At 60.9% G+C, this 57,671-nt stretch carries 46 protein-coding genes (2 of these 46 only partly in view); 16 read left to right on the plus strand and 30 right to left on the minus strand.

Annotated features, from left to right (window positions below):
• On the plus strand, positions 1 to 706 hold the 3' portion of the coding sequence (locus VFG26_RS02590; RefSeq protein ID WP_325021895.1) for a hypothetical protein. 86 nt of this gene lie to the left of the window's left edge; only the last 706 of its 792 coding nucleotides appear in the window; the start codon falls outside the window, past its left edge; it ends in the stop codon at positions 704 to 706.
• A 160-nt stretch (positions 707 to 866) separates the two neighbouring features.
• Here the strand turns inward: VFG26_RS02590 and VFG26_RS02595 are convergent, their stop codons facing one another.
• Positions 867 to 3,863, minus strand: a complete 2,997-nt coding sequence (locus tag VFG26_RS02595; protein ID WP_325021896.1) for an N-6 DNA methylase — start codon at positions 3,861 to 3,863, stop codon at positions 867 to 869.
• A gap of 103 nt (positions 3,864 to 3,966) precedes the next feature.
• Here VFG26_RS02595 and VFG26_RS02600 point away from each other — a divergent pair, with 103 nt between their 5' ends.
• Together VFG26_RS02600 and VFG26_RS02605 are read left to right on the plus strand one after the other, a co-directional pair.
• Positions 3,967 to 4,296 (plus strand): hypothetical protein, encoded by a 330-nt coding sequence (locus VFG26_RS02600; protein WP_325021898.1) that lies wholly within the window; start codon positions 3,967 to 3,969, stop codon positions 4,294 to 4,296.
• A gap of 40 nt (positions 4,297 to 4,336) precedes the next feature.
• Positions 4,337 to 9,391, plus strand: a complete 5,055-nt coding sequence (locus VFG26_RS02605) for an NACHT domain-containing protein (protein WP_325021900.1) — start codon at positions 4,337 to 4,339, stop codon at positions 9,389 to 9,391.
• A gap of 53 nt (positions 9,392 to 9,444) precedes the next feature.
• Here the strand turns inward: VFG26_RS02605 and VFG26_RS02610 are convergent, their stop codons facing one another.
• From VFG26_RS02610 to VFG26_RS02625, 4 genes are all read right to left on the minus strand, one after another.
• On the minus strand, positions 9,445 to 9,690 hold the full coding sequence (locus VFG26_RS02610; protein ID WP_325021903.1) for a hypothetical protein: 246 nt from the start codon (positions 9,688 to 9,690) through the stop codon (positions 9,445 to 9,447).
• A 176-nt stretch (positions 9,691 to 9,866) separates the two neighbouring features.
• On the minus strand, positions 9,867 to 10,961 hold the full coding sequence (locus VFG26_RS02615) for a hypothetical protein (protein WP_325021904.1): 1,095 nt from the start codon (positions 10,959 to 10,961) through the stop codon (positions 9,867 to 9,869).
• The gene (locus VFG26_RS02620) at positions 10,958 to 11,251 is read right to left on the minus strand and encodes a hypothetical protein (protein ID WP_325021906.1); all 294 of its coding nucleotides are present in this window, start codon (positions 11,249 to 11,251) and stop codon (positions 10,958 to 10,960) included. Before VFG26_RS02620 ends, VFG26_RS02615 begins: the two co-directional genes overlap by 4 nt.
• Entirely contained in the window at positions 11,244 to 11,894 is a 651-nt protein-coding gene (locus VFG26_RS02625; RefSeq protein WP_325021908.1) for a ParA family protein, read from the minus strand. The genes VFG26_RS02620 and VFG26_RS02625 overlap by 8 nt, the downstream gene beginning before the upstream one ends.
• 229 nt (positions 11,895 to 12,123) lie before the next feature.
• Between VFG26_RS02625 and VFG26_RS02630 the strand changes: the two genes are divergently transcribed.
• A complete protein-coding gene (locus VFG26_RS02630; protein ID WP_325021910.1) occupies positions 12,124 to 12,378 on the plus strand; it encodes a hypothetical protein in 255 nt (84 codons plus the stop codon).
• A 158-nt stretch (positions 12,379 to 12,536) separates the two neighbouring features.
• Positions 12,537 to 13,328, plus strand: a complete 792-nt coding sequence (locus VFG26_RS02635) for a trypsin-like peptidase domain-containing protein (RefSeq protein ID WP_325021912.1) — start codon at positions 12,537 to 12,539, stop codon at positions 13,326 to 13,328.
• 322 nt (positions 13,329 to 13,650) lie between these two features.
• Here VFG26_RS02635 and VFG26_RS02640 read toward each other — a convergent pair whose 3' ends face one another.
• Positions 13,651 to 14,595, minus strand: a complete 945-nt coding sequence (locus VFG26_RS02640; protein WP_414653245.1) for a Tim44 domain-containing protein — start codon at positions 14,593 to 14,595, stop codon at positions 13,651 to 13,653.
• Between the two features lie 170 nt (positions 14,596 to 14,765).
• Positions 14,766 to 16,688 (minus strand): acyltransferase family protein, encoded by a 1,923-nt coding sequence (locus VFG26_RS02645; RefSeq protein WP_325021916.1) that lies wholly within the window; start codon positions 16,686 to 16,688, stop codon positions 14,766 to 14,768.
• A 225-nt stretch (positions 16,689 to 16,913) separates the two neighbouring features.
• Between VFG26_RS02645 and VFG26_RS02650 the strand changes: the two genes are divergently transcribed.
• Together VFG26_RS02650 and VFG26_RS02655 are read left to right on the plus strand one after the other, a co-directional pair.
• The gene (locus VFG26_RS02650) at positions 16,914 to 17,240 is read left to right on the plus strand and encodes a septal ring lytic transglycosylase RlpA family protein (protein ID WP_325021918.1); all 327 of its coding nucleotides are present in this window, start codon (positions 16,914 to 16,916) and stop codon (positions 17,238 to 17,240) included.
• A gap of 130 nt (positions 17,241 to 17,370) precedes the next feature.
• Positions 17,371 to 18,297, plus strand: a complete 927-nt coding sequence (locus tag VFG26_RS02655) for a manganese catalase family protein (protein ID WP_325021920.1) — start codon at positions 17,371 to 17,373, stop codon at positions 18,295 to 18,297.
• A gap of 60 nt (positions 18,298 to 18,357) precedes the next feature.
• Here the strand turns inward: VFG26_RS02655 and VFG26_RS02660 are convergent, their stop codons facing one another.
• From VFG26_RS02660 to VFG26_RS02690, 7 genes are all read right to left on the minus strand, one after another.
• Positions 18,358 to 20,571: a xanthine dehydrogenase family protein molybdopterin-binding subunit gene (locus VFG26_RS02660; protein ID WP_325021922.1), complete on the minus strand. Its 2,214-nt coding sequence runs from the start codon at positions 20,569 to 20,571 to the stop codon at positions 18,358 to 18,360.
• 18 nt (positions 20,572 to 20,589) lie between these two features.
• Positions 20,590 to 21,198, minus strand: a complete 609-nt coding sequence (locus VFG26_RS02665; protein WP_325021924.1) for a hypothetical protein — start codon at positions 21,196 to 21,198, stop codon at positions 20,590 to 20,592.
• 52 nt (positions 21,199 to 21,250) lie between these two features.
• Positions 21,251 to 21,706, minus strand: coding sequence for a (2Fe-2S)-binding protein (locus VFG26_RS02670; RefSeq protein ID WP_325021926.1), 456 nt, complete (start codon positions 21,704 to 21,706; stop codon positions 21,251 to 21,253).
• Between the two features lie 209 nt (positions 21,707 to 21,915).
• Positions 21,916 to 23,058, minus strand: a complete 1,143-nt coding sequence (locus VFG26_RS02675; protein WP_325021928.1) for an alpha-hydroxy acid oxidase — start codon at positions 23,056 to 23,058, stop codon at positions 21,916 to 21,918.
• A gap of 84 nt (positions 23,059 to 23,142) precedes the next feature.
• On the minus strand, positions 23,143 to 23,523 hold the full coding sequence (locus VFG26_RS02680; protein WP_325021930.1) for a cyclophilin-like fold protein: 381 nt from the start codon (positions 23,521 to 23,523) through the stop codon (positions 23,143 to 23,145).
• A gap of 241 nt (positions 23,524 to 23,764) precedes the next feature.
• Complete coding sequence (locus VFG26_RS02685) at positions 23,765 to 25,006, minus strand: beta-ketoacyl-[acyl-carrier-protein] synthase family protein (RefSeq protein WP_325021932.1); 1,242 nt, start codon at positions 25,004 to 25,006, stop codon at positions 23,765 to 23,767.
• Positions 25,007 to 25,097: 91 nt separating this feature from the next.
• Positions 25,098 to 25,367: an acyl carrier protein gene (locus VFG26_RS02690; protein WP_045836129.1), complete on the minus strand. Its 270-nt coding sequence runs from the start codon at positions 25,365 to 25,367 to the stop codon at positions 25,098 to 25,100.
• A gap of 318 nt (positions 25,368 to 25,685) precedes the next feature.
• Between VFG26_RS02690 and VFG26_RS02695 the strand changes: the two genes are divergently transcribed.
• Together VFG26_RS02695 and VFG26_RS02700 are read left to right on the plus strand one after the other, a co-directional pair.
• Complete coding sequence (locus tag VFG26_RS02695; RefSeq protein ID WP_325021936.1) at positions 25,686 to 27,401, plus strand: long-chain fatty acid--CoA ligase; 1,716 nt, start codon at positions 25,686 to 25,688, stop codon at positions 27,399 to 27,401.
• A complete protein-coding gene (locus VFG26_RS02700) occupies positions 27,398 to 27,835 on the plus strand; it encodes a MerR family DNA-binding transcriptional regulator (protein WP_325021938.1) in 438 nt (145 codons plus the stop codon). Before VFG26_RS02695 ends, VFG26_RS02700 begins: the two co-directional genes overlap by 4 nt.
• 20 nt (positions 27,836 to 27,855) lie before the next feature.
• Here VFG26_RS02700 and VFG26_RS02705 read toward each other — a convergent pair whose 3' ends face one another.
• The 5 genes from VFG26_RS02705 to VFG26_RS02725 all read right to left on the minus strand — a co-directional run bounded on the left by VFG26_RS02705 (position 27,856) and on the right by VFG26_RS02725 (position 36,663).
• Positions 27,856 to 29,169 carry a cyclopropane-fatty-acyl-phospholipid synthase family protein gene (locus VFG26_RS02705; protein ID WP_325021940.1) on the minus strand — a complete coding sequence of 438 codons (1,314 nt, stop codon included), beginning with the start codon at positions 29,167 to 29,169 and terminating at the stop codon, positions 27,856 to 27,858.
• Positions 29,170 to 29,240: 71 nt separating this feature from the next.
• The gene (locus tag VFG26_RS02710; protein ID WP_325021941.1) at positions 29,241 to 30,545 is read right to left on the minus strand and encodes an acetyl-CoA C-acetyltransferase; all 1,305 of its coding nucleotides are present in this window, start codon (positions 30,543 to 30,545) and stop codon (positions 29,241 to 29,243) included.
• Positions 30,546 to 30,559: 14 nt separating this feature from the next.
• Positions 30,560 to 32,578, minus strand: a complete 2,019-nt coding sequence (locus tag VFG26_RS02715) for a 3-hydroxyacyl-CoA dehydrogenase NAD-binding domain-containing protein (protein WP_325021943.1) — start codon at positions 32,576 to 32,578, stop codon at positions 30,560 to 30,562.
• A 34-nt stretch (positions 32,579 to 32,612) separates the two neighbouring features.
• Entirely contained in the window at positions 32,613 to 35,090 is a 2,478-nt protein-coding gene (locus VFG26_RS02720) for an acyl-CoA dehydrogenase (protein ID WP_325021945.1), read from the minus strand.
• Between the two features lie 256 nt (positions 35,091 to 35,346).
• The gene (locus VFG26_RS02725) at positions 35,347 to 36,663 is read right to left on the minus strand and encodes an NAD(P)/FAD-dependent oxidoreductase (protein ID WP_325021947.1); all 1,317 of its coding nucleotides are present in this window, start codon (positions 36,661 to 36,663) and stop codon (positions 35,347 to 35,349) included.
• 180 nt (positions 36,664 to 36,843) lie between these two features.
• On the opposite strand from VFG26_RS02725, the gene soxY reads away from it, so the two are divergent.
• The 3 genes from soxY to VFG26_RS02740 all read left to right on the plus strand — a co-directional run bounded on the left by soxY (position 36,844) and on the right by VFG26_RS02740 (position 38,983).
• Complete coding sequence (soxY, locus tag VFG26_RS02730) at positions 36,844 to 37,332, plus strand: thiosulfate oxidation carrier protein SoxY (RefSeq protein ID WP_325021949.1); 489 nt, start codon at positions 36,844 to 36,846, stop codon at positions 37,330 to 37,332.
• A gap of 12 nt (positions 37,333 to 37,344) precedes the next feature.
• Positions 37,345 to 37,668, plus strand: a complete 324-nt coding sequence (soxZ, locus tag VFG26_RS02735; protein ID WP_325021951.1) for a thiosulfate oxidation carrier complex protein SoxZ — start codon at positions 37,345 to 37,347, stop codon at positions 37,666 to 37,668.
• A 277-nt stretch (positions 37,669 to 37,945) separates the two neighbouring features.
• Positions 37,946 to 38,983 (plus strand): DUF4331 family protein, encoded by a 1,038-nt coding sequence (locus VFG26_RS02740; protein ID WP_325021953.1) that lies wholly within the window; start codon positions 37,946 to 37,948, stop codon positions 38,981 to 38,983.
• 110 nt (positions 38,984 to 39,093) lie between these two features.
• Here the strand turns inward: VFG26_RS02740 and VFG26_RS02745 are convergent, their stop codons facing one another.
• Both VFG26_RS02745 and VFG26_RS02750 read right to left on the minus strand, forming a co-directional pair.
• Positions 39,094 to 39,702, minus strand: a complete 609-nt coding sequence (locus VFG26_RS02745; protein ID WP_325021955.1) for a c-type cytochrome — start codon at positions 39,700 to 39,702, stop codon at positions 39,094 to 39,096.
• Positions 39,703 to 40,000: 298 nt separating this feature from the next.
• Positions 40,001 to 40,726 (minus strand): outer membrane protein, encoded by a 726-nt coding sequence (locus VFG26_RS02750; RefSeq protein WP_325021957.1) that lies wholly within the window; start codon positions 40,724 to 40,726, stop codon positions 40,001 to 40,003.
• A 909-nt stretch (positions 40,727 to 41,635) separates the two neighbouring features.
• Between VFG26_RS02750 and VFG26_RS02755 the strand changes: the two genes are divergently transcribed.
• On the plus strand, positions 41,636 to 42,751 hold the full coding sequence (locus tag VFG26_RS02755; RefSeq protein ID WP_325021959.1) for an exo-alpha-sialidase: 1,116 nt from the start codon (positions 41,636 to 41,638) through the stop codon (positions 42,749 to 42,751).
• Positions 42,748 to 43,044: a MoaD/ThiS family protein gene (locus VFG26_RS02760; RefSeq protein WP_325021961.1), complete on the plus strand. Its 297-nt coding sequence runs from the start codon at positions 42,748 to 42,750 to the stop codon at positions 43,042 to 43,044. Before VFG26_RS02755 ends, VFG26_RS02760 begins: the two co-directional genes overlap by 4 nt.
• A gap of 88 nt (positions 43,045 to 43,132) precedes the next feature.
• Here VFG26_RS02760 and VFG26_RS02765 read toward each other — a convergent pair whose 3' ends face one another.
• Complete coding sequence (locus VFG26_RS02765) at positions 43,133 to 44,020, minus strand: outer membrane protein (RefSeq protein ID WP_325021963.1); 888 nt, start codon at positions 44,018 to 44,020, stop codon at positions 43,133 to 43,135.
• Between the two features lie 82 nt (positions 44,021 to 44,102).
• On the opposite strand from VFG26_RS02765, the gene VFG26_RS02770 reads away from it, so the two are divergent.
• Positions 44,103 to 44,405: a hypothetical protein gene (locus VFG26_RS02770; RefSeq protein WP_325021965.1), complete on the plus strand. Its 303-nt coding sequence runs from the start codon at positions 44,103 to 44,105 to the stop codon at positions 44,403 to 44,405.
• Here VFG26_RS02770 and cimA read toward each other — a convergent pair.
• The 4 genes from cimA to cysS all read right to left on the minus strand — a co-directional run bounded on the left by cimA (position 44,369) and on the right by cysS (position 50,931).
• Positions 44,369 to 46,000 (minus strand): citramalate synthase, encoded by a 1,632-nt coding sequence (gene cimA / locus VFG26_RS02775; RefSeq protein WP_325021966.1) that lies wholly within the window; start codon positions 45,998 to 46,000, stop codon positions 44,369 to 44,371. The genes VFG26_RS02770 and cimA overlap by 37 nt on opposite strands.
• A complete protein-coding gene (locus VFG26_RS02780; protein ID WP_325021968.1) occupies positions 45,997 to 46,509 on the minus strand; it encodes a GNAT family N-acetyltransferase in 513 nt (170 codons plus the stop codon). Before VFG26_RS02780 ends, cimA begins: the two co-directional genes overlap by 4 nt.
• 518 nt (positions 46,510 to 47,027) lie before the next feature.
• Positions 47,028 to 49,004, minus strand: a complete 1,977-nt coding sequence (locus VFG26_RS02785) for an APC family permease (RefSeq protein WP_325021970.1) — start codon at positions 49,002 to 49,004, stop codon at positions 47,028 to 47,030.
• Positions 49,005 to 49,521: 517 nt separating this feature from the next.
• The gene (gene cysS / locus VFG26_RS02790) at positions 49,522 to 50,931 is read right to left on the minus strand and encodes a cysteine--tRNA ligase (protein ID WP_325021972.1); all 1,410 of its coding nucleotides are present in this window, start codon (positions 50,929 to 50,931) and stop codon (positions 49,522 to 49,524) included.
• Between the two features lie 324 nt (positions 50,932 to 51,255).
• On the opposite strand from cysS, the gene VFG26_RS02795 reads away from it, so the two are divergent.
• Positions 51,256 to 52,497: a DUF2865 domain-containing protein gene (locus VFG26_RS02795; protein WP_325021974.1), complete on the plus strand. Its 1,242-nt coding sequence runs from the start codon at positions 51,256 to 51,258 to the stop codon at positions 52,495 to 52,497.
• 955 nt (positions 52,498 to 53,452) lie between these two features.
• Here VFG26_RS02795 and gltX read toward each other — a convergent pair.
• The 4 genes from gltX to VFG26_RS02815 all read right to left on the minus strand — a co-directional run.
• A complete protein-coding gene (gltX, locus tag VFG26_RS02800; protein ID WP_325021975.1) occupies positions 53,453 to 54,823 on the minus strand; it encodes a glutamate--tRNA ligase in 1,371 nt (456 codons plus the stop codon).
• Positions 54,824 to 55,179: 356 nt separating this feature from the next.
• Entirely contained in the window at positions 55,180 to 56,895 is a 1,716-nt protein-coding gene (locus VFG26_RS02805; RefSeq protein ID WP_325021977.1) for an NAD+ synthase, read from the minus strand.
• 70 nt (positions 56,896 to 56,965) lie between these two features.
• Positions 56,966 to 57,130, minus strand: coding sequence for a hypothetical protein (locus VFG26_RS02810; protein ID WP_325021979.1), 165 nt, complete (start codon positions 57,128 to 57,130; stop codon positions 56,966 to 56,968).
• Positions 57,131 to 57,228: 98 nt separating this feature from the next.
• Positions 57,229 to 57,671, minus strand: partial view of a class II 3-deoxy-7-phosphoheptulonate synthase gene (locus VFG26_RS02815; protein WP_325021981.1) — the final stretch only. 958 nt of this gene lie beyond the right edge of the window; the window shows 443 of its 1,401 coding nt (coding positions 959-1,401); its start codon lies off the right edge, out of view; its stop codon occupies positions 57,229 to 57,231.

Genomic DNA, 57,671 nt, shown 5'->3' on the forward strand with positions numbered 1-57,671 from the left:
TTACCGCCAATGCCAGAACGGCAACACCGCGCCGTCGTTCAAGCCCGCTGCTGGAGGGGATGTCGAGATTGATCATCCCGACGACCAGGTGGGTGCAAGGCTTATAGCGGAAAGCATAGGAAGCCCCACTCCCTCGGTGTTCAATGGCCTTATTCGTCAGCTTCGTGTCAACTCGATGGACCATCAGGCTGACGTTGATGTAGGCAAACTGAATTTCGCGTTGGGCGTCGTCGCTGCCGTCAAACCGCGCGATATCTTCGAGACCCTCCTCGCCACTCAGATGGCTCAAGTACACGCAGCCATGATGGATGCGACCCGCCGTGCCAGTCAGGCAGGCCATCACAGTATTCGCGATGCTGAAGTGCGCGCCACTAATGCACTGGCGCGGACGTTCACAACGCAGCTTGATGCCCTGAAGCGCCACCGCTCAAGCGGTCACCAGCGGGTCACAGTGGTGCACCAATACGTCCATGAAGGCGGCCAGGCGATCGGCGTCACCAACTACGGTGGGGGATGCTATGGGGGTAGCAACCAAATCAAGGGACAATCCCATGAACCAGATCGAGGCACGCTTGAACCGCCTGCGGAGCGCCCCTCGTTGCCAAGCCCAATCAAAGCGGACGAAGCAACGCTGCCGAGCGCCGGCGGAGAGGGGCAAGAAGATTTGCCGGTTCCACGGCGCACGGGCCGGCGCACCGAAAGGTGAGGCTAATGGCCGGTGGCGGAATGGCCTGAATACCATCGAGCAGATTCAGCGGCGGCAGGCCCGCGCTAAACTCCTTCGCGACGTCCGCCGTCTGCTCGGCGAAATGCGCGTCGGCCCGCAACGATCCTGAGCTGACCCTGCATATCATGCCGACCCTCCTTTACTCTAACATCTCAAACACGAGATCGTTCAGCTCTTGGGCTTCGGCGGTTTCTTCAAGCTTTTCGCGAATGTGCCGCCGCGTAGCCGCAAAATGCAGTGTGTCGTTCACTGGGAAACCTGCCACGATCTGCTCCAGAACCTTCGCAATTGCGACAACCCGTTGATGGGTTGAGTTGGCTTCGTCGAACTTCGGTATCGGTAGTTGCCAAACATGCTTGTGAATGTCGCGCTCGTCTTTCCCATATGACATCAGCGGACGTACTGCGTCAGTGGTCGCGGGGGCGTTTAAAACAGCACATAAAAAATCGGCCTCCGCCTCACTTGCGACCGCTGCCCAGTACAGACCGTTGGATACCAATGCGCGGCGATGTTTAACCTTAGCTGCGACCAGATGCATTCCAGACTTATTGTAGACCACCCGCAACGCTGCAATGGGAAGCTGCTTGGTCAGCTTGGATTGGTAGTCAAGCTGCTCGAATAGGGACAGGCGTTCGCTCTGTCTGTGTTTCTCCCAAATTCTCTGAGCTTGGCCCCACCACTGTTCGAGGCCGGGGTACAGCTCAATCGCACCGCCGTCCTTCAAGAGCTGGCGGGTATCGCAGGGCACCACGGCGAAGTGGTCAGCGCTGATCCGATACGGCAACAAATTCTCACCAGAGAGCACTTGACGCACAAACTCGCTTTCGACCACGCCCGCGAGGCTCTCCAAGTCCTTCCACGGCTTCTTCTCATTGGGACTTCGCTCCGACACCACCGCCATTCGCCCTGCGGGTAGCCCCAGTGGAGATGACTTTTGCTTTTGCACGAAAAATGCAATCCGGGGCGCGAAAATGGCGCCCTGTGTAAACGCAGCATGGTAGTGCGAGAGACTTTCCCGATCGATCCGGTGAACGGTGCCCGTCGTCCGAATTAGTTCACCTTTGGCGACTTGCCACGGCGTACCCATGCCTCCCACTTTGCCTGACCAGTATTCAGTCATGTCAGGTAAAGCTTTTGCCTCCGCCCCACGCGTTCCGAACACCACACTTGCGCCGCGAGGAAAGAAGTGCGGCCGGATGCGCCGCAGATCCCACGACTCCTCAAAAGCCAAATTGAGGGCCGTCGTTTTATAGTGACCACGACGAAAACCTTCGTAGTGCACCCGGTCGACAGCGGCATTCGGGAGCACCATCGCAAACTTGCCGCCCTTTTTCAGGTATAGCTCCGACGCACGTACGACAAACAGCGCCGATAAATCTTGATGGGTGGCAACGTCAGCGCCGGCCCACAGGCCGCGTGTCTCGCTGAGACTCCGAAATACCTTCTGCATCTCAGCTGTCATGTGCCGGTAGGCTAACCAGGGCGGATTGCCGATCAGCACATCCACTCTGTTCTGGTCGCGCGACAGCCACATCGGCCGTGCCAAATTGCGCACATAGTAACCCCAGATATGGTCCCGCCCCTCATCATGCAGCCTGCACATTGTCTTGAAGGTTGCATCAACCGTCGCACGCGCCTCCTGCGGTATCGCCAACCGTTGATAGACAGACGTCAGCGATGGTGGTGGCGCCCCCTTCTTTTTGGACGACGCTCGGGCAGCTAGCTCATTGACCAATTGATCGAACAACGCTGCATTTTCCAGCAAGCTATCAGGGAACCGCAGCTCGGCAGTGAACAACTCCTTCTTGTCGTCTGCGTGAATGACGAGGTTACCTGCCGTCCACAGGTCGAGCTGCTGTTCTTGCCATTGGATCGAGTCGCCCAGGTAAACTGGCACCTGGATCGTACCGCGTGCCTCATCCATCAAACGCTCGCGCCCAATAGCCAGCAGGTATGTGACACGAGCCAACGTCACTGCGACTGGGTGCAAGTCCATGCCCAGCACATGCTGCGTCACGTTCTCTAGAACCTCCCCAAGTGACTGGCCCTCGGCTTCGGCCGCGGCAATGTAGCGACGGATCGCATGGAACAAGAATGTCCCCGACCCGCAGGCGGTATCGAGCACCCGCATCTCCAGCGGCTTGTCGATCACCTTCTCGACCATGGCCTCTGCAAGCCAGTCGGGTGTGTAGTATTCGCCAAGTCGCTTCCGCGTCTCAGCGCCAATCACGGATTCGTAGAGCACCTTCATCACGTCTTGCTCAACGTGACTCCAATTGAACCGGGCGAGCCGCCGCGCCAGCGCTCGGACAAATTCTTCGCCTCCATCAACTTCCAGCACCCAATCGAAGAAGTCGGCCTCGACGACTCCATAAACGCCACTTTCATCGAATTTGGTGCCCGTCAGAAGCGATGCTGGGTTCAGTCCCTCTACAGGCAGCCCAAGCACCGCATGTGCGATGATCTCGGCTGAGTTGACCAGCAAAGTGTGCTCAATGAAAAGGTCGTCACTGTCATCGAATTGTGTTCCAAGCGCAGAGGTCAGCAGCCGCGACCACAATGTTCGCTTCAGCCGGACCGTCGGATTCTTTTTGTTGGTCTCGAACAAGGTGGCAAGTGTGGCCCTGTCGAGGGCGTAAGCACTGCTTCGCGCTCCCAGTCGCGCTGCAATCTCCCTCGCCGTCGGGAGAATGTCCTTCGCCGTGGCGAGCACACCCTCGAGCCAGAACACCAGTCGCTCAAGATCGCCTTTCGCTCCAGTGACCGTGATCGCCGCGACTTCCTTTAGATCCTTTCCAACCAGGTGGTAGCAAATCCACTCCGCGCCGTCAGTCAAGACGCCGACATAGCGGCGGCCAGTATCAGTGATACGTTTCTCAACGTAGCCGCCCAGCTGTTCCAGCGCCTCGGTCTTCACTTTGCCCTTGCGCAGGTCGCGCTTGACCTCGACCACGGTCGAGCCAGCCTCGACGTCAATGCGCCGTCGGTCTCCAACCTGAGCTTCCAAGTTGACGATCAGATCCCCTTCATCGAGTTGGAAGGGTGCTGTCAAAAACAGCTGGCGCACGTCTGCCTGGACATCCGCCTCTGTGCGCGGCGCATCCCTGCTAATTAACCTTTGAAGTAAATCGAGCACCCCAGCCCCTCCGCGCCATCCCCTAGGAGCGGTGGCTTATCATTGCGGTGAAGCTCATGCCACTCTCGCCCGACCTCCCAACCGGCAGATTGCGCACCGCCGCTTGCCGAAGGCTCCTATTATTGTTACATATTCTGAGAAGGCCGCGCTCGTCGCGAAACTAAAGGGTGCGCGGGACCGCAAGCGTCGCGACACGGGCAAGGTGGAGGGACGGAAGCGTCGAGTCGATCGCCTTGATGCCGAGGGCGCGTCGAAGCTTGCCGCCGCCGTACGCGAAGCAAAGAGGCTGCGGCGCGCGAGCCCGAAGACCGGCAAGCGATTGAGCTACCGCGACATCGCTAAGAGGCTCGAAGCCGCGGGTTATGTGAACGAGCGAGGCGCGCGATACAATCCGGCGTCAATTAAGCGGATGCTTGCCGGCGACCTAATGTGATCGATATGATTAGCGACCACGCCATACGCGACAGCCAGCAATGTTGTGTTTACAGCGCCGTATCCTAACGGCGCTGTCGTCCAAGCTCGCCAATCTGAATTGGATCGCTCTGTTCTCTGGCGGACCGATAAGCCATCTTGAGCCCATGCCAAAGCACAAATCCTCCCGCCAGTCCAAACCAGTTCCAGACAAACACCCAGATTGGTTGCTACTCGACCCCACGAGCCAGCCAAAGCCGCCTGCAGCAACGCGCTCCGACCGACTGCCCTTTCTGGAACTCAGTTGGGCTGACTTTGAACGTCTTGCGCGCCGCCTTGCCGCTGCTCGTGGACAAGTTGAAGAAGCATGGGCATACGGGACAGCCGGCCAAGCTCAATATGGCATCGACATCCTCGTCCGCCTAGCCGATGGTGCTTTTGAAGTCTGGCAAACCAAACGCTATCAGAAGCTCACAGCGGCCGACATCACTAAAGCCGTTGATCTCTTCCTGCACCACCCGTGGGCTGACCGCGCGCGAAGTTTCGTGCTCGCAACCGCTTGCCCTATGGGGATTACGGCCGTCGTCGAGAAGATCGAAGAGTTCCGCACACGACTAGCAACCAAGAACATTGCTTTCAAAACACTCGATGACACGCGACTGACCGCTGAGCTGAAGAGATTTCCCGACATCGTCGACGATTTCTTTGACCGGCCGTGGGTAAAAAGAATCTGCTCGCCAGAAGCGGTTCAATCCCTCGAAAACCGCTTTTCCCGCTTTGATGCGGCCACGTTGCGGGTTCGGTTACGCGATTGCTATCGTTCTTGGTCAGCGACTATAGATCCCGGGCTGCTAATCGCCGGACAAGATCATCACGGGCAAATTCACCCAGCTATTTCCATTTCAGACAGGTTCGTGCAGCCGGATATTTTCATCGCCCCGCTTCATTCCCAACGCGCGCCTCCGCGAGAACCGCAAACCCCCACCGATGCTAGGTTGTCCGCTGATGTAACAACACACGGAGAGCAATCTTCGCTTCGTCTCAAATTCTCTAACTTTCAGTCCATCCGCACCTCATTGGATCAATTCCTTGCCGCCGAACCGCAGGCTGTGATCTCTGGTCATGCGGGCGCCGGCAAGAGCGCTCTGCTCCGCTTTCTGGCGCTCGACATTCTTTCGGACGCCCCTGTCCTGGAGGCCGTGCGCGCACGCTACCAACAACATATCCCCATCTGGATTCCGTTCGCCCTTTGGGCTCGCATGGCAAAAGAGCAAGCCACACCGCCGTCGTTGCCGGATGCAGTGAGAGGTTTCCTCAATGCCCAGGGTGAGGCCGCGCTTGTCCCTGACGTGTTGCGCGCTCTCGAAAGCGGCCGCGCCATCTATCTTGTAGATGGTCTCGACGAAGCGTCCGACGCCAGAACAGCTGAAACCCTCGCTGCGCTACTGACTTCCTATGTCAGCAGTCGGAACGCGCCAGCGATCATCACCTCGCGGCCGCAAGGCCTGGAAATTATTGGACGCCTTGCTGCCGCTTGGAAGCGCGTTCAGCTTGCCCCGCTTTCCGATCCTCAGCAGCGCGCCCTGGCGCGCATTTGGTATCGAATACTGCACGCCAGAGAAGCGTCCCACGGAGCCACGGCCACCAAGATTGAAGCTAGGGCAGAAAACAGCACTGACCAGTTTCTTCGTGCGCTGCATAAGGCGGCCGACATTCACCGCCTTTCGCAGACCCCATTATTTCTGCTCGCTTTCATGGAACTCGCGCGTCATGGCCATTTACTGCCTCGCAGCCGCTTCGCCGCAAGCCGGGAAATCATCGCTCAGCTAATCGAACACCAACCGCACAAACGCGAGACTGGAGCGCTTACGGTAGCCAGCACGCCACTGGACACCAAGCTGCGCGATCGGCTCCTCGCCGACCTTGCTTTTGCGCTCCACTCCGGCGAGATCGAGGGTGCCGTCACCGACTCCGCCACCGAAGACGATGCGCTGGCGCGCGCGATTGCCTTGATCCGCGAGCGCCAAAGTCTCCCCGATCCCGAAAAAGCCCAATCCGGTGCTCGTGCTATACTGCAGTTCTCCGAAGAGCGCGCTGGGTTGCTCGTAAAGAAAGCTCCGGGGAACATTGGTTTCTTCCACCTTTCCCTTCAGGAGCATCTTGCCGCTCGCCACCTTCAGCAACGCTCTCTCGAACGCCGGATCGAGTTCGTTCGTAACCATGCTGGCTCCACTCGATGGCGCGAGCCAATTCTCAACCTGCTGTTCCTTACGGACAGCGAGCACGACGCCGGTCAGCTTCTCAACGCGATCGCTCAAGCAGCCACACCCGAACCCGCGATGGCTCGCGCACGCGATGATCTTCTGGCGGAAGCGTCATTCTCCAATTTCGCGTACGACCCTCACGACGTCCGCCCTGTGGCCGAGCATCACTTTGCCGAAATTGAATCCGTCGCCTATGGCCGTCGGCTTCGAACCCTGCTCTCTCACGTAGTTGACGGTCTTTCTTCGGAATCCGTTGCCGCTCTCTGCCATGCCAAGCTCGCCGAGTGGACACCCGCACTCCACAACTATGCGCGCGCGGAAGTTATCAAGGCGATGCCTCGCTGGAACCCAGAACTCTGGCCAGCAGGGGTGGATGCGTTGTTCCGAAATCTCAAATGCGAAAACGACTACGTCGCACGCACGGCGGCGGAAGCCCTTCCGCTCCTCACGCAGACGCCCGCAGCGACCAAGGCGCGGCTGCTTTCTCTATTACACTCTGCCGATGATATGACATCGATTTCCGCATGCCTTTACGCTCTCGGCTGCGGCTGGCACGCAGATGAAGACGTGGGGGGCATCGCGCTTTCAGCGCGTGGCGCGTCTGCCCCGTCACTCGTGTACGACGCGATACGAATTCGAACCCGACGTGGCGAAGCAGACAAAGAGGACTTCGAGCATTTTTTCTCGCTCGCCTACAGGACGCATCGCTTCAAGGCGAAGGAGTTGATACCCGATCTCGTCCAACACTTCGCCGAGACTCATCGAGAGACCTTCATCGATTTATTGAGGCCTCTGGCGCGCGACACTAACAACCGGTTCCGCGATATAAAAGCCGTTGTGGGATCGCTTCTCTATTGCGATCCGAACGAACCCGCGCTGGCGGATGCCCTGATGGATATTCTTAGAGAAGATTTTTCTTGGCGAGAAATTTTTGGTCAGCATGAACTGCCAACCGACCGAATTGTCTGGACGCCGGATCTTCAGGCACTTGTCGAGCGCCATATCGCCCTGAGTGATGATAAATTCCGAGAGTACGAATTCTACTGGCTTTCCAAGTCTATCAAGCTCCCTAGTCTTAAAGCTTATTTTCTGCGGAACCTCACCGGAGACCGTCATACCAGCTTCTGGTGCGCAGATGCTCTTGTGGAAGGGTGGAACGCTGAAGATCCAGAAATACAAGCTGCATTCCAAGGCCTCCTAGATGCTGCGCCGGAACGCCTCGCAATGGCGGCGCGTGTCGTTCCAAAAGTGATCGCAGATAAGGCCGCCTGCCGGACGGCTCTGCTGCGCGCTTTGGCGGGTCCGAATGATCGAGCCGATCTCGTACTAGATGGACTTCGCGCACTAGGCATCGATCGCGATGATGAGGAAGCGTTCCGCGCAGCGTTAGATTGCCAGTCCTCGCTTCGCGCCCCTCTATACCGAAATTTATGGCGCGCGAGTATGATCCAGGCCTTTCCATGGCGGAATGAGGTCCGCAACCTAGCTCTCCAGCAGATCAATCGTCGCGATGGCGAGATCGCGGCCATCGCCAACGCTTATCCGGACGACCCTGAGATCTGTAGCAAGCTTCTTAAAGCTCTTCTGCCCTTATCGCCTCCTGCGCGCCTTTCGATTCTCAAGCCGTTGCAGGACGCGGCGTTCTCCAATGCCGCAGCGGAAAGCCACCTTGACGAGATACGCTTCGATAGTGAGCGCCTCCAAGGGGCGATCGCCACTATGGCCCATGCCGAGGTTTTGGTCGCCAGGGAAGCCGTCACTGCCGACGACATCGCTTTCTGGGAACGCGAACTCGATGCAGTCGGACCGAACTACGAGCAACGTAGGATCGCTGCCATCTTCGCCCTAACTACCGCCGGCGCAATCTCCAAGTTTGTGGGCGCAAAAGACCACCAGGGCAAGCCTAAGAAAATTGACCTTGCTGTGGTATCGTCCGAGGGACGGACGCTCTATCTCAACAAGCTTCTATCGCTGTGGGATAAGCTCAGCACTGCTTTCGGCTCTGAAGCCGAGTTACTCGATCGTCTCCAGTTATCTGGCGAGACTATTCTTCCGATTCTCGATCCCACTCTGTCCAATGCGGAACGCCTCTTTGCAGCTCTTTACCATCCGCCCATACAGCACCTTCAACAGCATGCCGAGATCCAGCTCCTAGCCCGCTTCCGGCCTCGCAGCAAAGAACTCCGGACGCTCATCACACGACTGCTACTGCCCACTGAAGAGGAACGGAGTTTCAAATCGGGCCGCGACTTAGAGTACTGGGGCACCCTTGTAGCCGCCGAGGTCTATGCCGAGCAGTATTCCGACGATATCGAACTTCGCGCACAACTGATCGACCGAGCAACGGCTGGCGACACGTGGACACCGATCTATGCTGCGCTGGCCGAACTGCTTCTGATCCACCCTGATGTTGAAACTGCCAAACTACTACGCGAGCGTTCACGCGGTCTGCGATTGGACATTGCGACATTTTTCAAAATCTGTAGCGCCGTCGGACATTCCGACGCTCTCATTGAAGCCTTGCTCGAGCATGCGCTCGACCCCTCTAAAGTCGAGGACGTTGCCCATCATGCACCGCGTTGGTTACCAGCGATTCTCCGACGGATTGGACAAGATCAAACTACCCGAGCAGTTTTCATCACTTCGCTCCGAGAAACAAATCAGCCCACGCGTCTCTGCTCACAGTTTAGCCTGCTGCGCAGCGCTGCGGGCGACGCAAATGAACTGCGCGATCTAGCCCGACAAAAGCTTCTTCATTTCTCTGGCGAGCCGGCTCCAGTCGTTGGCTTCGATGTTACCTCCGGCCTGCATATTCCTCTGTTGCCGCTGCTAAACGAGATTACGTCGTCCTGACATCGGCGAGGACAAAGCGGCAGCGAGCAAGCAGAAATCGTCAATTGCCGTTATCAAAAAATCGCGCGGAGACCTAAGACGACCGGAATCGGAACGCGACCGTTGCCCGGATTCGGGATCAACTTCACGGGCATCACGAGGGTCGGTCCATCGATCTCGAATGGAACCGCCGCGAGGACGTCATCAAGCGACTGCGGTACGGCCTCAGCGACGATGAACTGATCGGCAGGGATGCCATCGCACCTGACCTGGTCGTACATCGTGTGGGCAAGCGGGAGAATCGTAGTCGAAGTGAGCATTTGGTGATCGACGTGAGGGCGGGCATCGTGCCGCGCTGCGATGTCTATGTCCATGCCGAACTGGACGAAGAATTGACGCAATGGATGTCACTGGAACTAGCCGGCGCGATTTAACAGGACACGCGTCAGGGCTCGATTGATCGCTATGAGGCGGAGGCGGACCATCTTACCCGTTGCTAGGCGTTCCGAATCGTTACCCCGACGGCAAAACCGTTCTCGAACGAAATTCTGGCACTCCGAAATAACTTGCCCAGCGCCGGCGCAATGATCTCGACCGCAAGCGGCTCGTTGCCAGAGCGCTGGCACCACGCGACATAAGCCTCGCGAAGGTCGGCAGGAGATAAGCGACCGTTCTCAGCCGGTCGCACCATCGCCAATCCAAAACGCTCTGCTTCGGTGGCAGGATCACGATCTTTCGCCAATTTCGGAGACGGAAGCCTGGGCCTCGGCTCGCGGCCGGCTGACGACGTCACTTCCTCAAGGATGATAGCATTGGCGGCATGTTTCGCCGGTTCTGCCTTCTGCGGCGCCCGTCCCATCTTCACTCCCAGCGCGATTAGCGCCGTCGCTGGTAGATTGATCGACAACGACAGCGCCAACGCCTCCAGCACGTCGAAGAGCCATTCCGGCACGCCCGTGTAGTCCGCCAGCGGCGTTGCGCTTTGCGGTGGAGGTAACGCGGCAACACGGGCCTTCGCGAGCTCGATGCGCTTGGCGATTGCTGCGGACTGATCGGCCTCCTGCCGGGCAATGTCTTCGCGCGCGGCCTCCACTTCCCGCTGCGCGCCATCGACTGAGGCTTGCAACAGCAGGCGGCAATTCTGACGGCAACCAGCCTCCGCTGACTTCTCTCGGACGGCCTTCTCGGCTTCGGCTTTTGCTTTCTCAGCGGCGCTGAGCCTGGAACGGTCCACCGCCTGAGGTTTGGCCGTCTGGGCATTGGCCAACTCCGCAAGCGCATCCTGCCGCTTCAGCTCAAGGGCAACGATCGGCGCGCGGCTGGCTCCCCTCGCCGCTGTGACGCGCTGCGCCGTCTGAATCATTGCGCCTGCCTCGCCCGCCAGCATGCCTAGGCTGATGACGATCGCAATCCCATTATGGCGGCCGGCGATGGCTGTTCCTACCGAAGCGGCACCGACACCGAGAATGACGGCCATCGCGATCAGCGCCGGCGCACTCTCCGACTGGATGCCGCCTGACGCCATCACTGCCATGTAACAGGACGCTGAGAGTGCGAGCAGTCCCGCGGCGATGTAGACCCAGCGCATCACTGCTCCTCTCCTCTGAATTTCTTCGCCTTAGCCAACAGGTCGAGCGCTTCCTCCATCACATCGGCGATGCTCACGTGAAAGTGCCTGGCCAGCCCGGAGGCAAGTTGCTTATACGCCGGGGTGCATCGATAGTTGATCTGCGCCGTCCGTATCGCTCCGCGTTTCCTCTGCTTCGGCGTCAGCGACGATCGCCGTTCCGCGCGACGCCGGGCGGTAATGCGTTCGGGCTCAGCGGCAAATCCGGCCTGAAACATGCTCGCAAAGCTGTCGACGGCTTCGTCATCACGCATGGGCAGCCTCCTTTTGCTTCGCAGCTGCTATTGCTGCTTGCTTGATCTCAGCCCAAAGAGCATCGATCTCCGCCGCGGCGGCCTTATCCTTCTCCGGCCCGGTTTTGCCGCTCGTCATGGAGTTGATGTACGGCACCCGGTGCGCCACAACCGTTCGAGAGATCGGGATCCTGTAGGTGTGCAACGTGTTGCGGGCATTCTCGCCCAGAGATTTCGCTTCACGAGAAGCCACGTCGTTGAGCACGCAAAGATAGGCTGCACCATTCTCTTGGCAGAGCCGCACGCAATCCTGAGAGGCCATCAGGTCGAGGCCGCTCGCCCGCATGGGGATTACGACCAGATCGCAAACCTTGATGGCATCCTCCGTGACGATCAGCGAACCCGGCGGACCGTCGAGCAGCACGATCTCGTAGGGCGCAGACAACCTCAGCGCTTCGACGGCATCGCTTGCCCGATCTTCCCCCGTCAGCAGCGCGGGGTTGTCTGGCGAACCGCGGCGCATGTACCAGTCCGAATAGCTCCCCTGAGAATCAAGATCGACGACGCAAACCGCGTTGTCTTGCGCCGCCCGCACGGCAAACGAAGCGGTCAATGTGGACTTACCCACGCCGCCCTTCGAGTTGAGAACCCCGATCACCAACATGCCTAGCTCTCCTCAAATGCCTATGCGTCTGCCTACGCAAATCGCCGGTGCCTATACGTTTCAAAAATGCCTAGGCAATGCAAAATGTGTGAACAAAAACATATGCTTGTTTTCCGCATGGTCTAGGCACTTGCGGACCAGTATTGCAAATCACGAACCGAGACTAGAACGGTCGATGCTAATCCGCATGCTTGACATGCCATCTTGATAACATGATATCATCTGCCTATTGCCGGTCAAGACGGGCATGGTAGAAAAGGCCATAGCGATGCTCATCGAGAATCAGAACGTGGCCAAAGATCTGCCGCCATCACGACAAGACAAAGTGCAATTGACCGTTTGGGTAAGCGAGGAGCTTCGGGCGGCAATGAAGGTCGCGACCGCCGAAAATCACACCACCTTGCAGGAGGCTATCGAGACGTTCTGTAACGAATACGCCGCTGCGGCTCTGAAGCGGATGAAGCGCAAGTCGCCCAGCGATTGACCGGTTCAGGTCCGTGTCGAGCAATTCAAAGACGATCGTTGGATAATTTTCCCCGAGCGCGAAAAAACCCACGTCGAAGACAGCTTGGGCTTTCCAATTACCTCACCATAGCACTACGAGAAATTGACGTGACGCCTGGACGACGTGCGAGGTCGTAAATGACAATTGATGCTTATTCGGTGACTTCTCTAAAACTTGATATGCTGTGCGGTTCGGTTTCGATAGGTACGGCGACGGGATTCATCTATGAACGCAACGGCGAAAGTTTTTTGGTTTCCAATTGGCATGTTTTTTCAGGCAGACATCCCGGCACCGGGCAAGCGTTAAGAAGAGACGCAGCAATTCCGGACGAAGTTTGCGTTTCTGTGAATTACCCGATCGCACACGGCCTAGGGAAATCTAAGCTCGCTCTTCCGCTGATTTCCACGGAAGGAGTTCCACTTTGGAAACAGCACGCGCGGGGACAAGATTTTGATGTGTCGGTACTCCCCTTACAGCATTTGACGCCAGTATATCACTTACCGGAACCGGGCGAAGAGAACGGCCTATCCATGCAGGTTTCGATGGATTGCTATATCCTTGGATTTCCTGAGGGGATTGCGCATCAAGGTAATCTTCCAATTTGGAAAAGGGCTTCGATCGCGACAGAGCCGGAGCTGCCGCACAACGAACTTCCAGTATTCTTGGTCGATACGGCGACGCGCCATGGAATGTCGGGCTCGCCTGTTCTCCTCAGATCCTTTGGAACCGCACTCATGGAGGACGGAACCACGCATACAGGGGCTGGCGTTTTTACTCGTTTCATTGGCGTCTACTCAGGACGTTACGGTGCCGATGACGAACTAGCGGTCCAGCTCGGCCGCGTTTGGCATCGGCACCTCATCGATGAAATCATCGATGACCCAAAATCTGGCGCCTACGAACTCCGACCTTCTCAACGCAGCCCATAAAACTTCCTAAGTGCATTCGCTAGAAGGCCACCCGCTGTACCGACCGCCACCTGCCAACTTCTGTCGATAGCTCAAACACTCTGAGTAGCCGTCGAAGGCATAGCAGCATTTGTTGGCATATCGGTTGGTATCAGCCCCGATCTGAACTTCTAAGTGTCTAGAAACAAAGGGTTATTTGCCAGCAGTGTGCATACTGGCGGGCCCACCACATTACTCGACACACGATACGCTTGCGAAACGCGCTCGCCCCGCGAGCGGGCCGCAAAAAAGGCGCTGACCGAAATCAGCGCCTTGATATTTGCGTTCGCGCGTCCGTTACGCGTTATGCCGCCTGCTGGATGGCCGAAAGCTGCCAGCCATCGGCACGCGCGCGATCGTCACGGCGGAACGTCCACAGCTCGGTGGCTTCCGTCGGACGCGTGAGATCACCGGAGACAACACGGCCCGTCGCCCTATCTACAGTCGCGTCGATAAGCGAATAGCGGATCGCGACCGTTGCATAGTCCGAGCCGTTTTCGCGCCAAGCCTCCGCCAGATCGCCCTGCAGGAGTTTCACGCCGGAGATTTCATTGCGCAAACCACGCTTCGCGTTCTCGGAAATTTCCTCGCTGAAATAGGAGAGCATCTCGGGCGTTGTGATGGCGCCAAGCTTGTCGGCATCCTCTCGGCCATAGGCGGTTTGAACTTCGCCGAGCAGTCTCTCAAACGAATCGAAGTCGTCTCCGCCGACCGTCAGCGGCGGCTGCGATGCACCAGCGCCTGCAGCTCCGTCACGAGCGAAGCGGTTCTGCGCGAGGGTATCACGCGGGGGGGCGGTGCTGCCGGCTGCCTGAGGGGCTGCGCGTCCAAACGCCGGCTGGTTGCGATTACGCAGGAACATCAGCACGAGATAGACGATACCGCCGATCAGCGCGGCCTGAAGCAGAAAGCCCAGGACGCTCGCCATTGCGCCAAATCCGAAGATGCTTGCGAGAGCAGCTGCGAACAAACCGCCCATGAGCAGGCCGCGCATGCCACCGAAGCGCGAGGCCTGCGATGCCGCTGCGCCCGGCTGTGCACTTGCCGGCGCGGTTTTCGGGGCCATGGACCTTTCCATCGGTGCGACTTTTGGGGCGGTGTTGGTCGGAGGCGGCGCCGAAAACGTTTTGCCAGCCCTGCTACCGAAGCTTCTGCCGCCGCCCGCGCGGGCATCGGCAACGTCGGCTGCGACAATCGCGAACCCCGCTGCCAAGCTGAAAATGAGAGCGACGGAACGTGTGAACGACATAGGTATCCCCTGAAAGATAAAGCTTCAGGAGGGTATATGGGTACGCGGAGTCCGAATGTCGATGCGAACGGCGGCGGAAACAGCACATTTCTTTGATGCGGCAATGTAGATTGACGCATGCATTCACCAGGGGGCTCCTACGCGCGGCCTTGGCGCCTCGAAGGCTGTCGTCAGTTGCTTGCAGAGGTGGTCCTTAGCAGGGACGACAGCAGCCCACGCTGTCTAAGAGCCGTCAACACTTCGGTGGCGGCGTCGACCGTGTAGTGGTTGGCATCGAAAAGCATCGGGTTGCCAGATTTGTCGAGCGTCGCACACACCTTGTTTGGGCAAATGGCGTCGACAACGGAGACGTAGTCAGCGCTGGTGTTTCGTAGGCTGCCCTGCATTTCTTCCGACGTCGTCCAAACACTCCTTTCCGTAGCTTTATCGATAATCTGGTAGCCGTCCGCTGAGGATGCGGACATTGCCAGGAGAAGCGGGAGGCGGCGCTTATACTCGACGTTCGGGCCAAGCACCGTGATGTGCCGAATGCGAGGTGCCAGCCAATTTATTGTTCTCGTAACAGCTTCGGCGGGAACGCCTGTCCAGCGTGCAGAAATCAGAAGCTCATCGAACGGGTAATCAGAAAGAATGTGGTCGAATACTTCCTGCATCAGGTTCGTGCACCTTTCAGCTCCGCTGAGTGGAACAACGGGTAGACAGCCTGATGCAGATACCTGGGAGAAACTGATTTCTGGGAACACCTTTTTCAGTGCAACGGCGATATGGGTAGCGTGGCTGTCGCCGATCAACAGCACGTTGGGTCGATCACGCGATATCTCGATGCATTCTTTCAAGTTGAATGGGCGCCTGCTGTTGCTTGAAACGAAGCAATCCACCTTCTCCGGCGGCAACATCGGCGCGGGCTTGAATGTCAGAAAGGCTAGAGCTTTTTCCGAATACCGCGATGGTAAGCCCTGCGCGGAAACGATTCCGAAGCCGATAACGGCCGTCGTGGCCATGGAAGCGAGCGCAGCGGATACTGTCGTTGTGCGCCGCGGCCGCAGGCGCCGAAACGGCTGCTCTATGAGAAGGTATGACAACGCAGCTAGCGCTATGCTAACAGCGACAAGTGCCACGAGGCGGCCATGGGCGGGCATTTTGCCGTACGCGCAGTGCCGGTAGAAAACCAAAACCGGCCAATGCCAAAGATAAAGCGAGAACGATATCTTTCCGATGAGGACGAGCGGCTGAGCAGACAACAGTTTGTCGATCAGAGATTGTTGCACCTTCGGCGCAAGAAGTAGAGCGGCACCTAGAACCGGAAGCAGTGCATTCACTCCGGGAAATGCCGAACGAGACGTGAGGATCGTCGCGGCGGCCGCGATCAAAACGAGGCCCGTAGCCGACATTAACTCCGCGCTAAGTCGTCCCCCAACTACCGGCAGAAGTGCTACCAAGCCACCGGCTGCCAACTCCCATGCCCGGGTATGAAGCATGTAGAAGGCTTGAGGCTGATCATAGGGGACGATGAGCACCGAGGCGAAAAAGCTGATCGCCGTAATTGATATCAGAGTGCCCGCGAGAATAACCTTGGAGCCTCTGGCAAGCGACGTTGCGGCGAGGAGCACGGGCGGCCAAATGAGATAGAACTGTTCCTCGACAGCAAGCGACCATGTGTGCAGCAATGCCATCATATCGGCTGCCGCACTGAAATAATCCGAGTGCGCTAGAAAGTAGAAGTTTACCAGACCGAACGCGGCCCACGTCGCAGAATCTCCGAGATCGGAATAATCCGTCGGCAGCAGTATCCAATAGCCGGCTAATAAGCTCGTGCACACGACAACGAGCGTTGCAGGCAATATTCTGCGAAGACGGCGGTCATAAAACGTCAGGACAGAAAAGCTGCCATCCGCCAGCGCAGACAAAAGCTGCGACGTGATCAGATAACCCGAGATAGCAAAAAAGACGTCGACGCCGACGAAGCCGCCAGTCAGGCGCGAGCTGCCGAAATGAAACGCTACGACGGCCAGGACTGACAAAGCCCGAAGGCCGTCGATCTCCCTCCGGTAGGGAACTCCAGTTGATCCCATCCCAGTTTTGCTCCCCCGCATCCTTACGAAACATGCGGGGACACAGAGTGACTAGCAAATCCAATACGCTGTTTATTGACCAGATCCTGCGGACGGAACTCACTTTGACGCGTGGACTGACGAAAAAGGCACAAGTTTTAATTCAGGCGAAGGATAAACGGCGCTCAACAGGCCAGCGAAGATCAATCGCAACCCTTCATCCAGACCGCGGTTGAATAGCCAATATCGACGGACAGGATGGATCAAATGCGCGCGATTTTATTGGTGGGATTATTTGCGACTTTCGTTCCGCAGGGCGCTTTCGCCGGTCAGGTTGGAATTGCCTCTCGTTATTGTCATTATCAAAGCGCGAGCGGACTTCGGACGTCATGCGGGGGAAGGGTTGCTGCCCATCGCACCCTCCCCTTCGGTTCGCGCGTTCGCGTGAGGAACCTCGCCAATGGGCGTTCGGTGGTTGTCACGATCGTGGATCGCGGCCCGTTCGTGAGGGGCCGTGTCATCGATCTCTCGCACGGTGCTGCGAACGCGATAGGCGCTTCGGACCTGATGCGTGTTGAAGTAACTCGCGAATAGCCAAGTCCGGATCTAAAGGCACGTCAGCCGGAACTCTGAAGCAGACGGGTACGCAGCAAGATCGTTTGCATACGGAACTTAGTATTGCGCCTCATGTTGCACGCTAACGCAACCTTAGGAGGGCCGTCACATGTTCCTGCGAGTTGATAAATTACAAGTCGATCTACCTGCGCCGAAGCGGCAGGATCCGAATGCCGGAGCAGCGCTTCAGGAGCTACTTGGCGGCAAGTACGGGGAGATGTCGACTCTCAATAATTATATGTTTCAAAGCTTCAATTTTCGGAGCAAATCGAAGCTTCGTCCCTTCTATACGTTGGTTGCAAGCATCACGGCTGAAGAGCTCGGCCACGTCGAGCTGGTGAGCAACGGCGTCGCGATGCTCAACAACGGTCCGGACAATCCTGAAGGCGATACGGCCGATGGCGGCGATCTCTCCAACGCGCCATTCGAGGACATGAAGGACATAAGACTTGCGGCTGCCTTTTTCTCGCACGCCGGCGGCTCAACGCCCGTCAACAGCAATGGCGCTTCATGGAACAACGACTTCGTAACCACGACCGGAAACGTCGTGGTGGACCTTCTCCATAATTTCCATTTGGAATGCGGCGCGCGTCTTCATAAGCTGCGGGTTTACGAGACGCTGACTGAACCCACGGGGCGAGAAGTGTGCGGCTATCTTCTCGTGCGCGGCTCCGTTCACGCCCATGCGTATGGGCTCGCGCTCAAGAAACTGACGGGCGTCGACATCGAGAAGATGTTGCCCACTCCGAATATAAATTTATCCAGAATTCCGGAGTGCCAAAAGTATTTGGAGGAAGGCGCGCACCGGCGCCTCTACACGTTCAGCCCGAACGACTACAAAGAAATCTCAGGCGTTTGGGGCAATGGCGAGCAGGCGCTTGCCGGCGACCCGCCCGGCCAATTGGAAGTCGTGGACGGCATGCCAGAGGGCGGAAAAATCCATCAATTGACGGGCGTCCCATCCGCATTCACTCCGGACTATGCGCCGGAGGAAATGTTCGAGATCGCGACGAAGCTTTACAAAGCTTCCAGGTAGCCGGCCGAACGGCGGATTGTGGTCAACGCCCGAGCGGGCGCTGACCACCTCGTGTCGAAATCAGGCTTGGCCTTTGTACTTTTGTTGGTTGAGCGGCATCACGGTTGAACGGACGCCGGTTCCCCAGAGCAGCGCGTTTGCGACGGCCGGAAGCACGACGGGTGTTCCGGGCTCGCCAACTCCCGAAGGCTTTTCTGCCGATGGTACGATGTGGACATCGACATGCGGCATCTCCGAAATGCGCAGCACGTCGTAACCGTCGAAGTTCGTCTGCTCGACGGTTCCATCCTTCAGGGTGATGGCACCCTTCAAGGCAGCACCGAGGCCATATCCCAATCCGCCTTCCATCTGCGCCTTGACGACATCGGGATTGACGGCGACGCCGCAATCGAGCGCGCAGACGACACGCTCGACCTTGATCGTTCCGTCATCACGCAGGCGAACGTCCGCGATGTTGGCGACGAAGGAACCGAAGCTCTCATGCAGGGCAACGCCGCGCATGATGCCAGCGGGCGCGGGCTGACCCCAGCCAGCCTTTTCGGCTGCGAGCTTCAAAACGCCGGCGTGACGCGGGTGGTCCTTCAGCATCGCAAGGCGGAAGTCCACCGGGTCCTTGCCGGCCTCCTTCGCGAGCACGTCGATCATGTGCTCGGTTGCATGCGCGGTGTGCGTCGCGCCGACCGAGCGCCACCAGAGCACGGGCACGCCCACTTTCTCCGTGTGGAGATCCACCTCGAGGTTCGGAATGGCATAGGGAAGCGTGGACGCGCCTTCGACAGACGTTGCGTCGACCCCGTCCTTCACCATCATTTTCTCGAACGGGGTGCCTGCCAGGATGGACTGGCCGACGATGCGATGGCGCCAGGCGACGATGTTTCCGGCCTGATCGAGACCAGCCTTGATCCGGTGGACGTAGATGGGACGATACCAGCCGCCCTGCACGTCATCCTCGCGCGTCCAGATCACCTTGATTGGCACCGGCTTGCCGTAGGCTTTGGCGACCTCGCACGCTTCGCGCACGAAGTGGCAATCCGCAATCGCGCGGCGGCCGAACGAGCCGCCGGCCCAGACCGTGTGAAGCTGCACATTCTCCGGCTTCAAGTTCAGAATTCCGCAGGCGGTCGCATGATCGGCCGTCTGCAGCTGCGATGCGGTCCAGATCTCGGCCGACTTGCCGTCGAAGCGGATGACGCAGTTCATCGGCTCCATCGGCGCGTGCGCGAGATAGGGGAATTCGAAATCGACTTCGATGACCTTCGCGGCGCCTTTGAATCCGTCCTCGGCGTTGCCGACCGACTTGGCGATTGCCCCTTTCTGATCGAGCTTCGTCTTGTAGGCGGCAATGATCTCAGAGGAGCTTCGCTTTTCGGCTTGGCTGTCGTCCCACGTTGCCTTCACGACGCGCTGCGCTTTGAGCGCCGGCCATGTGGACGTTGCGAGAATGGCGACGCCCTGCGGGATCTGCAGCACCTTGACGACGCCCTTGATCTTCTCGGCTTCCGACGCGTCGTATGACTTGAGCTTGGCGCCGAAGAGCGGCGGCCGAACGATTGTGACGACCAACATGTCGTCGGACTGATGGTCGATGGTGTACTTGGCCTGCCCCTTGACCTTGATCGGGCTGTCGACGCGCGGGAACGGCTTGCCGATGAACTGGAAGGACTTGGGGTCCTTCAGCGGTGCGTCGGCTGGGACGGGCAACATCGCCGCTTTGTCGGCGAGTTCGCCGAACGTTGCGCTGAGTCCCGAAGGTGTGGAGACGACACCGCCTTTGACGGCGATCGTGCTCGCGTCAACGCCCCATTCCTTGGCCGCCGCTGCGACAAGCATCGCACGGGCAATCGCGCCGGCCTTGCGATACTGCTCATAGGAATTGGAAAGGCCCGTCGAGCCGCCAACGCCCTGCACGCCGAATATGAAGTTTTTGTATTTCTCCGCGTCTGCGGGAGCAAAGTCCGTGCGGATCTGGTCATGGGATGCGTCAAGCTCCTCGGCGACGAGCGTTGCGAGCCCGGTGGCGGCGCCCTGCCCCTTGTCGAGATGCTTGATGATGACCGTGACGGTGTTATCCGGCGCGATCCTGACGAACGGATTGGGCGCCAACGGGCCTTCCGCCGCTGCCGCATCACTGACGCGGAACGCTGCCGGTGCCGCAAGGCCGAGAATGAGCCCGGCGCCCGCGCCGCCCGAGATTTTCAAAAACGTCCGGCGCGATGCTTCGGGAGCCTTCGGCTCGCTCATCGCGAAAATCGCTCGCATATTCATTTCGGTCATCGGAGCCTCGCGCTGATTTCAAGGAGTTGCTGATTTCGGGCACGGCGCATTGGCGGCCTGCCACGCATGGAGTTGTTTGACGAAGACGTCGTGCGGCGTTGCCACGGGCTTGCGATTGCCGCCCGGGTTCCACCCCCACATCACAAGCTTGTCACTTGCCATGTGCTCGACGAGCGCGGCGATGTCGCGTCCGCCATTTTTCGATTTATCCGTGAGGACGGCGCAGAGTTGCGCGTCGTCCAAGCCTTCCCACCCCATCGCGAGCGGCGCGAGGTGCCAGTTCGGCGCGCCGGGCACTCCGGAGTAGGCATTGTTCTCGCTACGGTGGCAGGCCGTGCAGCGCAGATTGACGAAACCGAGATCGTCCTCACCGCGGCTCACGTTCTGCAAATGGAAGTGACGGTCGTCGCCCTGGCGCGGACGGTCGCCCACCGGGTGACAGTTCATGCAGCGCGGATCCCGCAGGACCGTGGCGATGGGCTTGAAGAGTTCGTCAGCAGGCGCAGCGATTGCAGTGCGAACGACGCCGTGACCAGAGGTCAACGGTTGCGCCAAGAAACCAGCCGCTCCTGCGAAGGCTGCGGCGGCAATCGGAAGAAGTGCTTTGGTGAATGGTCGGCCGCGCATATCTCGATGCTCCCCGGCTTGCCGAAACGAAGACTTCTAGACCTTCCAGGCCTCAGATCGATTTTGCAGCTTCGTGAATGGCGGCGCGAATGCGCTGGTAGGTGGCGCAGCGGCAGACGTTTCCGTCCATGGCCTTATCGATATCGTCGTCGGTCGGCTTCGGGATCTGGCTCAGCAAGCCAATCGCGGACATGACCTGGCCGGGCTGACAGTATCCGCACTGTACAACGTCGAGCTTGATCCAGGCGGCCTGAACGGCCTGAGCGATGTTGTCGTGGGCGCCCTCGATCGTTGTCACTTCGCGGCCTTCGATGTCGCCGGCCTGGATCTGGCACGATCTCACCGCCTCGCCATCGAGGTGGACGGTGCAAGCCCCGCAGAGCGCCGCTCCGCAGCCGAACTTCGTGCCGGTGAGCTTCAGCTCATCTCGCAGCGTCCAGAGCAGCGGCGTCTCGGGATCGATATCAAGGGTAACTTTCTTGCCGTTGACCGTCGTTGAAATGGGCATGGATGTTTCTCGCGACAGAGAGGCTAAATTGCAGGGCGAGCCAACATCCTACAAACGTTTATGCTCACGACATAACGTTTTCTCGATATGGCGGGCGTGCGAAATTGTGGGGGCGATTTCCAACCCCACTCTGAAATCAAAAATCAGTGGCAATTGGCGAAGCCAGCAAAACGGGCATAAAATCCCATTTCGGGCGCCCGAGAAATTGCTCAATTCTCCAATGTGCTTTTGGAAATTTGATCGATCGTGCGGACGCCGGCGAGTGCCATGGTGACGTCAAGCTCTTTGGCGATGATCTCAATCGCTTTGGCGACGCCCGCTTCGCCTGCCGCGCACAGCCCGTAGAGATAGCTTCGCCCGATCATGCAGGACTTCGCGCCGAGTGCGAGCGCGCGGAATACGTCCTGTCCTGTGCGAATGCCGCTATCGAACATGATCTCGACATCGGAGCCGACCGCATCGGCGATTCGCGGCAGCATCGAAATCGAGGACGCGGCGCCATCGAGCTGCCGCCCGCCATGATTCGAGACGACGATGGCGCTGGCGCCCGTGCGCGCTGCGATGCGAGCATCATCGACGTCGAGAATGCCTTTGATGATGAGCTTTCTCGGCCATCTTTCGCGTATCCAGGCGACATCGTCCCACGACAGGGCCTGATCGAACTGGCTGCCGATCCAGTCTCTGTAAGACGCAAGATTTTCAGTGCCGGGAATTCTTCCGTGGACGTTCCCGAAGGTCTTCCTCTTTCCGGTGAGGACGTTTGCGACCCAAGAGGGTTTCGACAGAATTCGTCCCACCGTCTTCAAATGGATGCGCGGCGGCACGGTGAGACCACTGTGAACGTCACGATGGCGCTGCCCGAGCACCTGAAGGTCGACGGTCAGCACGAGTGCGGAGCAATGTGCTGCTCGTGCCCGCGCGATGAGATCGGCGATGAAGCCGCGGTCCTTCATGAAGTAGAGCTGAAACCAGAATGGCTTTGTGACTGCGGCAGCAACATCTTCGATCGAGCAGATCGACAGCGTACTCAGCGTATATGGGATGCCTGCTTTTTCGGCCGCGCGCGCAGCGGCGATTTCCCCGTCGCGATAGGCGAGGCCACTCATGCCGACAGGCGCGAGCGCAAATGGGAGCGCAGCAGGCACTCCAATAATGTTTTGGGTCAGATCACGATTGACGGCACCGGCCAGAACGCGCTGGCGAATATTGACGTTCGCAAGATCGCGCTCGTTGGCGCGCAGCGTCGTCTCCGAATATGAGCCAGACTCGTAATAGCCCATGACGTCGGCCGGCACGCGGCGGTGCGCCAATCGCCGGAGATCGTCGATACAGGCAACGGTGTCGAGTTTCACTTAAGATCGCCCGAAGAAACTCAGTTTCCGAACCGCCCTCAGGCGCCACGCCGAGCGCACGCCCTCACATGCTGCACAGCAAGCTCAAGCATCGGCTTCGGAAACGGAAATGGCTACTCCCGGGTGGACGGACTTCAGCAGACGCACATCGTCCAGAGCTTGCGCCCAGACGTTGCACGGTCCGGCCAGACGAATTTCGCCGCGCGTCTTGGAAAGCGGTGTCGGCCCAAAACCGATCGAGATTGCATCGCCGTCGGGCCAAAAGACGATGTCGCCCGCTTTGACGACGACGCGGGCGTCAGGCTCCGCCTCGGAGGTTACCGGCGCATCGAAGTAGATTTCTTCGCCCCACGTGCGGGCTGCGGATTCGATCGGCAAGGCCGCCCAAATGCGCTCCGCCGTTGGCGTGTCGAGCAATCTCGCTCGAATGGCGACAGCCCCGGCGCGGATGACGATTTTTCGCATGCCGTTTGATCCCGATCAGCTTCGCGACCGGGAGCGTAATGCGGTCGCCAAGGCGAAGTCTCTCATTGGGGCTCTCCGCCTTCAAGGGCTTCGAGTGTCCCAGCCCGAACAAAATGCCGGAACGGGATCTAAAGTTGCCCGAAATTCTCAGTCGAGCGGCATGCAGCCGTTGCTGCAGATGCGAAAAGATCCCGGGGCATGACGCTTATCCGCGCGCTGCACCGGGATCTCAGAACTTTTATCAGGGCGCCCGGCCGAAGACGAGCGACGTGTTGAGGCCGCCGAACGCGAGCGAGTTCGACATCGCGTACTTGAGTTCCATCGCGCGACCGACATTCGGGATGTAATCGAGATCGCATCCCTCGCCCGGCTCGTCGAGACCGATGGTCGGCGGGGCCCAGCTTTCGCGCATCGCCATGATGGTCGCAACGGCTTCGATACCGCCGCCGGCGCCGAGCGGATGACCGTGCATCGACTTCGTCGAGGAGATCGCGAGCTTGTAGGCGTGATCCTTGAAGACGTTCTTGATCGCCTTCGTCTCGTTGATGTCGTTGTCGGCGGTCGCCGTGCCGTGAGCGTTGAGATAGTCGATCTGGTCGGGTGTGATGCCGGCTTCCTGGATTGCTGTCAGCATCGCAACCGAAGGGCCTTCGACGGTCGGCTTGACCATGTCCTGACTGTCGGACGCCATGCCGTATCCGCACAACTCGGCGAGGATGGTGGCTCCGCGCGCCTGAGCGTGCTCAAGGCTTTCCAGAACGAGGATGCCTGCGCCATCGGCCAGAACCGTGCCGTTGCGCTTCTTGGCGAACGGGAAGCAGCCTTCCGGCGACAGGACGTGGAGTGCCTGCCAAGCCTTCATCGTGCCGTAGTTGATGACCGACTCCGATGCGCCGGCAATCGCCACGTCCGTCATGCCGTCGCGGATGTAGTCGCGGGCAATGCCGATCGCGTGCGTAGCCGTGGAGCAGGCCGAGCAGGTTGCGAACGTCGGCCCTTTGACGCCGAATTCGATGCCCACGTGCGCGGCGGCAGACGAACCAATGATGCGCAGCAGCGTCAGCGGATGCGTTGCGCGCTTGTTGTGGATGAAGAGGTCGCGATAGGCCGTCTCGTACGTGGTGAGGCCGCCCGCGCCAGAGCCGATGATGCATGCCGAGCGATACGGATCAGCCAAGGGCATTTCGAGCCCGGCCATTTTAATCGCTTCTTCAGCGGCTGCAGCGGCGAACCAGGAGTAGCGATCGGCCAGCGTGATGATGCGATCGCGTTTGAAATGTTTCAGGCGCTGCTTGGGATCGAAATCCTTGATTTGCGCAGCGATCAGAATCTTAAGATCGTCTAACGGGAATCCGGAGAGCGGGCTGACGCCGGATTTTCCGGCCTTCAGACTGGCCCAAAAATCAGGAACATTCTGCCCAATCGGGGTTACAACTCCGAGGCCCGTGACGACGACGCGGCGCCCCGGTTTACCATTCGACATACTCTATCTTTCTTGTCTGATGAACGCACAGAAGCCCCGATGGGGGCCTCCGGCGTTCATACCCGTTTTCGTCAGAAGACGCCGCAAGCGGTTAAGCTTTAGCGGCAGAAGCCTGCTTGGCAGCAATCAGCGACTTCACGCGATCCACGACCGAGCCAACAGTCTTGAAAGCTTCGACTTCCTCGTTGGCGTTGTATGGGATCTCAATCCCAAAGCCATCTTCGATGTCGAATACGATCATCGCAAGATCAAGGGACTCGATCTTGAGATCTGTAAGCTGGGTGTCGAGCGAGATGTCGTCGCGCGGCTCCTTCATATGCTTCTTGAGGATTTCGATAACCTTCGTCGCGACTTCGTCCATCGGCCTCTCCCACCCTCGCAATATCTGCGATGGGCCAGTTTTGCTTGGCATCTACCTAAGCCAAGACCATTTCATCAGCAAGCGGGGGGGTCACTTATCCTTAAACAACCGGCAAGTCTAGGTGCGGACCGTCGCGCTCTTTCACGGTCCACCCACGCGCCCACAAAGTTGTACTATCCCAGACGGGACAGGACCGATCCAACGCTAGCTTTCGGAACCCGGATTTGACTAATATTGTACGGCAAATGCAAGCGTTCGAAAGCTTCTGCGAAGTAAAATATATCCGGACATAATAACACTCAAACCTTCCCGGACACCATGAAACCCGAAGTACCCGAAACGGCGACAAATTCGACACCGTGGATCAAACATTATCCGCAAGGTGTCGACTGGCACATGCCGATCCCAAAGCGGACGGTGCCGGAGCTTCTGGATCGTGCTGTTAAATTCTTTCCGGAAAGACCCGCCATCAGCTTCCTGGGGCGGAGCACGACCTATTCGGAGCTTGGTACCGAGGTTAACCGGGTGGCGGCAGGGCTGCAATCGCTCGGAGTAAAGCGGGGAACGAAAGTCGGCCTCCTACTTCCAAATACCCCGACATTCATTGTCTATTATTTCGCAATACTCAAAGCGGGCGGTACGGTCGTCAATTTCAATCCCCTTTATACTCTCGAGGAGCTCGCCTTCCAGGTCCGGGACAGCGAGACGGAGATCATGGTGACACATGATCTCACCGTGCTGTTTTCGAAGGCTGAGGCATTGATGCTCGCTGGCGTGATCGCGCGCTCGATCATCGTGCCGTTCGCCAGCGTGTTGCCGCCGCTCAAATCTGTGCTCTTTCGCCTCTTCAAAAGGAAAGATGTCGCGGACGTCAAAGGCTCGCGCGCGAAGGCCCAAATCGTCGATGGTCTCGCGCTGGCGGCGACATCGGCTCCGATGACGCCAGTCGCGATCGACGCGGACGGAGACGTCGCGGTCCTGCAATACACGGGCGGCACGACGGGTACGCCCAAGGGCGCCATGCTGACCCATGCGAACCTCACCGCCAACACGGCGCAGATTGCCGCCTGGGGCGTCGATCTGAAGCCCGGCGAGGAGAGCATTCTGGGCGCGCTGCCCCTCTTCCACGTGTTTGCGATGACGGTCGTGATGAACATGGGCGTCGAGCTTGCGGCCCGGATCATTCTGCTGCCGCGGTTCCAGCTCGTCGAAGCCTTGAAGCTTCTGCACAAGGAGAGGCCGACCGTTCTGCCTGCCGTGCCCACGATCTTCACGGCGATGCTGAACTACCCGGAATTCAAATCCTACGACGTCTCGTCGCTGCGCTTCTGCGTGTCGGGCGGGGCGCCGCTGCCGCTCGAGGTCAAGCTCAAGTTCGAGGCCGTTTCAGGCTCCAAAGTCGTCGAGGGCTACGGGCTGTCTGAGGCCTCTCCGGTCCTCACCTGCAATCCGGTCCAAGGCGAACCCGTCGCCGGCTCCATCGGACCGCCGCTGCCGGGCACGATCATTTCGCTGCGCGACATCGATGATCCGTCGAAGGAAGTCGCTCAAGGCGAGCGCGGAGAACTTTGTGCCAAGGGTCCACAGATCATGAAGGGCTACTGGAACAAGCCAGCCGAGACGGAGAAGCAATTTGTCGACGGTTTCCTGCGGACCGGGGACGTCGCCATCATGGACGAGCATGGGTATTTCTCGATCGTCGACCGGATCAAGGACCTCATCATCTGCTCAGGCTACAACGTCTATCCAAGGCGGATCGAGGAAGCGATCTACACGCATGCCGCCGTCGAAGAGGTCACCGTCATCGGCATTCCGGACGCCTATCGCGGGGAAGCGCCCAAAGCGTTCATCAAGTTGAAAAGCGGGATGCCGGCGACCTCGGCAGACATTCTCAAGCATTTGGAGCCGAAGATTTCCAAGATCGAGATGCCGGCCGCGATCGAGTTTCGCGACAGCTTGCCCAAGACGATGATTGGCAAGCTTTCCAAGAAGGAGTTGGCGGCCGAGGAAGCCAAGCGCGCGAAGTCCGCATGAGCGTCAAGAGCACGGGCTCACTCTCCAAGGTTGCCGGATCCGGCTCCGATTCGCCTGCGGAGCCGGCGTACACGATTTCGGCGCTGGCCAAGGAATTCGGCGTCACAACGCGCGCCATTCGATTCTACGAGAGCCGCGGATTGATTTCGCCCGAGCGGGTCGGGACGGCGCGGCGGTATTCGAAGCGCGACAGGGCGCGGCTCATCCTGATCCTGCGCGGGCGCAACCTCGGCTTTTCGGTCGAGGACGTGAGCGACTATCTTTCGCTTTATGATTCCGATCCCGCGCAGCTGGCGCAAACGCGGCACCTGCTCGACAAGGTGACGGCGGCAATCGGCGATCTCGAGACAAAGCGAGACGACATCGCGCGGTCGCTCGACGAACTGAACGAGATCCGTGCGCGCTGTGAGGCGCATCTAAAGAAGAACGCCTGAGCTTCCGAGCGTTATCGCGTTCAGCGGTAGAGGTCGGCGCGCGTCGGCGGCAGCACCGGATTGCGCTTGGCGGACTTCGAGGTGAGCGTCTGGAAGAGCCGCAGCGTGCCGCGCGAGAACGCGAGGCTGACCCCCGCAAGATACGCGACCCAGATCCGGTATTTCTCCTCGCCGACGTAGGCGATGGCCTGCTCGCGATTGGCGGTCAGCCGTTCGCACCAGAGCTGACACGTGCGCGCGTAGTGCAGACGCCAGGCTTCAACGTCGTGCACCTCGAAGCCCGCCTGCTCCATGGCCGAGATCGAGTGGCCGATGTCGTCCAGCTCGCCGCCCGGGAAGATGTATTTCGCGATCGCCTTCTTTTCGGGACGCATGCGCGATTTCATCCAGCCGGTCTTCGGCTTGTGCGCGCGGCGCGAGATGGCGTGATTGAGGAACAGCCCGTCGTCGGAGAGCAGCGAGCGGACCTTGCGCATGTAAGCGGGGATGTTCTTCAGCCCGATGTGCTCGTACATGCCGATGGAGGCGATCTTGTCGTAAGTGCCGGTCAGCTTGGAGTAATCGTTCAATTCGAACGTGACGCGATCTTCGAGGCCGAGGCGCTTGGCCTTGGCGCGGGCGAACGCCAGCTGCTCTTCCGACAGCGTGACGCCGTGCGCTGTGACGCCGTAGTTCTTCGCGGCATGACACAGCAGTCCGCCCCAGCCGGCGCCGATGTCGAGCATGCGGTCGCCGGGCTTCAGGCGAAGTTTGCGGCAGATCATTTCGAGTTTGTCGTGCTGGGCCTGTTCAACGCCGTTCGACCAATCCGTGTAGTACGCGCACGAGTAGACCATCTCGGGATCGAGGAAGAGCGCGTAGAAATCGTTCGACAGGTCGTAGTGGAACTGGATGTAGGCCTTGTTGTCTTCGGTCTTGCGGTTCTTGCCGGTGATCTCGCCTGCGAAGCCGTGCGCGTCGCGCGTGTCTGAGGATTTGGCGAACAGGAACGGCGACAGCTTCAGCGCGAGCTTTGCGAACTCTGCCGGTTTCATCTTCACGGACTTGCGGCCGTCCTGGAGCCCCAAGCCGAAGTCGACGAGCGTGCCGCCCGAGAAGTCGATGCCCTTCTCGACGTACTGGCGGATGATCGAATCGAGCGACGGGCGGCGGAGGATCGCGCCGATGACGCCGGGATCGCGGATGGAAATTTCGAAATCGGATTTCGGCGCGCTGCCGAGCGGCAAGCGCGTGCCGTCCCACAGACGGACCCAGCCATCAACGTTGAGGCGGCCTGCGAGGTTACGGACCAGCGCGCGCGCCGCCTCGAGTTGCTTGTCGTCCTTCGCCCCCATTGCGCTTCCCCTGCTCCGTTGGACGCAAGGTCAATAGCGCAACGGGGCGCTTGAGTCTTCTGTCCGGCGCATTACGCCGCGGCGCGGGCCTCGATGGTTGTGGGCGCTTCCATGATCGCCGTCACGCCCATGCCGCCTGCCGTGCAGACGGAGATGAGGCCGCGGCCACCCTTCGTCGACAGGAGTTTGGCGAGATTGGCGACGATGCGGGCGCCCGTTGCCGCGAACGGATGGCCGAACGCCAGCGAGGAGCCTTTGACATTGAGTTTGCTGCGATCGATGGAGCCGAGCGGCTGATCCTTGCCCAGATGCGTCTTGCAGTACTCCGGATCTTCCCAAGCTTTCAGCGTGCACAGCACTTGGGCTGCGAAGGCTTCGTGCAGTTCGTAGAAGTCGAAGTCCTGCAGCGTGAGACCGGCGCGGTCGAGCATCTTCGAGACGGCGATGGTCGGCGCCATCAGGAGCCCGTCGCCGCCGACGAAATTATTGCCGATGTGCTGCCCGTAGGTCAGATACGCGAGCACGGGCAGATTGCGCGCCTTCGCCCACTCCTCGGATGCAAGCAGCACGGCGGCGGCGCCATCGGTGAGCGGCGTCGAGTTGCCGGCCGTCAGCGTGCCGCGCTCGGATTTCTCAAACGCGGGCTTCAGGGTGCTGAGCTTCTCCAGCGTGATGTCGGGGCGCAAGTTGTTGTCGCGATAAACGCCGGCGCAGGGAACGACGAGATCGTCCATGTAGCCTTCGTCGTAGGCAGCGGCGCCTTTCTTGTGGCTCTCGTAGGCGAGCAGGTCCTGATCGGCGCGCGGGATCTGCCATTCCTGCGCCATCAGCTCGCAGTGCTGACCCATCGAGAGCCCCGTGCGCGGCTCGGCGACGTTGGGCGGCTGCGGGGCAAGCTCGACGGGCGAGAGGCCCTTGAAGACCTTGATCTTGTCGAGCGCGGTCTTGCTCTGCTGGACGCCGATGAGCCGCTTGGAAAACTTCTTCGAGAAGACGATGGGCGCGTCCGACGTCGTGTCGGAGCCGACGGAGATGGCGCTGTCGATTTCGCCCGTTGCGATTTTCGCAGCGGACATGAGCGCCGATTGCAGCGAGGTTCCGCAGGCCTGGATGAGCGTGACGCCCGGCGTAGAGGGCGCAAGTTTCGTCGAGAGGACGGCCTCGCGCGCGAGATTGAAATCCTTCGAGTGCGTGACGACGGCGCCGCCCACGACTTCGTCGATGTGCTGGCCCTTGAGGCCGAACCGATCAACGACGCCGTTCAAGGCGGCCGCCATCATGTCGAGGTTCGTCAGGTCCGCGTAGAACGTATTCGAACGGCAGAACGGGATGCGGGCGCCACCGACAATCGCCACGCGCCGGAGTTCTCGTGTCATGTCATTCTCCCAAACTATTCGGCAGCTGCGGCGTGCGGAGACTGAGCGCCACCCGCGGCGCTCAAGCTTTTCTTGTAATGCAGCGGACCACCGCGGAATGGTGCGAAGCCGGTGCCGAAAATCATGCCGGCATCGACGAGATCGGCGGTTTCGACAACGCCATCGTCGAGCGACTTCTGCGCTTCGGCGATCATCGGATCGACGAGTTCGCGGCCCAAGCGTTCGATCTCGGCCTTGTCGAACTTCTGATCCGACTTCACGGGCTTGCCGTCTTTCCAGACGTAAAAGCCCTCGCCCGTCTTCTTGCCGAGACGGCCGGATGCGACGAGGCGATCGAGCCGCGAGCCTTCGCTCGATTGACCGAGAATTTTCGCGACGTGGGCGCAGATATCGAGACCGACATTGTCGGCAAGCTCAATGGGGCCCATCGGCATGCCGAACGCGCGCGCGGCTTCGTCGATCTTCTCCTTGTCCTCGCCCTCTTCCAGCCGCTTCATCGCAGCGAACATGTAAGGCGTCAGCACCTTGTTCACGAGGAAGCCCGGGACGTCCTTCGTGATGAGCGGGAACTTGTCGATGGCGGTGACGAACGCCGCGCCCTTCTTCACTTCGTCGTCACGCGTGTTGGCGCCGCGCACGACTTCGACGAGCGGCATCTGCGCGACGGGCGAGAAGAAGTGCAGGCCGATCAGGCGGCCCGGATCCTTCAGCGGCTGAGCGATGTCTTCAAGCTTCAGCGACGACGTGTTCGTTGCGAGCACGGCGCCGGGTTTGATCTTCGTTTCGAGGTCGGCGAAGAGCTTCTGCTTGATGTCGAGCCGTTCGACGATCGCCTCGATGATGACGTCGGCACGCGCGATGCCCTTGCCTTCGGGATCAGCGATGAGACGCGCCTTCGCGGCGTCGCGCGTTGCCTTCGTCTTGAACTTGCGGGCGAAGAGCTTGCCTTGCGCCTTGATGCCCTTCTCCAGCTGTTCGGCGGAGATGTCCTGCAGCGTCACTTCCATGCCGGCCGCAACGCAGACGCCGGCAATGTCGGCCCCCATCGTGCCAGCGCCGATGATGTGGGCGCGGCTCGGCCTCCATTTGAAGCCTTTGGGCGCTTGGCCCTTCAGAAGTTCGGTCAGGCGGAAGACGCGGCGCAAGTTGCGCGAGGTATCCGACACCATCAACGGCGCGAACGCGGTCGTCTCTTCGCGCTTCATGGTGGCGAGGTCGCCGCCGTATTTTTCGAACAAGTCGATTAGGCGGAAGGGTGCGGGATAGTGATCGGCGCGGACTTTCTTGGCCGTCTCCTGGCGCATCTTCTTGGCGAGCAGTGTGCGTGCGGGCCACTTCGTTAGCACCATCTTGGCGAGGCCCGCGGATTTCGAGCGGCGCTTCTGCAGCACGGCCTTGCGCGCGGCCCAATGCAGCTCGCCGGGGCTACCGACGAGTTGATCAATGAAGCCGAGCGCTTTCGCGACCGTGGCGCGGATCATGCTGCCGGTCAGCATGGTCTGCATCGCGGCCATGGGGCCGACCTGCTTGATCGAACGCGCGGTGCCGTTGAAGCCCGGGAAGATGCCGAGCTTCACTTCGGGGAAGCCGACGCGCGTTGAGTCATCGCGCGTGGCGATGCGGTAATGGCAGGCGAGGATCAGCTCGAGGCCGCCGCCGACGCAGACGCCGTGGATGGCGGCGACGACCGGGATGGGCAGCTTCTCGATCCGGTCGAGGAGGTCGTTGACCGGCTTCAGCGCGGCGATGACATCCTGCTCGGTCTGAAAGTGTTCGAACTCGCGGATGTCGGCGCCGACGATGTAGCCGCGCTCCTTGCCCGACATGATGACGAGGCCGCGCACCGTTTTGGCGCGGGCTGCGGTTTCGACGCGCTCGATGATTGCGCCCAGCTCTTCGATCGGCCGGCGGCCGAGAGAGTTGGCGCTTTCGCCTTCGCGGTCGAAGGTCGCCCAGGCAATGCCCTCGCCGTCGATCTTGAAGCGCCAGTCTCGCAACTGCGGTTCACTCGTCTGCACCGCTGTATCCATCATCACTCACCTCAACACTTCGAGACTTCGGTCCCGCTCATTCCGCTGCCAGGCTCTCGGGCCCGCGTACGTTGTGGCCGGGCGTCATATAATGCGGCTTCACCTCTACCGGGTCGAAGTGATCGACCGCGACGACGCGGGCGACGAGCCGTTCGACCTCGCGGAGCTGTTCGGCCTCCGCCGCGGTGATTACGCCTTTTTCTTGCGCGTCAGCAAACCAGTCGATGCCATGATAACGCCGGACGACGCCGTCGCGGATGGCTTTTTCGAGCTTCTTTTCGATCGCTTCGGCGAAGATCACTTTCTCCAGCGTCACTTCGAGAAGGCCGGTTGGATCATTGACGTCCTTGGAGACGAAAATGTGCCGCGTCAGGCGATCGCGAACTTCGCCCGGCTGCAGCGCGTGGCGCGCGACGCGGTGGCCGAGGGCGTCGGATGCGGGCCGGAAACGGCGGCCGAGCGGGAAGACGACGATGCGCATGAAGGGACGCGCGGCGCGAACGGGGAAGTTGTCAATGACGCCGGAGACGGCTTCCTGGAAGCGGTAGAGCGCGTTCTCAGCCGCGAGTTCGACGATCTCTTCATCGCCTTCGGGGCGGCCGTCGTCATCGTAGCGCTTCAGCGTGGCGGCGAGCATGTAGAGCTCGGACAGCGCGTCTGCCATGCGGCCGGTGATTTTCTGCTTCGTCTTCAGGCCGCCGCCGAGCAGCGCAACCGACAAGTCGGCGAGGAAAGCGAAGGAGCGGCTGGCGCGTCCGAGCTGGCGATACCAGTGCGACATGCGCAAGGCGCTCGCCGGTGCCGTGACGAAAGCGCCGCCCGTCAGGTTGTGAACGAAGCCGCCGGTCGCGTTCGAGAGCGAGAAGGCGATGTGATTGTTGAACGCGTTCTCGAAGGTATCGAGGCCGCGTTTCTTGTCGGGGTCTTGGGCTGCCTGCACTTCCTTGTAGAGGTAGGGATGCGAGCGGAGCGCGCCTTGCGCAAACGTGATGAGCGTGCGCGTCAGGATGTTGGCGCCTTCGACCGTGATGCCGACGGGGACCATCTGATACGCGGATTGCAGGTAGTTCGACGGGCCATCGCAGATGCCGCGGCCGCCGTGGATGTCCATCGCGTCGTTGACGGCGCGGCGCATTTTCTCGGTCGTCTGATACTTCATCAGCGCGGAGATGACGGACGGCTTCTCGCCGCGCGAGACCATCGACGCGGTCATCGCGCGGGCGGCTTCGTTCACGTAAGCCGCCTCGATCATGCGGACGAGCGGTTCTTCCACGCCTTCCATGCGCGAGACGGGCAGTCCGAACTGCTTACGGATGCGGCCGTAAGCGGAGGTGACGCGCAGCATCGCCTTGGCGCCGGCCGTGGCTGACGAGGGCAGCGAGATCGCGCGGCCCGCGGAAAGGCATTCCATCAGCATGCGCCAGCCGTTGCCGGCCATTGCCTGGCCGCCGATGACCCAATCGATCGGGATGAAAACGTCGTTGCCCCAGTTGGGGCCGTTCGGGAATGCGGAGCCCGAGGGCAGATGGCGGCGCCCGATGTTGACGCCGGGATGATCGGCCGGGATCAACGCCAGCGTGATGCCGATGTCCTCGCCTTTGCCGAGCAGGTTGTCCTTATCGAAGAGGCGGAACGCGAGGCCAACGAGCGTCGCCTTGGGTCCGAGCGTGATGTAGCGCTTGTCCCACGAGAGGCTGATGCCAAGCGTTTCGCGGCCCTGATACGTGCCGCGCGTCACGTAGCCGATATCGCGCATCGTTGCGGCGTCGGAGCCTGATGTGGGCCCGGTGAGCGAGAAGCAAGGCACCTCTTCGCCCTTGGCGAGACGCGGCAGGTAGTGATGTTTCTGCTCGTCCGTGCCGTACTTTTCGATCAGTTCGCCGGGGCCCAGCGAATTCGGCACCATGACGATGGTGACGACGTCGGGCGAGCGTGAGGCGATCTTGCCGAGGATGAGCGACTGAGCCTGCGCAGAAAATCCAAGGCCGCCGTGCTCCTTCGAAATGAGCATGCCGAGAAAGCCGTGCTTCTTCACGAAGTCCCAGATTTCTTCCGGCACCTCGTGCTGATCGTGACGGATCTGCCAATCGTTGATCATGCGGCAGAGGTCTTCGGTAGGGCCGTCGAGGAAGGCCTGCTCTTCGACTGAGAGTTCGATCGGCGGGATGGACTGCAGCTTGTCCCAGTCGGGCGTGCCGGAGAACAGTTCGGCGTCGAAGCCGACAGTGCCGGCTTCCAGCGCCTGGGCTTCGGTGTCGGATACGCGCGGCAGGATCTTGCGGATTTGCGCGAAGACCGGCGCGATGATGAGGCTGCGGCGCACCGACGGGATCGACAGCACAGCAAGTGCTGCGAACGGCAGCCACGCGATCCAACTGATCGGGCCGATGCTTCCGCCCGTCGCCAGCAACGTGAAGACGCCCACCGCTGCGGCCCAGCCCCAGAGCGGCGCCCGGAGCATGCCGAGCGCGAGGAAACCGATCACGGCCACCAGCAAAAGAACGACGGTTACCATTACGCTGTCTCCAAGAGGCTGCCGTCAGAAGCCGGCGGGTCCAATAGTTACCGTTGACCTATAGGTCAACTTAAGAAGCTCTTGCGCTGAGGTCCAGGGCTCGCGACCCGCGTCCAGATATCAGTTTTTCAAACTTGCAGATACACGCGCCGCGCCCCCGGCGTTGCCGGGCAAGCAGCATGTGCGAGCGGTCATCGGAGCCTTCCCCCTCACCTCAACCCAAATGCTGCGCGAGAAACCTTAAGGATTGCGGAAACTAGCGCTCTGCCTTCATCGGCGGTTCGCCGAAGAGATCCGTGACCATGGTCTGATACCAGTCGGTGCTCTCCTGGTTGTTCTGGCGGCGGATCTCGGCGCTGTCACCGGGCTGAGAGACGAAGGGCTCCTTCACTTCGAGATATGGCTTTCCATCCTTTGTTGCCGGCACGTAATCGCCGCCGATTTTAGCACTGTTTTCGGGGGCGAGCATTGACCAGCAGGTGTTTCTGTATTTTCCCGAAACGCGCGGTTTGCCTTCGAGGCTCGCGATAATATCGGCAGCGACGACGGCGGCCTGGCTGACGGCCGAGAACGCGGATTTCGGCATGTCGTTGGCGATTGCGGCGTCGCCCAGCACGTAGACGTCGTTCGCCTTCGTGGATGTGAAGTTTTCTGGATTGACGGGGCACCAGTCGCCCTCCGTCAGCCCGGCGCGGGCGGCGATTGCGGCGGCCTTCTGCGCGGGGATGATGTTGGCGAGCGCGGCGCGTTCGGTCCGGCCGGCTTTCGTCGTCACCACGCCCGTCTTCGCGTCGACCTTGATGACGTCGAAGTCGTCGATCTCGTTGGTCGAATTGATCTCGATGATGCCCTTGTAATATTCGTCGTAGGCTTCCTCGAAGACGGCCTGCTTCGAGTAGGTTTTCTTGGCGTCGAAGAGGACGAGCTTGGCCTTGGGCTTCCGGGTTTTCAGGAAGTGGGCGATCATGCAGGCGCGTTCGTAGGGGCCCGGCGGACAGCGATACGGGTTCGGCGGGGCCGACATGACGACGAGGCCGCCATCGGGCAGCGCGAGCAGCTTTTCCTTCAGCAGCCACGTTTGCTCGCCGCCCTGCCAGGCATGCGGCATGAGCTTGGCGGCTTCCGGCGAGTAGCCTTCGATGGTCTCGTATTTGAAGTCGATGCCGGGGGCGACGACGAGGCGGTCATACGGCAACGGCTGCGATGCGCGGGCGAGCGTCACGGTCTTCGCTGCCGTATCGATCGCGGTCGCGGTGTCGGTGACGACGTTGATGCCGCGCCGCTTCACGCCCGCGTAGTCGTGCGTGATGGATTTGAACGACCGGAAGCCGCCGAGATAAAGGTTCGAGCGGATGCAGGTCGTGTATTTTTCCTTCGGCTCAATGAGTGTGATGTCGAGGCCGGGGCTTGCCGTCTTCAAGCGGTTGGCGACCGCGGCGCCGCCCGGTCCGCCGCCGATGATGACGATCTTGGCGGGACCTGCGGCCAACGCCGGACGCGGCAAGCCCGATGCTGCGGCCAAGCTTGCGCCGGCCGTCAGCAGGGCGAATTCGCGGCGCGTGATCTTCGTCATTCCCCCGCCTTTCATGCCGGCGCGCGGCCGCGCCTCAATCATCACATCAAGCTGACGGCGTGGAGGGCTCATTTGCCACCTGCCGCCACGGCCTGCCAGGGACATAACCTGCCGGACAAGGTGGCGGTGCCGCAGCGCGGTATCCTATATAACACTGGATATTACGCTTCGAGGCCCCGCGTGCCAGACCCTATCGACATTACCATCCTGAGCCGCCGGACATTCCTGGCCTCGGCAGCCGCTGCGGCGGCGCTTCACCCCTATTTTGCGCGCGCGGAGGATGCGGGGCCGCATGCGCTCGCGCCCAGCCAGAAGTTCAAGGACGATTACGAGCGGCTCGTGGGTTCGGCGACGCCGATCGAAGGCAAGGTTACGGTCGATTTGCCGGAGACGGCCGAGAACGGCAATTTCGTGCCGATGACGATTGCCGCCGACAGCCCGATGACGGATGCCGACTACATCAAGGCGATCCACATTCTCTCGACGGAAAATCCTCACGCGCATGTCGCCACCTTCTTTCTCACGCCGGTGAACGCGGTGGCGCGCGTGCAGACGCGCATTCGGCTGGCGAAGACGCAGAACGTCGTCGTACTGGCGGAGCAGTCCGACGGACGGATGCTGATTTCAACGACGCTCGTCAAAGTGACGATCGGCGGCTGCGGGATCTGAGGAGCAAGCGTCATGGCAGCCAATCCGCGCATCAAACTTCCCGACACTGCCAAGCCCGGCGAGGTGATCGAGATCAAGACGCTCGTCACGCACGTGATGGAAACGGGCAATCGGCGCGACAAGACCGGCAAGCCGATCCCGCGCAACATCATTCATACGTTCGTCGCGAAGTTCGAGGGCAAGGAGGTCTTCCGCGCCGAACTTGGCCCCGGCATTTCCGCCAACCCGTATATTGCGTTCTGCATGCGCGTTCCCGGGCCCGGCGCATTCGAGGTGGCCTGGACGGACGATCAGGGCGTGACGACCACGGCAACGGCGCCGCTGAAGCTGGTGTGATTTTTTGATTGTGCCTGGCGACACGCGTTCGGCGCGCCGGCCGCCGGGCACGTGCGATCTGGGTGATGAGATGCATTCGGCTCAAAGTCGATGAATTGAGCAGAGACCGCAGCAGCCAACATCAAGGTATGTTCTTTTCCCTCGCGCAGAAGCGGCGATAACAAACGCGCGCCTCGGCCATTCGGCGCTAGAACCAAGTGCCGATTAGCCCCTCGTCGCAATACGCCTACAATCCTCAGATTGGTCCAGCATTCAGCGAAGCGAAGGGAGAACGCACGTGTCTCATCACCTCGATTGCCCGTTGGCTCGGCAGGACATTCGCCTCGATATCACCGATCTCTACGTCTTCAGAGGCGAGGCCGGAACGGTCTTCGCCATCAACGTCTGTCACTCGATCTTCGGCCCCATTCCATCGCCCGGCTACCACCCCGAAGGCATGTACGAATTCAAGATCGATCTCGACGGCGACGCGGTGGAAGACATCACCTATCGCATCACGTTCGGCGAACGCGATGCCGAGGGCAAACAGGGCTTCGTGCTGCGCCGTATCGATGGCCCCGAGGCCACCGATCCTCATGCTGCAGGCGCGGTCGTTGCCGAAGGCAGGACGGGCGACGACGTTACGACTGAGACCGGGCTCCGCATCTGGTGTGGACAAGCGGGCGATCCATTCTGGATCGAGCCTGATGTTCTGCATGCTGTCGGACACGCTTTTCAGGATGGAACGACCGTCGACCTATCGAAGTGGGACGGGAGCCAAGCGAAGAATTTATTCGCCGGTCATACCGTCTATTCGATCGTGCTCGAGGTTCCGGACAAAGAGCTTCTCAAAGATACCGCAGGCAGCGGCCACCTGATCGGCGTTTGGGCCATTGCGTCGCTTGCCACCGATGCGGGTGGATGGCGTGCGATCAATCGTGTTGGTCTGCCGATGATCCATCCGCTCTTCACACAGTTCAACGAGGACTTGGGAAACGGGCTGAACGGGGGCCGGCCGGCGGATGATTTCGACACGCATGGCGAAGCCGTCATCACCTCGATCGCGGGCACCGTCGGCGCCTACGGAACAGCGGATGATCCGAGGGCCTATGCCGAGACGGTTGCGCATAGGTTCTGCCCCAATATTCTTCCCTACACGGTCGGCACGCCTGCTGTGTTTGGCTTTGCGGAATGGAACGGCCGGTCACTGACCGACAACGCACCGGACGTGATGTTCACGCTTGCGGCCAACACGCCGATCCGTCTGGGGATCGGCAGGGAGTCGGTCGTGTCGAAGCCATCGAAGAAATTCCCGTATGTTCCGGCGGCTCCTTGAGACTCATTTGTTTGTGCCCGGCGACTCCGCTTCGCGGAGCCGGCCGCCGGGCGTGGAGTTCTTTGCTTGTGCCCGGCGACTCCGCTTCGCGGAGCCGGCCGCCGGGCAGGCTATTTCGGGCGACCGTTATACCTGAGGCTGGCGAGGTAGTTGGCAACCGGCTTCAATTGCGCTTCGTCGAGCGACTTCATCAGGACCACCATGCCGATGTAATTGCGCCGCTCGCCGGTGTGGAAGTCAGTCATTGTCTTCAGGAGATACTCATCCTGCTGCCCAGCCAGCCGCGGCCTGACGGTATCGCCCTGATAGTTCGCCTGGTGGCACCCTCTGCAATTGAGCGAATTGACTACGGCGTCAGCGGCGGCGCGGTCCTCAGGTGATGGCGCCGGCTGCTGAAGATCCGGCCATTGCTGTTGCGAGTAATAGGTCGCGAGCGCTTCCATGTCCTGCTTGCTGAGAGACTCGGCGACGCCTGACATGATTTCGTTTTTCCGGCGTCCGATCTTGAAATCGTTGAGCTGGTTCAAAAGGTAAGCGCGGGGCTGTCCCCAGATGACGGGCGTGGTCTTTTCGGTCGGCACCCCCGCCTCGCCGTGACAGGCGGCACAGGTCTGCGTGAGATCGTTCAGGGTCTGTGCAGCTGCACGCTCACCGACCGCGAGCAGAGACGTCATTACAAATGCAGCCGCAATGGCCGCACGAACTGCATTTCCGGGCATCAGCAAACTCCGCACACTAACCAATTCGCGATCAGGTTATCTCTCAACTCATGGTCGTTCGTCCAGGCCCGTCGCGCACCGGGCATGGATGTGCGCCCAACTCTGCGAGGCAGAGCCGGTTGAAATAAAGCGAAGGGGCGGATCGGCGCGGCCGGGAGCCGGGCGCATCGAAGCCATCGAAGAAGTTCCCGTACGTTCCGGCGGTGATTTGAGTGCTTCTCGTTATTGCCCGCGTGCGTGGACAATGCTTGCGACGGCGAAGATGACGCCCTCTTGATCCGGCATGGATGTGCTCGCCTCATCGCCACGGAACAAAATACGTTAAGCCAAAGCGAACAGTTTCGACATCTCCACCAATCTCTGTAAACTGAGGTGCGTTCAGCTCTTTGGAAACTCCGCTGACGCTTTTTGCTTCGAACATTGTCGCTCGAAACTCTACTGACAGATGCCAGTTCGCGGTAAGGCGATGCTCGACACCGCCACCCACAGTTACACCGCTCAAGGTTTGCGACGAGGAATCCAGCGAGGAAGGCCACTCAAAACTTTGCCTGATCCTCGATGTTGTCCAACCGCCTAGGCCGTACAGCAATGTTGAGTCTGAAGCTAACCATCCAAGTTTCCCGACAATGCTTGCGGACCACGATACGTCGCGAGCACAACTACCGAGGCCTTCATCGGAGACGAAAACGTTACTGTCCCAACCAGCAGCCCAGCTCAAGCGGCATTCGATTTGCTGTGTCGTGCCGAATGGATCAAAATCGATAGCTACACCGAGGACCGTACTTTGCATCTGCCAGCTCGCTGAAATAGCGAAACCTCCATTCCACTCAGCGTCGTCTCCTGAAATGGATTGCGCGGAGCCAAAAGAGGACTCGTTGAAAGTCACGCTTCTCGCCGAGTTATGGGATAGTCCAATGCCTGTATACGCCCCAAATGAGAACCCCGACCAATCATCTGCTTGAGCCTGCGATATAGATGCCTGAAAAAAAAGAACGCCAATCATTGCGATGCCGAGTCTAACCATAATATCCCCCGAGAGCATTTTCGGAAACGTTGCATGACGAGGCTTCGAGGGAAAGCGCAAGACAACACAGTGTGCTGCTGATCTGTGGATGCAAGTTTGTATTCCAGATTAGAATGATGGACGCGTTCGAGCGGCCGGCTGCAGTGGCTGCAGCCGGATGCGCAAATAGGGCGAAGGGGCAGATCGGCGCGGCCTCGCGTTTTTCTATTTTTGTTTCGGGATGCAGCCTTCGCCGATCCGCGACGCGCAACGGAGGTGGGCCCCCATTTCGAACCGTTGACACCGCCATCCGCCCGCGCATTCCGATTTTTTCGAACGGGCGTTGAACTCCGGCGCCACCTCGTGGCCACCGCAGCCGGCAGACGACCCCGGATCCAGCTGATGGGTTCCGGCAGTCCGGCGCGCTCCCACCGCCCTCAGGCGCCCAGCTCGAGCCTTGAGCCCTTCGCACGCGGCGGGATGAGCGGAGTATGCGCGCGGTGCGGAGAGCGGGGATAAGTTTTTTTGCGAGAGCGGGATGAAGGTGGGTCCCGGGTCTCGCAAGGGGGCTCGCCCGGGATGACAACTGTGGGCCCCGCTCTATCAATCCCGTCATCCCGGCGGAGGCCGGGATCCAGCCAGGCCAGAGGCTTGGGCGGATGCCCGCCTCCCCCGGCATGACGTTGCTGGGCGATGGCCCATTTGCCATCCATGGCCACCACGTCGTCGAGCACGCCCCGCGACCACCATCATTCCAGCGAAGGCTGTAGGGGACCTAGCATCGCAAGAGTTGCAGAGGCTTATTGGCGGTCGGCTGTCAAAAATTTGCGGGCTGCCGAAATGGTGCCAACGGGGGGTGACAGGTTGGCCGGTAAGCGGCGATGATCGCCATAGCCGGCGGCAGACCGGGAAAACAAGCGCGAGGAAACGATGGCAGGGGTTCGGGTTTTGGTGGGCACGCGCAAGGGCGCGTTCGTTCTCACGGCGGATGGCACGCGGAAGGACTGGGAGGTCAGCGGTCCGTTTTTTCCAGGTTGGGAAATCTACCACGTCAAAGGCTCGCGCGCAGATCCCAACCGCATCTACGCGTCGCAATCGAGCAGCTGGTTCGGGCAGCAGATCCAGCGTTCCGATGATGGCGGCAAGACGTGGGAGCCAGTCGACAACAAATTCGTCTACGACGGCGTGCCCGGTACGCATCAATGGTACGACGGCACCCCTCACCCGTGGGAGTTCAAGCGCGTCTGGCACATCGAGCCGTCCGCCACCGACCCCGATACGGTTTTTGCCGGGGTCGAGGATGCGGCTCTGTTCCGTTCGACGGATGGCGGCAAGTCGTGGGCGGAACTTTCCGGATTGCGCGGGCATGGATCGGGAGCGGCCTGGATGCCAGGCGCCGGCGGCATGTGCCTGCACACCATTCTGCTCGATCCCGTCAATCCGCAGCGGATGTTCATCGCGATCTCTGCCGCCGGTGCATTTCGGACGGACGATGGCGGCGCGACGTGGCTGCCCATCAATAGGGGTTTGCGGTCGGAATACATCCCCGATCCGCATGCGGATGTCGGGCATTGCGTGCACCGCCTGGCAATGCATCCCTCGCGGCCGGAAGTGCTGTTCATGCAGAAGCATTGGGACGTGATGCGCAGCAACGACGGCGGAGATTCCTGGCACGAAGTGAGCGGGAACCTGCCGACGGATTTCGGCTTCGTCATCGACGTGCATGCGCACGAGCCGGACACGATCTACGTCGTCCCGATCAAGAGCGATGCGGAGCACTTTCCGATTGATGGCAAGCTGCAGGTCTGGCGCAGCCGCTCGGGCGGCCAGGAATGGGAGCCGCTGACGAAAGGCCTTCCGCAGTCCAACTGCTACGTGAACGTGCTGCGCGACGCGATGGCGGTCGATACGCTCGATTCCTGCGGCGTCTACTTCGGCACGACGGGCGGGCAGGTCTATGCTTCCGCGGATGCCGGCGATACGTGGAACGCAATCGTTCGCGATTTGCCGCCGGTGCTGTCGGTCGAGGTCCAGACGCTCGCATGATCCGCGTCGTGCTGCCGTCGCATCTCCGGATGCATGCGAACATCAACGGCGAAGTTGTGCTCGAGGTCGATGGAGAAGCGACGCAACGGTCGCTTCTCGATGCGCTCGAGACGCAATATCCGGTGTTGCGCGGGACCATTCGCGATCACGTGACGAAACGGCGGCGGCCGTTCTTGCGATTTTTCGCGTGTCAGCGCGATCTCTCGCACGAGCCGATGGATGCGCCGTTGCCCGACGAGGTCAAGTCAGGATCGCAGCCGTTTCTGATCGTCGGTGCGATTGCCGGCGGCTGAACGCGACAGAGCCGGATGTGGGAAGGGCGCCTCCGACGCTAGACTTCGGACGAGGCGCCCCAGGGGATGATCGTTTTAACGTGAGAAGCTATTTCAGTGGCTCGATCGGCGCGGGATCGGCTTGTAATTTCCAGACCAATACGGCGCGGACCGATTGCACGGTTGCCTCGTCGAGATCGAAGCCTGCCCCTTCCGACGCCCAATGCTTCACCTGGGTCTTGGTCCACCACTTCTTATAGGTCGTTTTATTGAAAGCGTCGTCGTAGCCGACGTCGCTATCGCCTTCAAACCGCGAGTAGCGATATTCAACTTTAAGCGAGAGGCGCTTGTCGATCCGGTCGAGCTTGGTTTCGATGCCACCGCCAGTGGTCCAGCCATCGAGGTCACCGGTTGTCAGTGTGACGCTCGTCGGCAGGGGCGCGTATTTCGGGCCGTCGAAGGCCGCCGTCACCGATCCATCCTGGTTCATGCGGGAGAAGCCGCCCAAACCGTAGACGAGGAACCGCGGCGTCACGAGATAGCCGAGGCGGCCACCGACCGTCCAAGTGCCCGCGCGGTCGAGATCACCCGAGAGCGAGTTGCCCTTGTAGCTGAAAGAGGCATGCTCATCGCCTTCGGGATGGAAATCGTAGTCGGCGAAGGCGCCGATGAGGACGCGGTCAAAAAGGAGCCGGTCGTAGCCGACTTGCACGGTGCCGAAAATCTTCCAGGCGTCGTCGTTCATCGAACCCTTTAGATATTCGGGCTTGGTACCGTAGTAGTCGGTGTCGCAATAATAGTACCAAAAGCAGGTCTTTTTCTTGAAGAGGTCCCAACGCTCCGCTGCTGCGGTGGCATTCTGATCGATGGTCTTGGCGCCGATACCGGCGCCGACGGAAAACCCGGTCCAGCCATCGGTCGATGTCAGAAAGTCCCCAGCGAATGCTCCGGTGGACTGCAACAAAACGCATGCGATAAACGCAACACACTTACGCATCACACTACTTGCTCCCCGTTACTCTCCCCATGTCCTTCCGCGCTGCCGTTTTCAACAGCTTGTCCACAACGAGTGCTATCGATTGCACATTGTTGCCGCAACTTATCCGCATGCTGAACATGATCCTTTTAATCGGGCGCTGCTTTTTGATCACTATGCTGACCGTCATAGCAGCGCAGCAATTCTCGCGGCGGATTCCAAAATTCCGCGCAGTCATAATTGCTTGGAAAATTGGCAGGTGTTCACGCGCGTTAAGATGCGCGAAGGCATGGATCTCGGGCTGGATCGCGCTGCCACCGGTGAACGGTATCCGCAGCCGTTCACATGTCCACAGCTGGGGATAAAACGTCAGCCGCCCTGCGCGTTGTCTTTGAGCAGCTTGTAATTGATGCTGTCGAGAAGCGCTTCAAAGCTCGCGTCGATGATGTTGGGTGAGACGCCGACAGTCGTCCAGCGCTCGCCGGTTTGCGAGTCGTGACTTTCGACGAGCACGCGCGTGATCGCGTCGGTTCCGCCCTTATGGGTCTGCGTCAGGATACGGACCTTGTAGTCGACGAGTTCCACATGCTCGATATGCTTCTGGTAGCGGCCGAGGTCGCTGCGCAGTGCCTTGTCGAGCGCGTTGACGGGACCGTTGCCTTCACCGACCGAGACGATTGGTGCGTCGTCGCCGGCGATCGAAACGGTGACGACGGCATGCGAAACGGTGCCGTTACCATTATGCGCGCGCGACCGTTCCTCGCGGCGTTCGACCGTGACGCGAAAATTATCGACTGAGAAATAGCGCGGGACGCTCGCCAGTGCGCGGCGGGCCAGAAGCTCGAATGACGCTTCGGCGGCCTCGTAGGAATAGCCCTGATCCTCGCGCGCCTTCACCTCGTCGAGCAGTGCTTGCACGCGCGCGTCGTCCTTGTCGGATGGCAGACCCAGGCGTTCGAGCGCGGAGGTGAGCGATGAGCGCCCGCCCTGCTTCGAGACGAGAATGCGGCGCTCGTTGCCAACGCTTTCAGGCGGCACGTGCTCGTAGGTTTCGGGCGCTTTCATCAAGGCGGAGGCGTGAATGCCGGCCTTTGTTGCGAACGCGCTTTCGCCGACGTAGGGCGCGTGGCGGTTCGGCGCTTCGTTCAGCACTTCATCGAGCACGCGGCTCGCGTGCGTCAGTATGCGCAGTTTCTCCGGCGTGACGCCGGTCTCGAACGCGTCGGCGAATTCGCTCTTCAGAAGCAGTGTAGGAATGATGGACGTGAGATTGGCGTTGCCGCAGCGCTCGCCCAGCCCGTTGAGCGTGCCCTGGATCTGCCGGCAGCCGGCGCGGACCGCCATCAGCGTGTTGGCGACGGCGTTTTCCGTATCGTTGTGCGTATGAATGCCGAGATTGCTGCCGGGCACGTGCGTCGCGACGTCGGCCACGATGCGCTCGATCTCGTGCGGCAGCGTTCCGCCGTTGGTGTCACACAGGACAATCCAGCGCGCGCCCGCGTCAAAGGCGGTTTTTGCAACGGCGATCGCATAGTCGCGGTTCGACTTGTAACCGTCGAAGAAGTGCTCGCAGTCGATCATCGCCTCGCGCTGCGTTTCCACGACGGCGCGGACGGACTGTTCGATGGCTTCGAGGTTTTCCTCGTTGGTGATGCCGAGTGCGACGCGGACCTGATAGTCGGACGATTTCGCGACGAGGCAGATGCTGTCGGCGGTGGACTGAAGGACCCCCTGCAGGCCCGGATCATTGGAGACGGACCGCCCTGCCCGCTTCGTCATGCCGAAGGCGGTGAAGCGCGCCGACTTCAAGTCGGGCCGCGACGAGAAAAGCTTGGTATCGGTGGCGTTGGCGCCGGGGAAACCACCCTCGATGTAATCGATACCCAGATCATCGAGCACGCGCATCAGGCGGCGCTTGTCTTCGAGCGAAAAGTCGACGCCCGTTGTCTGGGCGCCGTCGCGCAGTGTCGTATCGAAGAGATACAGGCGTTCTTTGCTCATGATGGTTTCGATGACTCGTCTTGCGCGGGCTTACCGGCGAGACGCTTTATCATGGTCGTGTTGGAAAGCCATTGATCATCGAGCGGAATGGAGTTGCGCTGCGCGCCGACGTAGCCGCGGCGCTCGAAAAACGGCACGGCCGTGTCGCTCGCATCGACGGTGATCGCCTCGGCGCCGCGGGCGCCTGCGATCTTCTCGAGCGCATCGGCGATCGCGGTGCCCACCCCCTCGCCCGCGAAGTCGGGGTGGACGTAGAGCATGTCGATCGCTTTGTTGTCCTTGAGAGAGCCGAAGCCCAAGTACTCGCCGTCCACCTGCACAACGAGGGTGAGCGCTCCCGCCAGCCGGTCGCGGAAAGCTGCCGCGTCTTCGGCCGTTGCGGCCCAAGCGAGCCGCTGATCCTCGTCGTAATCGTCGGCCGTCAGCTCATCGATGCTTTGCGCGAAGAGATCGCGCAGCACCATCGCATCGGCTGGCAGAAACGGTCGGAGCGGATAGTCGTCGGACATTGTTTTCAAAGCCGTTTTAGCGGCCGGTGTGGTGCCGGCGGCCGTTCATGGTCGAGGGGTCTTGGAATGCCGGTCCGGCGTATCCCTATGTCGCCATGGATGCAACCCCTTGCAAGGTCGCGCTGCCTAGTGGTTGCCAGCCTTAACAATGCGCCGGGTGACAGTGGCTGCGGGCGTCGTCGTCGCAAGCAAGCGGGGTCGCGGGTCTCGCAAGGCGGCTCAACTCCATTAACCCGTCATCCCGGCGGAGGTGATGCTGAACCTCGGCACAACCCAACCGCTGTCATCCTCGGCTTTAGGCCGAGGATCCATTAGGCCACGCGCCGTGCTCGTCGATGGGTCCGGGTCTCGCAAGGGGGCTCGCCCGGGATGACAATTTCGGAAGTGTTCACAACCCCACTTGTCATCCCGGCCGGAGCGCAGCGCAGAGCCGGGACCCAGAAGGGGGCACCGTCATTGGGAACTATGGATCCTCGGGACAAGCCCGAGGATGACAGTGGGATCAGTGAGACTGGGAGTCAGGCGTCTTCGGCTTCGAGGCCTTCTGCGGGCGTTTGGGGTTTGAGTTGCCAGGGCACGGAGGCAACGCTGACGCGGGGGCCGCCGTATTGCAGGAGTTTCGCCCGCAGGCGGCGTTCGCGATGGGTGTGCATGAGATAGCCCCACCAGTTCACCTCCACGAGCGCCGGCATGACGACGAGCACCGTGCGGTTGGTGTCGCGGTCGTCAATCGCTTTCACGGCGTCCAAAACGGGCGTGACGAGGTTGCGATATTCCGAGCGGACGATTTTCAGATGCGGCGGACGAATGCCGTTCTCGCGGCTCGGCGCCTCGACATACTTCTTCCAATTCTGCTTGAGGCGGCCGATCGCCTCCTCGACGCCTGGACCTTCGAGCCGGGTAATGTGAAGGGCGGTCACGTCCGGCGATAGCCGTAGCGCATATTCTATCGCCTTGCGCGTGAGCCTGTCCCAACGGTTGATCGGAACGATGACGACGGGCGGTGTGCGATCGTGAACATCGATCGGCGACTTGCAGCCTTGCATCAGGGTCTCGTCGACTTCCACGTTGAAGCGCTTGCAGGCCCAGAGCACCATGAGCGTGAGCGGCACCGCGATGACGACGATCCACGCGCCTTCGACGAACTTACCGATGATGATGATGGCAAGGGCGGCGCCGGTCGCCACGCCGCCGAAGCCGTTGATGAAGAGGCGCGTGTAAGTGCGCTTTCGCTCGAGCGCGCCTTCCGCCGTGTCCGTGCCGCGCGAGGTGCGGAGTTCGCGCAGCCAGTGCGCCGCCATGCCGAACTGCGAGAGCGTGAACGACAGGAATGCACCGACGGCGAAGAGCGGTATCAGACGATCGGTAATGCCGTTGAAGACGATGAGCAGCAGCCCGGCGCCGGCCGTGAGGAAAAGGATGCCTGCGGAATAAACGAGACGGCGCCCCGCGACCGCAAATTCTTTCGGGAGGAATCCGTCTCGCGCCACGGTTTCGCAAAGCAGCGGGAAGCCGACGAAGCTCGTGTTGGCCGAAAGGCACAGGACGGCGAGAACCGAACTCATCGTGACGTAATAAAACCAGTCGCGGCCGAACACGGCGGCCGTCAACTGTGACAGCACACTTTGATAGCCGGGCTGCGTCTGATCCATCGCCATGACGTCGAATGCGCGCGTGGACACGGCGAGCGCGAGCAGGAAGATAGCCAATGTCGTGACGATGACAGTCAGTGTTCTGCGCGCTGTCTGTACCTTCGGTTCCTTGAACGCGTTGACGCCATTGCTGACGGCTTCGACGCCGGTCATCGCGGTGCAGCCGCTCGCGAACGCGCGCAAGACGAGCCAGATGCCGACTGCGTGCGTGACGGGGGCAAGTGCCGGCGGCGGATCGATGGCTTCAGGTTGGCCACCGGCGAGCCAGGCTTTCGTGACGGCCGTCGCCAGCATCAGCCCGAGGCTGCCTATGAACAGGTACGTCGGGATGGAAAGCAGAAGGCTTGATTCCCGCGTGCCGCGCAGGTTTGCGAGCGTGAGGCCGACGAGAATGATGAGGCAGATGCTCAGCGTGTGCGGCTCGAGGCTCGGTACCGCCGAGATCAAGGCGCCGACGCCCGATGAAATGCCGACGGCGACGTTCAAGAGGTAATCGATCATGAGGGCGGCGGCGGCGAGTGTGCCGGCGCGCGGCCCTAAGTTCTGCGATGCGACGACATATGCGCCGCCGTTCGTCGGATAGGCGGCGATGGTTTGGCGGTATGAGAAATAGAGCGCCATCAGAAGCAGGACGATGGCAATTGCGATGCCGATCTGGACATTGAGACCGGCGAGGCCGGTGCCTGCGAGGACCGTCAGCATCGCTTCGGGGCCGTAAGCGACGGACCCCAGTCCATCGAGGCCAACTGCGGCCACACCGCGGAGCACGCCCACCTTCTCGGTCCGCGCATCACGGTTGGCGATTGCGGGGCCGAACAGGATCGTTTTCAGCGAACGGGTCATGCCGCGTGCATCGTTTGCTGTGCTTGGCGCAATGGCGGCGTTTGGCTTTCTTGCGTTGAGGCGTCGCGCCTGCGCGGGGTTCTCACATTAGCAACCCGGGCGTTCGGATTTTACGCCGCCGCCATCGCTCAGGACGGCTAACAGATGCTGATCGGGCGTTGCATTGTTGTGTGGGCCCGAGTGGCTGCTGCCCCATCTTCGTCATGGCGGCGGCGGCCGGCACCCCAGACAAGCCTCAGCGTATGCGGGATACTTCGCGCGGACAGCAACACCGAATGCGCTGCCCATTGTCGTGGATCCCGGCCTCCGCCGGGATGACGGTGTGGGGTCAGCTGGGCTGATGGCGTCGTCCCGAGGGCGCGCTTTTGCGGACGTGGGAGCCAGTTCGGCAGCGGTGCGTGTTGCCCGATGGATCCTCGGCATGAAGCCGAGGATGACAGTGTGTGGAGGCAGCGCCGGGGCTAAACTCTTGTCATCCTCGGGCATGACCCGAGGATCCATTGTTCGGGTCAGTTCGCTAGCGGGTGAGTTCCCAGGTGGTTTCGATTTCGCCGGTTTCTTTGTTCTTGGTGTCCTTCAGCGCGATGCCCATTTGGGCGAGTTCGTCGCGAATGCGGTCGGATTCGGCGAAGTCCTTGCGCTTTCTCGCTTCGAGGCGCGCGGCAATGAGCGGCTCAACGGAGGAAGCTAGCGAATGCGCGGTCTCGGCCAGGCGCTGTTCGGCGGCTCTCAGCGTTTCGCCGTCAAAACCGAGGAAGCCCAGCGCGGCGCCGAGGCTCTTGAAGTCTTTCGATGAGGCGTAGCCGTGCAGCTCGGCGATGGCCTTGGGCGTGTTCAGATCATCTTTCAGGGCGTCCAGAAAATCGTGCGGCACGTTCGCATGATCGCTGGTGTCGATTTCTTCGCGCGAGAACCAGTGCGTGAGGATTTTCCGGCTCTCTTCCAGACCCGCCTGCGTCCAGTCGATGGGCTGGCGATAGTGCGTGCGCAGCATGTTGAGGCGCAGCACCTCGCCCGGCCATCCGGCGACGAGCAGCTCATGGATGGTGACGAAGTTGCCGAGGCTCTTCGACATCTTCTCGCCTTCGACCTGCAGGAAGCCGTTGTGCAGCCAGACGTTCGCCATCACGGACGTTTCGTGCGCGCAGCGTGACTGCGCGATCTCGTTCTCGTGATGCGGGAAGGTCAAATCGATGCCGCCGCCGTGGATGTCGAACACGGGTCCGAGCAACGCGCCGGCCATGGCCGAGCATTCGATGTGCCAGCCGGGGCGGCCCGGCACGTCGATACCGCTGGGTGACGGCCAAGCGGGCTCGCCGGGCTTGGCGGGCTTCCAGAGCACGAAGTCCATCGGCCCTTTCTTGTAGGGCGCGACCTCGACGCGGGCGCCGGCTTCCATCTCGTCCAGCGAGCGGTTGGAGAGGCGGCCGTAATCCGGCATCGATTCGACGTCGAACAGAACGTGGTTTTCGGCGACGTAGGCGTGGCCGCGATCCACCAGCGTCTCGATGAGTGAGACCATGTCTTCGCGGCCGTCGTCGCGGTGGATGTACTCCGTGGCCCGGGGCTCGAACGTCGGTGGCAGAACGCCTAGAGCCGAGATGTCGGCGTGGAACTGCTTCTCGGTCGCCTCAGTGACTTTGCGGATCGCCTCGTTGAGGGGCAGATTGGGGTAATCGCGGGCGGCGCGGGCGTTGATCTTGTCGTCCACGTCCGTGATGTTGCGCACGTAGGTGACGTGCTGCGGCCCATAGATTTGGCGGAGCAGCCGGAAGAGCACGTCGAAAACGATGACGGGGCGCGCGTTGCCGATGTGGGCGTAGTCGTAGACGGTCGGGCCGCAGACGTACATGCGCACGTTCGAGGGGTCGATCGGCTCGAACTCGGCCTTTTGCCGGGTCAGAGTATTATGGAGTTTGAGCGCCAAACTGGGACCTCTTGCGTCGCCTGTCGTCTGCGATATCGAACGAGCGGAAGATATTCCGGAAGCCTGAGTATGCCATAGGCTGGCAGCGGCGACATTAGAGCCGCCCGCGCGTTTTGCGCGTCTTGGCGCTGGCGTCAAGCCGGAGGCCAAGTTTCTGATAGCCTTCGCAAATTGCTGGACGTCGCAATTGCTCCCAATTGACCCGCTAGCAAATCGCTGCTTAGGCTTTCGAAAACATCGCTTCGGATGCCTTCATCCGCAGCACGAGAGCCGGTCAAGGACGGCCGTCGGGGAACAGGCGTGAGCCAAGGGAAATCTTTCAATATGGCGCTTTGGCGGTCGCTGCTCGTGGTGGCGATGGGGCTTGGCGCACTCGTTTCCGGCTCGCACTTGGCGTCGGCGCAAGGCTGGTGGCCGTTCGGCGGCGGCGACGACCGCGAAGAGGATGATCGCGGCGGGCCGCCAGTACCGCAGGAACCCGTTTACCGGCAGCCGCCCCCTGCACAGGCGCCACCGCCCTATCCCGGGCAGGAGCCCTACCCTGCGCCGCCGCAGCCCTATGGACAATCGCGGTATCCGGGTTCGCCCGCGGCGCCGCCCTCTCCTGGTGCTCCCGGCGCTCCGGCAGCGCCGGCGGCACCTTCGCAAAATTGGGCTGCGAAGAATCCGATCTGTCATCAGCTCGAGCAGCGCCTCGTGCAGGAAGGGCAGAAGAGCGGCCAATCGCAGAACGACCTGCCGCGCGTGGAGAATGACATCCGACAGCTCGAGCGGGACGTCGACCGCACGCAGTCGCAGCTCGATCGCGGCTGCTATGAATATTTTCTTTTCACCAAGTCGCTGAAGAACACGCCGCAGTGCAAGGATCTGGCGCGGCAGCTCGATGGCTCGAAGCGGAAGCTGGCGGATCTCGATGCGCGGCGCCGGGATATCTTGGGATCGGCTGGGCGGTCGTATCAGGACGACATCATTCGCGAACTTGCACGCAACAACTGCGGCGCCAACTACGTCGACATGGCACGGCGGAGCGGCGGCGGCATGTCTGGCATGTGGGAAGACGAGGAATCGAGCGGCGGCAATACGTGGGACCCGCGGGCGGCCAATGGCGCGCAGACGTACCGGACTCTGTGCGTTCGCCTGTGCGACGGCTTCTATTTCCCAGTGAGCTTCTCGACGCTGCCGAGCCACTTCGCGCAGGACGCCGATGCGTGCACGTCGAAGTGCGCGGCGCCGACGGAGTTGTACTACTATCCGAACCCAGGCGGCACGGTGGAACAGTCCGTGGCGCTCCGGACGCAGGAGCCCTACACGCGTTTGAAGTTCGCGTTCCGCTATCGCAAGGAGTACGTGAACGGCTGCTCGTGCAAGGCGGCCGAGTACGTGGCGCCAGCCGAGGGCCTGCAGCCCGATAAGAAGGCTGAGGGTGCGGTGCCTGGTTCGCAGTCCGCGGCGCCGGGCCGGCGTGCTGAGACTGGCGGTTCGGCTGCCGCGCGGCAGGGTGCGCCGATGGCGACCGCTTCGCAGCAGGGCTCGGCCGGCTGGCAGACTGAGGCTCAGCCGCGGTAGTCGGTGCTTGTTTTGGCAGCACACCCAATTCAGGCCCCACGCAAGCTTGCGTCGCTTCTTTTTGCACGCGAAGTAGTCTGCAATCGTATCCACGATTCATCCCGTGCAACCCTTCTCGGTTTTTAGTGGGCGATGCAGAGCGAAGAGAAGGACCAAGGATTGATGGACCCGTTTGGCCAACTGTTAAGTTCGAATGTCCTTACGCTTTGGGCCTGGGTGTTTGCGGCGACCTTGTTGACGTTAGTCCAGATTGGGAAGGCGGTGCGGCATGGTTTGATCACAACCGCTCTCATCGCCATCGCGGGAGTGTTCGTGGCAATCATCGCTGGCACGCTCGGAGTTGTGATGTTCGCCCTATGGTTCAATCCGTCCCAGCTACTCCCCGCCGTAGCAAAGGACCCCGCCGCCATGATCGCCTACTTCACAGAGCTAGGAGTGGAATTCTCTCTTGTCGGCATCCTCAGTATCTTAATCTTTTGCTTCATGCGAGGTTCTGGGCGCCGGGCTGCCCGACTTTAAGATTGTGGAAGCGAGGCCCGTCTCAACGGCCAAAGTGCAAAGCTGTACCAGCGCTTGACGACTTCCTTCTTACTCGGCGAAAGCGGCCGTGATTTGATAAATTGATCTCGACGGCAAAATCTGCCTTCGCACCGAGTTTGCTGCCCGATGTCGTGGATCCCGGAGTTTTGGTTGACGCCGGCGATTCGCGTTCCGCGAGCCGGCCGCCGGCGCATTGTTCGCCGGGATGACAGGTGTGGGGTGGAGAACCGGCTTTCCGAAATTGTCATCCCGGGCAAGCCACCTTGCGAGACCCGGGACCCATCAATCTTCAACGGATGCTGCCGAATGGATCCTCGGGCCAAGCCCGAGGATGACAGTCGTTGGGAGAGGCGCGCATCCCCGCACCGTCTCGTCGTACCGAGACAGTGGGCGGGTGGGATGAGCGCGGGATGCGCTAGGCGCGCTGGCCGGCGAGGCGAGAGAGGACGCGGTCGCGGCCCATCAGCGGGAGCAGGAATTTCAGTTCGGGGCCGGCTTCGCGGCCGGTGAGCGCGAGGCGCAGCGGATGGAACAGCGCGCGGCCTTTGGCGCCAGTCCGGGCTTTCACGGCGTTCGTCCATTCCGACCACGTGTTTTCGGTCCACGGCGCATCAGGCAGGACTTCCGATGCTGCGACGGTCAATTTCGAATCCTCGATGACGGGTTCGAGGTCGCCCGCGACGACGTTCCACCAGATCTTCGCGTCGGCAAAGATTTCAAGGTTGCCGCGCACGGCATTCCAGAAATCCTCGCGGCCCTCGATGCCGAGCGCGTGCAAACGTTCGCGGACGGCTGCGTATTCGAGCGTGTGCAGCAGCTTGCTGTTCAGCACCTTCAGCTCGGCAACGTCGAAGCGGCCGGGCGCCATCGAGATTTTCGAGAAGTCGAGTTTGGCCGCCAGTTCATCGCGCGAATGGAAGGGCTCGATCGCGTCCGACGTGCCGACAAGCGCGGCATGGCAGAGAACCGCCATCGGCTCCAGGCCTTCGTCCCGGAAGCTTTGGATGGACAGCGCGCCGAGACGTTTCGACAGCGCCTGCCCGTCTGCGCCGACGAGCAGCGAGTGATGGCCGAATGCGGGTGGCGTGGCACCTGCGGCTTCGAAGAGTGCGAGCTGCACGCCCGTGTTGGTCACGTGATCTTCGCCGCGCACGATGTGCGTGATCTCGAAATCGATATCGTCGATGATGCTGGTGAAAGTGTAGAGGAACGTGCCGTCGCCGCGGATGAGCACGGGGTCGGACAGGGAACCGAGATCAACGGTCTGGTCGCCGCGAATGAGGTCGTTCCACGAGACGAGCGTCGGCTGGGGATCGAGGCCGCGCCCTTCCGACGTGTTCGGGAGGCGGAAGCGCCAATGCGGCGTTTGTCCCGCGGCGATCTTGGCGGCGATGTCTTCCTTCGTGAGTTTCAGCGCGGCGCGGTCGTAGATCGGCGGCCGGTGCATGGCGAGTTGGCGCTTGCGGCGACGGTCGAGTTCTTCCTCGGTCTCGAAACACGGATAGAGCGCGCCGGTCGCTTTGAGCATCTCGGCGGCTTCTTCGTAGCGCGCGGTGCGGTCCTGCTGGCGGGCGAAATCGGACCAGGTGAGGCCGAGCCACGTAAGGTCATCCTGGATGGCTTGGGCGTATTCTTCCGTCGAACGGACGGTGTCGGTGTCGTCGAGGCGCAGCAGGAAGCTGCCGCCGTGTTTGCGGGCGAAGAGCCAGTTCAGCGCTGCCGTCCGGATGTTGCCGATGTGGAGCCTGCCTGTTGGGCTCGGTGCGAAGCGGACGCGGGGTGTCATGTCTGGCCTTTGCGAGATTGATGCGGCGCACCCTACTTCGTGGCCGGTCAAACGCAAGGCGTGGGCGCATCATCGCCGGTGGTGCCCGATGAGGCGGGCGCCCCTGCCCTCGAGCTTGGACGGATCCTGGCCTTCGCCGGGATGACGGTCGTGGTGGGGACGGTGCTCTGGGTCCCGGCTCTCCGCTGCGCTTGGCCGGGATGACAAGTTGGGGCGGTGTGCCGGCGTCCGAGATTGTCATCCCCGGCGAGCCACCGTGCGAGACCCGGGACCCATCGAGCGGCGTGGCCCGCTGCCCGATGGATCCTCGGGACAAGCCCGAGGATGACAGTGGTGGGTGAAGGGATGAGCCGGGGTTAGGCGGAGTCCCTGCCTTGGGTGGAGGCCTTGAGCGTGGGGGCAGGTTCGGTGAGGTCTTCGCGGAATTTGTTGGTGATGGGGTAGCGGCGGTCGCGGCCGAAGTTGCGGGCGGAGATCTTGACGCCGGGTGCGGCTTGGCGGCGCTTGTATTCGGCGAGGTAGAGCAGCCGCTCGACCTTCTTCACCGTCTCGGCGGCGTGGCCGCGGGCGATGACGTCCCGCACCGGCATTTCCTGCTCGACGAGGCATTTCAGGATATCGTCGAGCGCTTCGTAGGGCGGCAGCGAGTCCTGATCCGTCTGGCCGGCGCGGAGCTCGGCTGTCGGGGCTTTCGTCAGAATGCGCTCGGGGATGACAATGCCGGATGGGCCCAGCGCGCCTTCCGGAACGTTCGCGTTGCGCCAGCGCGCGAGTTCGTAGACTTCTGTCTTGTACAGGTCCTTGATGGGATTGAAGCCCCCGTTCATGTCGCCGTAGAGCGTGGCGTAGCCGACGGACATCTCGCTCTTGTTGCCGGTCGTCACGACCATGCCGCCGAACTTGTTCGACACGGCCATGAGGATCGTGCCGCGCACGCGCGACTGCATGTTTTCTTCGGTGATGTCCGCGTTGGTGCCGGCGAAGAGATCCTTCAAGCTCCACGACATGCCGGCGACGGTCGGCTCGATGGAAATCTTGTCGTAGCGGATGCCGAGCGCCTGCGCGCACGCGGCGGCATCGGCGAGACTTTCATCGGACGTGTATTTCGACGGCAGCATGATCGCGTGGACCCGCGATGATCCCAGCGCGTCGACGGCAATGGCCGCGACGAGCGCGGAGTCGATGCCGCCGGAAAGGCCGAGCACGACGCCGGGGAAGCCGTTCTTTTCGACGTAATCTCTCAAACCCAGCACGCAGGCCTGATAGGCGGACGCGCAGCCTTCGGGAAGCTTCGCCACCTCACCCTTCTCACAGCGCCATCCGTCCGGGGACTTCGTCCATTCGGTGAGAACGAGGGCTTCGCGCCAAGCGGGGAGTTGTACGGGCAGCGTGCGGTCGGCGTTGAGCACGAAGGAGGCGCCGTCGAACACCAATTCATCCTGGCCGCCGACCTGATTGAGATAGGCGAGCGGCAGGCCGCTTTCGGTCACGCGCGCGACGACGATGTTCATGCGCATGTCGGGCTTCGGCCAATCGAAGGGCGAGCCGTTGGGCGAAATCAGGAGTTCAGCGCCGGTCTCGGCGAGCGTCTCGACGACGTCGGTGTTCCAGATGTCTTCGCAGATGGGGACGCCGATGCGGACCCCGCGCACGTTCAGCGGTCCGGGGAGTTTGCCGGAAGCAAACACGCGCTTTTCGTCGAACACACCGTAGTTCGGCAGCTCGACTTTGAGCGTCGTCGCCTGGATGCGGCCGCCATCGAGCAGTGCCACCGCATTGTAGGCCTTGCCGTCCTCAACCCAGATCGCGCCGATGAGCATCGCGGGGCCGTCGGCGCAGGCTTTCGCCAAGCATTCGAGACGCTCGCGCGTCGCCTGCTGAAAAGCGGGTTTCAGCACGAGGTCTTCGGGCGGATAGCCGTTGAGGAAGAGCTCGGGAAAGACGATGACGTCGGCGCCGAGTTGCTTGGCGCGGGCGTGCGCTGCGGCGGCCATTTCGGCGTTGCCGTCCAGGTCCCCGACGATGGGATTGAGCTGAGCGAGCGCGATCTTGAGGGAATGCGGTGTGATCATGCCTGCTATTTAGAGTGCGCCGTCAGCAAGGTCCAGACGACGGCTGGCAGGCGGCAGGGGGGAGCCTCACTCAATCGTCCTCGTCACAGGGCACGGGGAATTCGATGTCGGGATCCCAGCACATACCGCCATCGTGAATGCGCGAGACCGGTGTCGGCAGCAGCGGATGCGCGGCCGCGGACACTGCCGCCGCGCCAGCAACGCTCGCCACAATCAGGCACAGGACTAAACGCATCACAGCCATCGGAATGCAAAAACCGAATTGGCGGCTCGCCGTTCCGCAAGCCGCCAAATTCTATACCGCATTCCGAGGCAGGCGGGAAATCGCGCCGTTTACGCGATCAGCGTCTTGGGCTCCGGCCGAGCTTCGGCATCGCGCTCTTTCTTCAATTGCTCGGCAACGAGGAAAGCCAGCTCCAGCGCCTGGTCGGCGTTGAGGCGGGGATCGCAATGCGTGTGGTAGCGGTCGGAGAGATCCTGTTCGGAAATAGCCGTGGCGCCGCCCGTGCATTCGGTGACGTTCTGCCCTGTCATCTCGACATGGATGCCGCCCGCATGCGTGCCCTCGGCGCGATGCACTTCGAAGAAGGACAGGCTTTCTTTCAAGATGCGATCGAAGGGCCGCGTCTTGTAACCGTTGACGGCGGAGATCGTGTTGCCGTGCATCGGGTCGCATGACCAGACGACGGAACGGCCGGCCTTCTTCACCGCGCGGATGAGCTTCGGCAGATGCGCCTCGACCTTGTCGAAGCCGAAACGGCAGATGAGCGTCAGGC

It is taken from the genome of Hyphomicrobium sp. (assembly GCF_035687085.1).
Taxonomy (GTDB): Bacteria; Pseudomonadota; Alphaproteobacteria; order Rhizobiales; family Hyphomicrobiaceae; genus Hyphomicrobium_B.

Excerpts from the sequence above, each read along its gene's own strand:
- VFG26_RS02745 (WP_325021955.1), bottom strand. The coding sequence starts at position 39,702 with ATGCCCGGAAATGCAGTTCGTGCGGCCATTGCGGCTGCATTTGTAATG.
- VFG26_RS02765 (WP_325021963.1), bottom strand. The coding sequence starts at position 44,020 with ATGCGTAAGTGTGTTGCGTTTATCGCATGCGTTTTGTTGCAGTCCACC.
- VFG26_RS02665 (WP_325021924.1), bottom strand. The coding sequence starts at position 21,198 with ATGCGCGGCCGACCATTCACCAAAGCACTTCTTCCGATTGCCGCCGCA.
- VFG26_RS02805 (WP_325021977.1), bottom strand. The coding sequence starts at position 56,895 with ATGATCACACCGCATTCCCTCAAGATCGCGCTCGCTCAGCTCAATCCC.
- VFG26_RS02705 (WP_325021940.1), bottom strand. The coding sequence starts at position 29,169 with ATGGGGGCGAAGGACGACAAGCAACTCGAGGCGGCGCGCGCGCTGGTC.
- VFG26_RS02785 (WP_325021970.1), bottom strand. The coding sequence starts at position 49,004 with ATGACCCGTTCGCTGAAAACGATCCTGTTCGGCCCCGCAATCGCCAAC.
- VFG26_RS02685 (WP_325021932.1), bottom strand. The coding sequence starts at position 25,006 with ATGTCGAATGGTAAACCGGGGCGCCGCGTCGTCGTCACGGGCCTCGGA.
- soxZ (WP_325021951.1), top strand. The coding sequence starts at position 37,345 with ATGGCAGCCAATCCGCGCATCAAACTTCCCGACACTGCCAAGCCCGGC.
- VFG26_RS02670 (WP_325021926.1), bottom strand. The coding sequence starts at position 21,706 with ATGCCCATTTCAACGACGGTCAACGGCAAGAAAGTTACCCTTGATATC.
- VFG26_RS02640 (WP_414653245.1), bottom strand. The coding sequence starts at position 14,595 with ATGTCGTTCACACGTTCCGTCGCTCTCATTTTCAGCTTGGCAGCGGGG.
- VFG26_RS02655 (WP_325021920.1), top strand. The coding sequence starts at position 17,371 with ATGTTCCTGCGAGTTGATAAATTACAAGTCGATCTACCTGCGCCGAAG.
- VFG26_RS02690 (WP_045836129.1), bottom strand. The coding sequence starts at position 25,367 with ATGGACGAAGTCGCGACGAAGGTTATCGAAATCCTCAAGAAGCATATG.
- VFG26_RS02755 (WP_325021959.1), top strand. The coding sequence starts at position 41,636 with ATGGCAGGGGTTCGGGTTTTGGTGGGCACGCGCAAGGGCGCGTTCGTT.
- VFG26_RS02695 (WP_325021936.1), top strand. The coding sequence starts at position 25,686 with ATGAAACCCGAAGTACCCGAAACGGCGACAAATTCGACACCGTGGATC.
- VFG26_RS02680 (WP_325021930.1), bottom strand. The coding sequence starts at position 23,523 with ATGCGAAAAATCGTCATCCGCGCCGGGGCTGTCGCCATTCGAGCGAGA.
- VFG26_RS02650 (WP_325021918.1), top strand. The coding sequence starts at position 16,914 with ATGCGCGCGATTTTATTGGTGGGATTATTTGCGACTTTCGTTCCGCAG.
- VFG26_RS02715 (WP_325021943.1), bottom strand. The coding sequence starts at position 32,578 with ATGATGGATACAGCGGTGCAGACGAGTGAACCGCAGTTGCGAGACTGG.
- VFG26_RS02700 (WP_325021938.1), top strand. The coding sequence starts at position 27,398 with ATGAGCGTCAAGAGCACGGGCTCACTCTCCAAGGTTGCCGGATCCGGC.
- VFG26_RS02795 (WP_325021974.1), top strand. The coding sequence starts at position 51,256 with ATGGCGCTTTGGCGGTCGCTGCTCGTGGTGGCGATGGGGCTTGGCGCA.
- VFG26_RS02710 (WP_325021941.1), bottom strand. The coding sequence starts at position 30,545 with ATGACACGAGAACTCCGGCGCGTGGCGATTGTCGGTGGCGCCCGCATC.
- VFG26_RS02660 (WP_325021922.1), bottom strand. The coding sequence starts at position 20,571 with ATGACCGAAATGAATATGCGAGCGATTTTCGCGATGAGCGAGCCGAAG.
- VFG26_RS02645 (WP_325021916.1), bottom strand. The coding sequence starts at position 16,688 with ATGCGGGGGAGCAAAACTGGGATGGGATCAACTGGAGTTCCCTACCGG.
- VFG26_RS02720 (WP_325021945.1), bottom strand. The coding sequence starts at position 35,090 with ATGGTAACCGTCGTTCTTTTGCTGGTGGCCGTGATCGGTTTCCTCGCG.
- VFG26_RS02750 (WP_325021957.1), bottom strand. The coding sequence starts at position 40,726 with ATGGTTAGACTCGGCATCGCAATGATTGGCGTTCTTTTTTTTCAGGCA.
- VFG26_RS02725 (WP_325021947.1), bottom strand. The coding sequence starts at position 36,663 with ATGACGAAGATCACGCGCCGCGAATTCGCCCTGCTGACGGCCGGCGCA.
- VFG26_RS02610 (WP_325021903.1), bottom strand. The coding sequence starts at position 9,690 with ATGCTCACTTCGACTACGATTCTCCCGCTTGCCCACACGATGTACGAC.
- VFG26_RS02780 (WP_325021968.1), bottom strand. The coding sequence starts at position 46,509 with ATGTCCGACGACTATCCGCTCCGACCGTTTCTGCCAGCCGATGCGATG.
- VFG26_RS02605 (WP_325021900.1), top strand. The coding sequence starts at position 4,337 with ATGTTGTGTTTACAGCGCCGTATCCTAACGGCGCTGTCGTCCAAGCTC.
- VFG26_RS02625 (WP_325021908.1), bottom strand. The coding sequence starts at position 11,894 with ATGTTGGTGATCGGGGTTCTCAACTCGAAGGGCGGCGTGGGTAAGTCC.
- VFG26_RS02760 (WP_325021961.1), top strand. The coding sequence starts at position 42,748 with ATGATCCGCGTCGTGCTGCCGTCGCATCTCCGGATGCATGCGAACATC.
- VFG26_RS02620 (WP_325021906.1), bottom strand. The coding sequence starts at position 11,251 with ATGCGTGATGACGAAGCCGTCGACAGCTTTGCGAGCATGTTTCAGGCC.
- cimA (WP_325021966.1), bottom strand. The coding sequence starts at position 46,000 with ATGAGCAAAGAACGCCTGTATCTCTTCGATACGACACTGCGCGACGGC.
- VFG26_RS02810 (WP_325021979.1), bottom strand. The coding sequence starts at position 57,130 with ATGCGTTTAGTCCTGTGCCTGATTGTGGCGAGCGTTGCTGGCGCGGCG.
- VFG26_RS02635 (WP_325021912.1), top strand. The coding sequence starts at position 12,537 with ATGACAATTGATGCTTATTCGGTGACTTCTCTAAAACTTGATATGCTG.
- gltX (WP_325021975.1), bottom strand. The coding sequence starts at position 54,823 with ATGACACCCCGCGTCCGCTTCGCACCGAGCCCAACAGGCAGGCTCCAC.